The organism is Tolumonas lignilytica, assembly GCF_000527035.1.
Lineage (GTDB): Bacteria > Pseudomonadota > Gammaproteobacteria > Enterobacterales > Aeromonadaceae > Tolumonas > Tolumonas lignilytica.
In genome coordinates, this window is sequence record NZ_AZUK01000001.1 from 692,057 (window position 1) to 749,727 (window position 57,671).

Here is a 57,671-nt window from a genome sequence, read left to right on the forward strand (position 1 = left end):
GTTGACTCGTCAGCTCTACCAACGCATTCCGTTGCCATTTATCAACCCATTGTTAATCCCGATGGTTGCACTGATGTTGCTGCTGCACTTTGGGCATATACCACTCCAACAATATATGAATGGTACCTGGATCATTAACTGGCTGTTAAAACCTGCTGTCGTCGCCCTCGCCTTGCCGCTCTATCAACAGATGATTCACATCAAGGCCAAAATCAAACCCATCATGATTTGCTGTTCGCTCTCTGTGGTGATCAGTATTCTGACCAGCATGGTCATTTGCCGGATCATGGGGATCGACGAAGCTATTACCCGCAGCATTGCCACTCGCTCAATCACGACCCCGTTGGCAATGAGTGTCAGTGAAAGTCTGGGTGGAATACCGTCGATTGCGGCAGCTATTGTGGTGATTGTCGGTATAACAGGTGCGGTGATCGGTTTCCCACTGCTGAAATTGTTTGGGATCACCGACCCTCAGGCTCAGGGGCTCGCTATGGGGGGCTGTTCACATGCTATCGGCACTGCTGCCGCAGCAGAGCGAGGAGCGACAGAGGGTGCGTTCTCTTCTCTTGCTTTGGTCGTATGCGGGATTCTGACTTCACTCATTGCCCCACTGATGTTTGCCATCTATGGAGCTATTTTCGGCATACATTAAAGGCGGTATTAAACCGCCTTTAACTTTAATCCATTGATTTGATGTTCAGTGGTTAGCTTTAAACTGATTACTCATTTCGTCGTAATGGTAACCAATAGTGGACATTTTCTGACTCAGTGCATCCTGCGACATATCGTAACGCAATAATAATTCACCCAGATCAGCACATTCCAATCTCAGTTTTTCATTTACGATGCCAAGTAAAATATTGGCGTCCATTCGTTGATAAGCACTTAGATCCATCGTCGTTCTCCTGACTAATCAACCACCACAGAATAACTATAGTGTGTTAATCGAGTGATACTGTGTGCTGGATAGAATTTTTTAATTCAAACCCGAGCTCAACCACTGCTGGCACAGGGCTGCAAGAGTCTGTATATACTGTGGCGCTGCATTCAGTGCTGGGATATAACGAAAAAAGGAGCCGCCCGCATGCATGAAGGTTTCTTTTCCTGCCACAGCGATCTCTTCCAACGTTTCCAGACAATCGACGCTAAATGCCGGACAAACCACATAAATACGTCGATTCCCCTGAGCAGGTAACTCTCGTAACAGTGTATCTGTATATGGCCCAATCCACTTCTGTTTACCAAATCGAGACTGGAAACTCAGATGCCACTGGTTTGCTGACAACCCTAAAACTTCAGCAACCAACTTTGCAGTTTCCTGACATTGTTGGGGATAAGGATCACCTCGCAAAGCATATTGTTCCGGTATCCCATGAAAAGAAAACAACAAAAGATCATCAGGATGCGTTAAAAAACCTTCTCGCCGGATAGAGTCAGCTAGTGCGCTGATATAGCTGGCATGTCGATAATGCTGATCAATGAATGTATATGCGGGAACCTGATGCTCTTTAGCGATAATTTGAAACCAGGCATCAGACACACTAGCCGAGGTAGTAGAGGAATATTGTGGATACATGGGTAATAATAAAACACGAGTTATACTCTGAGCTTTAAGACGCGCCCAGGCATCTTGCAACGATGGCTGGCCATAAGTCATTGCCAATTCAACCACCGCAGTTTCCCCTAGCAAAGCCTGTAAGGCTTTTTGCTGCTGCTGACTATATACCAACAACGGAGAACCTTGTTCTAACCAGATTTTCTGGTAGGCATCTGCAACTCGTTTACAGCGTAAAGGCAATACGATCCCATTCAATATGGGCCACCACAACAGATGAGGAATGCCCACTACCCGTTTATCCATCAAAAATGCTTGCAGAAAAGCCCGCACACCCGCCGGTGTGGCTTCAGACGGTGTTCCTAGATTGACCAGAATAATACCTTGCTTCTCTGTCATGGTTTTTCCTTTTTCCTCTCAGCCATAAAGTATAACGCCCGAACCATTGCTGGTACGGGCGTTATAACTAAATCGATCAGATTTTTTAAACAATCAGTTAGCCTAACAATTCAGCCAACTGTTTGCTCACAGCCGCGACTTGTTGAGTACCATCGATTTTGTTGTAACGGGTACGACCCTGTTCCGCTTCATTTTTGTAGTAACCAACCAATGGCTCGGTCTGTTGATGATAAATATCCAGACGTTTACGTACGGTGGTTTCTTCATCATCAGGACGGATAGACAAATCTTCGCCGGTGACGTCATCTTTACCTTCCACTTTAGGTGGATTAAAGACCACATGATAAACACGGCCTGAACCAGCATGTACGCGACGACCGCTCATACGTTTCACGATCTCTTCGTCCGGTACATCAAACTCCAGCACGAAATCCACCGCGATACCCGCATCTTTCATCGCATCCGCCTGTGGAATGGTGCGCGGGAAGCCGTCCAGCAGGAAACCATTTTTGCAGTCTTCCTGGGTAATACGTTCTTTAACCAGGTTGATAATCAATTCATCAGAAACCAACTGACCTGCGTCCATTACTGCTTTTGCCTGCAGTCCCAGCGCGGTGCCCGCTTTGATTGCAGCACGCAGCATATCCCCGGTAGAAATCTGTGGGATACCATATTTATCCATCAGGAACTGTGCCTGAGTGCCCTTCCCTGCGCCTGGTGCGCCTAGCAGAATGATACGCATATCTATTTTAGCCTCTGTGTCAGAAAACCTTACTTAGGCCGCAAAAATTACACGGTTTTGCGTCATTCCTCAACCTTTTCACCCAAACAAAAGCCGTGACAGGCACGGCTTTTGAATATTGGAAGTAATTAAATTAACCCAGCAACAATCGGTTCATTCGTGCCACGAAACTGGCCGGGTCTTGCAACCCACCCTGTTCGGTCAGTTGCGCCTGTTCCTGCAACAACATCGCCCACTCTTTGAAACGGATTTCATCCTGTTCATCAGCGATATGACGGATCAACGCGTGGTCCGGATTCACTTCCAGAATATATTTCTGTTCTGGCACGGGTTGTCCGGCTGCCTTCATCAGCTTCATCATCTGGCTGCTCATACCATGCGCATCGGTGACCGCACAAACTGGTGTTTCGGTCAGACGATGTGATACACGAACATCCTGCACTTCGCTGCCCAGCGCTGATTTCAGGCGCTCAATCAGACCTGCGTTGGCTTTAGTCGCATCTTCCTGCTGCTTGCGGCTTTCCTCGTCTTCCAGATCGCCCAGTTCCAGATCACCACTGGTGACAGAGATCAGTTTTTTGCCATCAAACTCTGAAAGATGATTCATCAACCATTCGTCGATACGCTCCCACATCAGCAGCACTTCAACGCCTTTCTTGCGCAGCAATTCCAGATGCGGGCTATTTTTCGCTGCCGCATAGCTGTCTGCGATGATGTAGTAGATCTTGCTCTGACCTTCCTTCATGCGGGCAACATAGTCGGTCAGGCTAACCGTCTGAGCATTGCTGTCATTTTGTGTCGAAGCAAAGCGCAGCAGTTTGGCAATCTCTTCGCGGTTGGCGTAATCTTCCGCCGGGCCTTCTTTCAATACGTTACCGAACTCACCCCAGAATTTCTGGTATTTTTCAGCATCGTCTTTCGCCATCTTCTCCAACATGCTCAATACACGCTTGGTACAGGCTTTACGTAACTGTGCGGTGATCTTGTTATCCTGCAGGATCTCGCGAGAGACGTTCAGAGGCAGATCGTTAGAATCCAGTACCCCTTTCACAAAACGCAGGTAAGTCGGCATGAACTGTTCCGCGTCATCCATGATGAATACGCGTTGTACATACAATTTCAGACCGTGTTTCTGTTCACGATTCCACATGTCCCACGGTGCGCGCGCCGGAATATAGAGCAGACTGGTATATTCCATGTTGCCTTCAACCCGGTTATGCGACCAAGTCAGCGGCTCTTCATAATCATGAGAAACGTGCTTGTAAAACTCTTTATACTCTTCTTCTTTGATTTCTTTAGCCGAACGGGTCCAAAGTGCAGTAGCTCGGTTCACCTGTTCCCAGGCACCTTCTGTCGCAGGCTTGTCTTCGCCCTCAGCCGCTTCTGGCTCTTTCCACAGTTCAACCGGGATGCTGATGTGATCTGAGTATTTACCGATGACAGAACGGAGCTTCCAGTCATCCAGAAACTCTTTTTCTTCTTCACGTAAGTGGAGAATAACGTCGGTGCCGCGGGTGTCTTTCGTCACATCGGCAACGGTGAAGCTGCCGTCACCGGTAGACTCCCAGCGAACGGCACGATCGGCAGTTTCGCCCGCAACACGGCTGATAACAGTTACTTTATCCGCCACGATGAATGCAGAATAGAAACCAACACCAAACTGGCCAATCAATTGCGAATCTTTCGCTTGATCACCGCTTAGGTTCTGGAAGAAATCTTTTGTACCGGAACGTGCAATGGTACCCAGATGCTGGATAGCATCATCACGGGTCATCCCGATACCATTATCAGAAATCGTTAATGTGCGTTGCTCTTTATCAATCAACAGACGGACATGTAATTGACCATCGTTTTCATACAGATTCGAGTCAGACAGTGCTTTAAAACGTAACTTATCAGCGGCATCTGCTGCATTCGAGATCAGTTCACGCAGGAAAACCTCTTTGTTGGAATAGAGGCTATGTGCCATCAGGTTCAACAGTTGTTTAACTTCAGTCTGAAACCCATGGGTTTCCATATGAACAGTTTCGGTCATCTTGCTTTCCTTGATTTACGGGGAAGTTGTTACTATAGAAAGCAAGATGGGGATGATTAATGCGTTTTCAAGTCAGAAAAACAGGTTGGCGTAGCATATTGAAATAAAAGGCTACTCTAATGGACGACGACCACTTAAAGAGTGTGACAATGTCGTTCCATCGACTAACTCCAGCTCACCGCCGACCGGCACGCCATGCGCAATTCGGGTGACTTTCACCTGATACCGTTTGGCCATACTGGCAATGTAAAAGGCCGTTGCATCGCCTTCAATCGTTGGGTTGGTCGCCAAAATTACCTCTTGCCAGTCATCGGATTGCAGCAGTTCATCCAGTTTATCCAGCCCTAACTCTTTCGGGCCAATGCCGTCCAAAGGCGATAAGTGTCCCATCAATACAAAATAGCGACCGGAATAAAGATGCGTTTGTTCGATAGCCGCCACATCAGCCGGTGTTTCAACGATGCAGAGCTGACCATTTTCAGCACGTTTGGGATTGGCACAAAGATCACACACGGTATTTTCGGTGAAAGTACGGCAATGCTGGCAATGGCCGATTTCGGTCAGTGCCCGTTGCAACGTTTGCCCTAATTGCAAACCACGTTTGCGTTCACGTTCCAGAAGCTGAAACGCCATTCGTTGTGCAGATTTAGGCCCGACACCGGGTAACACTTGCAGCTCACGGATCAAAGAATCAAGTAACGGGCTAAACTTCATGCGTGACTCATCCACCTAACGAAAAAACAAAACAGGCCGAGTTTAACACTACGGCCTGTCTGACACGAAGATCGCGTTGATTCGATCAAAATGGCATTTTAAAGCCAGGTGGTAATTGCATACCCCCGGTGATTTCAGCCATTTTAGCTTTGTTCTGTTCTTCTGCACGACGGACTGCATCGTTGAAAGCCGCCGCGATCAGATCTTCCAGCATCTCCTGATCATCGTCTTGTAACAGGCTCGGATCAATAGCAACACGACGAACGTTATGACTGCCGGTAATGGTAATTTTAACCATGCCCGCACCGGATTCACCGGTCACTTCCATTTTGGCAACTTCTTCCTGCATTTTCTGCATGCGCTCTTGCATCATCTGCGCCTGCTTCATCAGATTACCCATTCCACCTTTACCGAACATGTTTCCTCACTAATCTCTATCTGGTTATGATTTCAATCCGCTTCATGACCAGAAGCGGTGGTTTCTATTTTTAGTGGTTGAATACTACCATCATCCAGCGTGGCACCAAACCGTTGCTGCAAAAACTGTACGTTAGGATCTGACTGGAATAACAATTCAGCATCTTGCTGTAACCGAACACGCTCTTGCTGTTCAATCTCTGCTGGGCAAGGCAATGAAAGTTGCGCGACCGGTTCAACCTGAACATTAATAGGTTGAGGTAATGTCGCGGAAAGTGCTTCCGCCAGCTCCTGAACAATACGCGATTGAGCGAGATGCCGGGCTTCATTGCGAATTTGTAAATGCCAGCGATCGGGCTCTTGAGACGTTACGATAGCTTGCATGGCCAGTTGTCGAACCCGACCACCAACAGGCAACTGAGCCACAGTTTGTGCCCATGCATCCTGACTGCGCAACAACAGCTCATTACTACGCCATACCGAATCGTCATTTTCATCCAGCTCAGGCAAACGGGCTGTCGGCGCTGTGGTGACAGTTGTTGCCATCGCAGGCACAGTATTTATCTGACGGGGCGGAACTGTACGCGATGGTGGCGCTGCCGCGACCATAGCTGTCGGATTATCAGCAGGAATAAACGAATCCTGATAAGCATCTAACGGGGGCAATTCCCAAGGCGGCAGATCATCCTGTGCGGATGGAGGCAGATTACCACCATTCGGCAGAACAATGGTATCAGGTTGTCTCGCAACCTCATGGCTTGAATCAGCAACCGCAGAAACCGGAGTCTGTGGTTGCCGAACCGGAGCAACCACGGGGGTAATATGACTTTCAGTTTGATTCTCGGCCTGCTGGCGCCGACTGCGTAACTGATTTCGCAAGCGCAAAATATCTTGCACCCCTGACTGTGAGCGCTCTGATTCTGGCATCACAGGAGCAACTGAAGAATTCGCCGACTCCTGATTCATCGACGGAGCCCTTGCTGGCATTTGCTGTTCAGCCTGAGCCATCAACTCCGCTTGTTCCTGACGTAATTTGGCTTGCATAGCCAAATCATCATCAACCATCGGTTGTGTAATTTCTGGTACCGCAGCACTCAGAGACGGCATTGTTACAGCAGTCTGAGATACAGGTGCTGATTGTGCGGGCTCTTTTGTCCTGACGGGAGAAATAACAGGCTGAGAATAAGTCTGGGTACCCTCACGCGGCGCAAAAGCCAGCATCCGCAAGAAAGTCATCTCTAAAGCACTACGACCATCAGGGGCCAGAGGCAATTCTTTCCGCCCTGTCAGTGCTATCTGATAATAGAGTTGAATTTCCTCCGGAGGCAATTGCTCAGCCAACTGCTGCAGTGCTTGCACGTCCTCCGCACCTGGCTCGGTGTGCTGTCCCAGCAGTTGCCACATGGCCGTGCGATGTAACAGGCTCGCCAATTCAATATGTAATTGATCATAATCAGGAGCCAGTTCAGCCAACTCGCCAATTTGTTGCATCAATGCTGCACCATTGCGGGCTGCCAGCAACGACAAAAGCTGATGCAATTGTCGATGATCTAATGTCCCCAGCATTTGCTGCACTGTATCGGCATGCAATATTCCGTTGCCATACGCGATGGCTTGATCACTTAAACTCAGAGCATCTCGCATACTGCCTTGTGCGGCTTTAGCCAGCAGACCCAACGCTTCCGGCTCAAACGTTAACTGTTCAGCCTGCAGAACTCGTTGCAGCTGATCGATAATTTGCTGACGGGTTAATGCCTTAAGGTGGAATTGCAGACAACGGGAAAGAATAGTGACAGGCAACTTCTGGGGATCAGTCGTCGCCAGCAAAAATTTTACATGCTCCGGCGGTTCTTCCAATGTTTTCAGCAGTGCATTAAAGCTATGGCGAGACAGCATATGCACTTCATCAATCAGATAGATTTTGAAACGGCCACGGGCTGGTTTGTATTGCACATTATCCAGCAGATCACGGGTATCTTCGACTTTCGTACGCGAGGCCGCATCAATTTCCAACAAATCAACAAAATTACCCTGTTCGATCTCCTTACAGGCACTGCACTGACCACAAGGCCGAGAGGTGATGCCTGTTTCGCAGTTCAAACATTTGGCAAGAATACGCGCGATCGTTGTTTTCCCGACTCCGCGCGTGCCGCTAAACAGATAGGCATGGTGTAACCGGCCTTGATCCAAGGCATTTGAAAGTGCCTGTAAAACATGTTGTTGCCCCATCACTTCATGAAAGTTACGCGGGCGCCATTTACGTGCAAGAACCTGATATGCCATATCTGCCTGTTTACGGATCAATGTCCGGGAAAATCAACCAGTTTAAGAACGTTAACACCCATTGCCGTCAATCGTTCTTCGCCGCCCAAGTCAGGCAATGAAATCACAAAAGCCGCATGTTCAACAATACCACCCGCCTGACGGATCATCTTGATCGTCGCTTCAACCGTGCCGCCGGTTGCCAGCAAATCGTCAACCACCAGAATTTTTTCACCGGGCTTGATGGCATCACAATGCATTTGCAAACAATCTTCACCATATTCCAACTGATAGCTTTGTTCCAACACAGAGCGCGGTAATTTCCCCGGTTTACGTACCGGAACAAAACCCAACCCTAATGCATAAGCCAGTGGAGCACCAAAAATGAAGCCGCGCGCCTCAGTGCCCACCACCTTATCAAATGACATAGACTGATAGTGTTCTTTCAGCAGTTCAATGGTCTGACGGAATCCCTGAGGGTGTTCAACTAAACTGGTCACATCCCGAAACAGGATGCCCGGTTTCGGGTAATCAGGAATAGTAGCGATACAGGATTTAATGAAATCTAGTGTAGTACGGTTCATGGTCGTGAGTTTCAGAAGATAAAATCAAAACGTGTAGGTTATCAGCCTGCCAATTGAATGCAATGTTTGAACTCGGGATGTGGTTTTAAACGCACAAAAATAAAGCCGCCCGAAGGCGGCTTCACAACAATCAACTAATTTCAGACGAAGTTGGGTAGAGAAGTTACGTTACCGCGTCTTCCCCCCCTAAGAACCGGACTTGCTAGTTTCCCAGCATCCGGCTCAAGCCTTCATAAACACCGATTCAAGATCGGTATCAGCTTTATTACCATCCATTTTGGCATGGTATTGCCGGTGACAATTTGGGTGCAACATAATCAGGTTTTCAGCTTCATCACCACCACCCCGAATCTGGTAGATAAGGTGGTGGAGATCCCACTCCTCATCGTCCCGAAACGGTTGCCCACATAGTGGACAGCGATGCCCTTGCCGCTCCCCGATAAGCCGTAGCTTATAAAACCAGAGTCGATTCTCTTTGAACCGTTGCTGTTGTCGCAATTCAAAGTAGTGCTCATACTCTTGATCGTAAGGATTAGCCCCGCTTTTTACCTTCACATGCCGCTTGATGACTGTTTCGTTGGCTTGCACCAAATAGTTCATCCCCTCCTCCGGGTTTTCTCCGCAAAACACCCAACTCCTGTTGTCTCGACTGCCGAAATACTTTTCAGCTATCCAACAACGTGATTTGTTGTGGTGTCTGCGTTTTGACCATCTCCATAGCATTTGCCAGATTTGATGATCGATATAAGAGAACACTTCCGATGACACCACATGCCTGTGATAGTTAGTCCATCCTCGAATTTTCGGATTCAGGTGCTGAACTATCAACCAGGCAGGAGCCATTTTGTTACAACGAAGTACTTCTCTGACCTTGTTCAAGAACGTCAAGACGTTCTTCTTACTTGGTTTGATCAGTAACTTACCGTTGTACTTACGGACGTTCTGCCCAAGAAAGTCAAACCCATCATCTATGTGTGTAATTAGCGTTTTTTCCGCTGATAACTCTACTCCCCGTATTTTGAGAAATGATTCAATACACGGTTTTACTATTGTTTCTAGGAGCTCTTTGGAGCAGCCAGTAACAATAAAGTCGTCTGCGTAACGCACATAGTTGAGTTGAAGTTTGCGTTGCTGATACTGGTTTTTCGCCAACGTCAGCAATTTATTCTCCAATCCGTCTAACACCATGTTGGCAATAACCGGTGAGATAATCCCACCTTGTGGTGTGCCAGCATTAGTATCAAACAGTCTGCCTTTCTCCATGTACCCGGATTTTAGCCATTTACGAATCACTTGCCTGTCCAGTGGGACATGTTTAATGATCCATTCATGGCTGATATTGTCAAAGAACCCCTTTATATCACCTTCCAGTACCCATTGGGCTCTGTCCGATTTAGCTAGCACGGTGAAACATTGTGCTATCGCGTCAGCGGTAGATCTATGAGGTCGAAAGCCATATGAGTTTGGGTCTCCCGTAGTTTCCGCCACCGGTTCTAGCGCTAGCAGATAAAGTGCCTGCATTGCTCGATCCGTCATGGTTGGTATACCAAGTGGACGGCGTTTACCGTTACTTTTCGGGATATATACCCGTCTGAGCGGCCGAGGGTGATACCCTGTTCGCGTCAGTCTTCCTATGGCTTGCCATTTGCAGTTGGGAGTACTCCAAATTTCCCCATCTACCCCGGCAGTCCGTTTACCTCGATTTTCGGTAACTCGTTTCACAGCCAATGCACGCGCTGCAAACGAGCGCACTAACAGGCGTTGTAATTGTTTCACTCGTCGCCATTGTTGGTGCTTAGTTGCCTCTGCGATCCGAACCTGTAGCCCCCTCACCTGCCGATGTACCTGACGCCAGTTGATACTGTGCCAGTCAGTCGGGTGTGAGGATGCAGGTACGGCCAGAGTTGCAGCTTGCGCCGCTGGTTTGACTGCACTCATCTTGCTATCCTCCGAAGTGCTTTGTGTTAGAAAGCACCCCAGCGGAGCAAACAGATCTTTCCCCTTACGGGGAGAGCTTGTCGCCCCGTAAGGGTATCGAGAGGAGGTGTTGCAGCACCTTCTCTCATCTTTCTTGAAGTCACGTTGGACGCTTTACACGCCATCACGCAGTTGAAGACCAATGGGACGTCAGCTCCCTTTTCAGGTGCGGCATGTTGACCGCTATCCGATCCGTTACGATCGGCGTTTGCTTCTTCCCACTTCCCTTGCCCGCTACTACATCAGTTCACCTTACGGTTTACCTGCCCACGGGATATTGCTACGGGCGCAGCAACGGGGTTGCCGAGTTCCGTGTATACGAATGATTGCTCATTGCCTTAGGTGCCACCTTTTCCCCGATAGCCGTTATGTCAGCGTGACCCCATCTAATAGAGGATCAACCGGCTATGTACCGTTTTGGCTTCGGCGTATCAGCATCTTGCGCCGGATTACAATAACGAGGTTTATTAGTGGTTCACTTATGTTCACCTTAGCGAGCTAGCCTAGCCCCTCATCCACCTGATGCTGGCAGAATCTCCTATCCCCTCACGGGAAGTAGGCCCTTGCGGGTGAGTACATTGTCGGACTGCTTCAGACAAGTCGATTACTCAACATGCCTTAGTCGTAGGCTACCGTCGGCTGAACGACGGGTTCCCATGTCCATTCTTCCTAATAAGAAGCAAAGAGTGGGCGGAACAATCGCATACACAGCTTGCGCGTACGAGTTAAAAGAATGACTTAGCTGTCATTTCCCTTGTTTATATTGGCATTCAAATGCTATTTGGCCGTTGACAGACGCGTACAACAAACGTCAAGTCTGGACATGGTATAGACCATAGATTGAATGTGGATGGTCAGATTTGTTCCATCTTCGAGGGGACAGAGGAGTTCTTTCATCACGAGGATGCCGTTGGACTAGTTTACTATGACTGAAACTAGTCACCCAAAGAAGTAGATAGATCTATCCCTTGGTGTGTTTTGGTGGACACTCAACGTGCAAGTTGAAGTAACAAGTAGCCGGACGCAACGATTTAATGTTGTGCTGTATGGCCCCTTCCTGCTCACTGAAAAAAAAACTTTCAGATCAGACTTGTCAGTAAAGGCTTTCTACATTTACCCAGATTGTAGTATGTGCATGATGCACAGTTTTTGTTGTTGGCAGCACCCGCTTGGGCCCTTCATAACAAACTGCCGAGAAGGTAAGGGAGATGGCCGAGACGCGACTCTCGACCATCCTATCCTAGTTAAATCAAAGATTCAACTAGGACTCGTACGAGTCTCGTCGCACATTAGAAGTTGTATTGCATACCAACAACGTATTGGTTGTCATAACCAGCAACGCGGTTCAGTTTGAATTCAGCATAGGCTTTCGCTTTTGCAGTGAAGTCGTATTCAGAACCAAATACATAGAATTCACCGTTTTCGCCACTTGGTGAAGTTGCAGCAGCTTTACCGGCTGCATTGTGCGGATCTACGATTTCATAGTTGGTGTATGCAGTAACTTCTGGCAGCACTTTGTAAGAAGCAGTTGCAGTCCAGATGTCATCTTTGTAACCAGCAACATCGTGTTTACGCTGACCGTAGGTTGAACCTAAGTAGAATGCGTCATAGGTGTAACCCAGACCCAGTGCATATTGTGAGTCAGTTGAGTTATCAGCGGTAGTTGTGTGCTGAGTAGCCGCTTGGTAAGCCAACACAGCTTTCAGGCTTTGCACGTCATCCAGTTTGAATGTATAACCGGCTGCCAGTGCAGATTCGCGTTTGTAGTAGGTAGTAGCAGCGCTAGGATCTTTGTTGGTATCAGAGAAAGCAACGTTTGCACGCAGATCCCAACCGTCAGCAGCATAAGTAACTTTGTAAGAATCAGCCCAACGACCATTACCAAACTGATCTTCGTCTTCACCGTCGAAGTAGTTGAAAGTATCAGTCACATCTTTCAGTTCAGCATACGCGCTGTCTTGTTGACCAACAGTCGCCTGAATACCGTTACCGAAGTCAGCACCAATGAAAGCATAACGATCAGTGAAGGTAGTAGTAGTGGTATCTGATGAACTGAAAGAATCATTACCTTCACCAGCTAACTGATATTCCAGTTTACCAATCAGGCTAACATCTGAACCAGTAGCCCATTTGCCGTTTACGCCTAAACGAGCAGAACCGTCACCACCAAAGTTTTTAACGTCTTGAGCATTGCTGGTTTTGAAGCTCATCTGACCGGCGTCATATTCCATACGACCGTAGATGTCTACTTGTTGACCGTCTTTATCATATACAACAGCTGCATTGGCAGATGCAGCAAACAGAGAGGAAGTTACTACTGCCAGGATTGTTTTTTTCATAATTAAATGCCTACTGTAATTAAACACTGAGTCTTTTTTTATTTCCCTGTGCGGCAACACATAAGTGTTACCTCTTTGTGAATCTAACAAGAAAATGTGATGACATCAACACTTTATACGGCAATCCAAACATTCTCCATTTATTGGTGCAAATGTCTTTTTTTGGTCACCAAGCCAGTGCAAAAAATTGTAAAATTTGCATTTTCTTATATATAAGAAATAAAACACGCGCACCAATAGAATATTTTAAGTGATATTACGCACATAAAAAAAGGAAATAAAAAATCCATACGAGTCTCATCGCTTTCATCTACTATTGCTCTAAACCGCCAGAAGTTTAGAATGCGATTACAGCGGTCATCTTCGATTAATCAAGGAACACTTATGAGAGCAAAGCTTACCCCGTGGTTATTTCCGATCATCAGCGTCATATCGCTGCTAGTCTCCATTCCAGCTCTAGCTGATACCAGCGTCTCGCTGCCTCGCCCTTATGTCACTTACCTTGTTGACGGCAAATCTTATAAAGGAAATGACTCGGATATCCAACTGGCAGCGGGAGAACACCAGTTAGTCATTCGATTTGAAGGCAATTACAGTACCAAAAGCACGATTGATCTGGTTAGTGGCGAGCCGCTTGTTGTGAATTTTAAAACGAATGGACAAGAGCATTTGTCATTCGACTTACCATTTATAACTTCATCTTATGAAGCAAAAAATTTCCTAAAAGCTCAAAACCTGCATTTAATTGATCGCAACACGAAAGCAGTTAAAGAAGCGAACATCTTCCTGTTGCCGAAAAAAGAAGGTTTGCAAATCGGTCGCGATTATCAAGAAGAGCTGCTAGCACTGGGCAAAGCCTTCCAACAGCCTGTTATTCATGAAGATGGTTCGGTATCTGTTAACGGAAAACCAGCCGATCTGAAAAACAACATTACCGGTGATAAAAACCTGCAATCTTTTGAAATGCTGAAATACTGGTATAACCGAGCAGATCCACAAACACGTAAAGCATTTCAACACTGGATCATTACTCAGCAGTAATCGATGTGATTACGCCTAAGAGCCTGTAAAAACGAGTGGAAAGTATAGTTTTATGAAAAATGTAAGGCTCTGGCCTTTGATATTGCTGATTTTTAGTTCAGCTTTAATGCCACATTTTGCTCTAGCAAGTGAACTTCAAGGGATGCCAGCCATTGCAGGTATCCGTTTGGAATTTTTTATTTTTGCGGTGATTTTGGTTTGTGTTGCCCTATTACATGACTTCACTATGTGGGTCGCCCTCATCGGGTTAGTATCCCTGCTCTGTGCAAAATGGTTTTTCGTCCCTGATTTTTCATTGATTGAGCATTTACTGGGAAATGCTCAACATGAAGGGGAATGGCGAATCATGCTCAATCTCATTGGTTTACTTTTCGGATTCGGTATCCTGGCTAAACACTTTGAAGAATCCAGACTACCCGATATTTTGCCCAAATACCTGCCAGATGACTGGAAAGGCGGGTTTGTTCTGCTGATTCTGATTTTTATCATCTCTGCATTTCTGGACAATATAGCAGCAGCAATGATTGGCGGAGCCATCGCGCATGTCGTATTCAAAGGCAAAGTGCATATCGGTTTTATTGCCGCTATTGTTGCTGCCAGTAATGCAGGGGGGTCTGGTTCTGTTGTGGGTGATACCACCACCACTCTGATGTGGATCGATGGAGTAAATCCACTTCATATTTTACATGCCTATATCGCTGCTGTTTGTGCCTTAATCATCTGCGGTGTCATTGCTGCTTTCCAGCAGGATAAACATCAACAAATCATTAAAGATGCCCCATCAGGGATCACGGTTGATTATAAAAGACTGTTAGTGGTTGGTTTGATCCTGATTTCAGCCATCATTACCAACTATCTTTTTGACTTTCCAGCCTTGGGTGTCTGGCTTGCCATTCTTGTCGGCTCTTTATTTGTCGACACACCGTGGAGTGAGCTTAAAAATGCATTCAGTGGCACCATATTCCTGGTATCACTGGTGACTTGCGCATCCTTAATGCCTGTTAACGAGCTGCCACCAGCTTCTTGGTCTACCGCATTAATACTGGGTTTTGTCTCTGCTGTCTTTGATAACATTCCACTGACCAAACTATGCCTGGAACAAGGTGGCTATGATTGGGGCGTTCTGGCTTATGCCGTTGGATTTGGCGGTTCCATGCTGTGGTTTGGTTCTTCTGCTGGAGTGGCTATATCCAATATGTATCCTCAAGCGCGTTCTGTTGGGAATTGGCTTCGTCATGGCTGGCATGTCGCTTTTAGTTATTCAGTTGGTTTTGCCATACTGCTTGCATTTATGGGGTGGCATCCACATGCACCACATAAAACATCACCGACATCGTCAATTATCACCGTCGAAACCAAATAACCATTTCGCAGTACAAAAAACAAAAGGGCCGTAAAAACGGCCCTTTTTATAATGATTTACATCGTTATTATTCTTTTAATTTATCCAGCATAGAACGAGTCACCAAAACCACACCATTGTCGCTGCGGTGGAAACGTCTTGCATCTTCAGCCGGATTCTCACCAATGATCATGCCCGCTGGAATATCGCAGTGTTTATCGATGATCACTTTTCGTAAACGTGCACCACGACCGATGATGACATCAGGGAATATAACCGCCCCGTCTAGGGTGCATCCTGAATGTACCCGAACGCCAGAAAACAGCACTGAGTTATGAATGATTGAACCACTGACAATACAACCACCAGAAATAACAGAATTCAGCGTGCTACCTGACTGCCCCATGTAGTCCTGAACAAATTTAGCCGGTGGCAACTGACGTTGATTCGTCCAGATTGGCCAACTTTCATCATAAACATCCAGCTCCGGAACCACAGAAGCCAGATCCATATTTGCTTCCCAGAATGAATCGACGGTTCCCACATCACGCCAGTAGCATTGTTTATCGCTACCTTGTTCATGGTCTTTACAACCCACACAAGACATGCTGAAAGGATGTGCATAAGCGATCCCCTGCTGCACAACTTTAGGAATGATGTCCATCCCAAAGTCACGACGAGAACCTTCATCCAACTGATCTTCCTCTAACAATTGGTATAAATAATCCGCGTCAAAGACATAGACCCCCATTGAAGCCAGAGACACTTCAGGATTTCCTGGAATTGTTGGCGGATTAGCCGGTTTCTCAACGAATTGCGTGATCTGACGATTATCATCAATATCCATAACACCGAAAGCAGTTGCTTCCGATTTTGGAACTTCGATACAGGCTACAGTCACTTTGGCACCCAAGCGCACATGATCAAGCAACATGCTGGCGTAGTCCATTTTATAGACATGGTCACCAGCAAGCACCAAAACATACTTAGGTGTATAGTCGCGGATAATATCCACGTTTTGATAGACAGCATCTGCTGTACCGCGATACCAATTCACTTCATCCAACCGTTGTTGTGCTGGCAGCAAATCGATAAATTCATTCATTTGATAACGCAGGAAAGACCATCCGGCCTGAATATGACGAAGAAGGCTGTGTGATTTGTATTGTGTAACCACACCAACACGAGAAATACCGGAATTAATACAATTAGAAAGTGCAAAATCTATAATTCGAAATTTACCGCCGAAATGCACCGCTGGTTTTGCTCTATTATCGGTCAGTTGCTTTAACCGACTGCCTCTTCCTCCCGCCAGAACCAGTGCCAGTGTTTGATTTATTGCCTCTCTGGCTTGGGTCATACCTTGCGGATCTACTGAAACCATAAACACCTCCCGTGATAACAACTAAAAGACACGTTTGGTTGCCAAATGGAGCGAGCTAGTTCATTATCAATCCATTGCAACAACTAAACTATAATGTTCTCTAAATGAAACAAGTTCCATTCGAGAGATCACGAATCTGTGCCTACTCAATAGAATTCTTCTATTTTGCTACTTAGAGCACACAGATCTATACGTTATAGTCGTTATACCGAAAACATAACAGCAAGGTGCGAAGTATTGTTTATGCTATAAGAGAACAGATGACAAATATCTGGACATAATAAACAGGAGCCATGGATGAAAACACTCAACATTTATCGCAGGCAATGGTTATCGTTATGTATTTTATCGTTAATTTCTTTAGTCATAAATTCGGTTGTCCTCTCCATCTGGTTTAATGCCAGTCTAGAACAACTGATAGTGTCAGATTGCGTAATACTTGTTGCATTGCTGGTTCTGCACTGGCGCATTCAATCTCTTCAGAAAAAAGCAGAAATGCAGATAGCCTCAGAATTATTAGCGAATCAGACACTATCCGATACTTTTCCTGTGTTGGCTGCGGCATTTCAGCAAAGCCAGAACGTCTTAAACGAACATATTGATAAAATAAAGAAAATTAATTCCGAATTGGAACACAAGGCATTACAGGACAATCTAACCAGCCTGCAAAATCGAAGTGCTTTTCGCAAAGACTTAACGGAATTTTTACAACGAGAAAATCAGTCAGAACAGGCCTGTTTATGTTTAATCAGATCTACGGAATTAGCGACCATTAACCATCAACGAGGTCGGATCGCAGGTGATCAATATTTATTAGCTGTTGCAGAAATAGTGCAATACATCGGCCATCGATTTTCAACTAATTATATCTACAGACTCTCCAGTAGTGACTACGCCATTCTGATTCCCAATGCAACCACATCGCTGGCCCCTATTTTAGGAAAAGAATTAAAGCAACTCTTTGATAATTTTCAATTACAAATGTCGATGGAAAGTGCGGCATACACAGGCATTACCTTCGTACGGCCAGGACAACTACCGGAAAACCCCCTAACCAGAGCTGATTTAGCCCTCGCCAAAGCACAAACCAGTGTCGTTAATGGCTGGTATTTGCAAGAAGAAGATGCGGATGACGTATTCCAGGGCGAAAGCCATTGGCGTCATGTAATTCAATACATTATTGAATCACATAGCATTAGTTTTGCAGGTCAGGCGATCCAGCCGCTGAATATGGCAATCAGTAATTATATCCAGATTATTCCGCGCTTCATTGGGCAAAATCAGCAACCACTTCCGAGTGAAACAGTTTATGCCATGGCAATGCGTCACGGTATTATGAGTAAACTAGAGGAATTGGTGGTCGAAGCGTTGCTTCAACAACATAAAACTCATTCCGAAAATCTGTCTCGCTGGGGACTGAATTTAAGTGCAAACGCCTTATTTAATTCTTCTTTTATGATTTGGCTAGAACGTATCTTGTTAAAGGAACAGAGTATTGCACCAAATTTAGTTTTTGAAATTGATGAAGAAATTTTAGATTGTCATCTGGCTGCGAGCATTCGCATGTTTGAAATGTTACGTCGTGTCGGCAGCCGTTCTTGTATCTCTAAATTTGGTCGCGGATTAGGCTCATTTCGTTTATACCGTGAGTTACGCCCTGACTACATCAAATTAGATTCAGGCTTAATTGATGCGATTGAACGCGACAGTGCCAGCCAGCAATTTATTCGGATGATTGTTGAAATATCTCATCGTTTAGGGTGTGTTGTTATTGCCGAAGGTGTTGAAAGTATGTCTCAGCGCGAAACGCTGGAACGTATGTATGTCGATGGAATTCAAGGACAATTAGTCTCTAAAACGATCTCCATCAGTAAGTAAAACGTTGTATATTCAGCTAATTATTTGCAGGCTGTTATTGCAATTTCGCTAAGGTCTGATAGTATCAGCGCGTTTCTGTGATGGCGGCCTGGTGGGTCCTCTCGCATCAATAGTTCGTGAACCCGGTCAGGTCCGGAAGGAAGCAGCCGAAGCGAATGACTTGAGTGCCGAGATGCGGCTTATCAGGCCGCCGCCCTTTCTGTGTTTCACTAATTAATCGTTAGCCATTCTCTAATCTTTTCTTTAGATGGAATACCACCTGTGTGAACAATCTGACCGTCCACAATCACACCGGGCGTCGATAAAACACCGTAACTAACGATATCTCGAATTTCCTCCACTTTTTCCAGCTGAATATCTACCCCGCATTCTGTAGCTGCCTCCTCAATCAAGCGCACTGTCGTTTTACAATTGGTACATCCAGAACCAAGCACCTTGATATTTTTCATACCTACTCCTTCGTTAAATCAATCAGAGAAACGCGTTAAAAACATAACCCACTAACATGATCCCGCTGGCGACAACACCAACGAACGTGACTATTAATTTCATTTTGAGCACCTTCCGCAAAATAATGGTTTCCGGAAGTGATAGACCGATAACACTCATCATAAACGCTAATACTGTGCCGAGTGCAGCCCCTTTAGCCAATAACGCCTGTACTATTGGAATCACACCCGCCGCATTGGTATACATCGGCACCCCGATTACTATGGCCAGAGGCACAGACCACCAAGCATCTTTCCCCATAAAGGAGGCCATGAAATCCTCAGGAACATAACCGTGAATCACTGCGCCAATGGCAATCCCAACTAAAATGTAGGGCCACACTTTGCCAACAATGTCTCGGACTGCATTCCAGCCACTCGAGGAACGCTCAGCCAGCGTTAAAGCATCATCACCTACATTGGCTTCTGTTCTCGGAATGTCTCGCACCCAGTCTTCCAGATGATTTTCCATTTTGAGGCGACCAATGATCCAACCCGATACAATCGCCACGGTGAGTCCGAGGCTCATATACAGCAAGGCGGTTTTCCAACCGAACAGACCAAACAGTAAGGTCAGCGCGACCTCATTCACCATCGGTGCCGAAATCAGGAACGAGAAAGTCACACCTAATGGCACTCCGGCTTGAACAAACCCGATAAAAAGAGGAACGGCAGAACAAGAACAGAAGGGGGTCACTATACCCAGACAGGCTGCCATTACATTGGCCATCCCTTCTCCGCGCCTCGCCAGCAATGATCGGGTTCGCTCTGGCGTGAAATACGAGTTGATCATCCCCATGATGAAAACGATGCCCGTTAACAACATTAATACTTTCGGGGTATCGTAAAAAAAGAACTGAAGCGCCCCGCCTAAATGACTATTTCTATCGACAGGGAGAACAGACACCAAAGATTCAGACAGCGGGATCAATAACTGATACAACCCCAGCCAGATCGCGCCTGCAATCCATAAAAATGCTAGCGGGTGTTTTTGTGAAAAGACTCTTAACGGCATAACAACATTCATCTTTTACTCGCATACACATTCTTTCATTGTTCTTAATATAGAAGACGGTAACGACATAAAAAAGATGCAGGAATATCCGGAAAAAGAGTGAAAATATTATCTGAAATGCGATTGTTAATGATGAGTAGCAATATCGGTATTACAGAATGACGACATTATGTTCGAGGAGTAAAGCAACAGACTGAACCACGTTCATCGAGAATCACCTGACATTTTTGGATCATGTTCTCACGCAAACGCTTTCTGGCTCGCTGAACCCTGGATTTTGCTGCCACCAACGTGAGCTGATGCGCATCGGCATAATCTTGCAAGGTCATCCCTTCGATATCACAACACTGAATAATGTCACTATCTTCAGCGGAAAGTTCACTGAGTACGCGTGGTAAACATTGTGTCAGTTCATCAACCGTCGCAATCACATCTGTATCGCTGATCACCTCAAGATCATCGGGTAATGGCAGCAGCCTTTTATCTTTTCGATAGGTATCAATCAGATGGTTCCGTGCCACCTGAAATAGCCAGGCTCTTGGATTACTGATATTGCAGAATGCTTTCCCCTGCACATGCATTTTTATAAAAACGTCATGCAGCGAATCCGCAGCCAGTTCCGGATTCGCCAGTTGACGCAGCAACCAGTGCTTCAGTTCGTCTTCATTCTCGTGCCAAGCATTTAACATGCATGGTGGAAGCCCGGTGCTTTCTGGCATATGGGGTATGCTCTTCTTTTCAATCAATCTTAGTCAGATTATGGCATATGAATAATGCTGGATCAGGTAATTCACCTGAACTGGAGAGGTCAGTGCTTTAGGGCGGATTTGTTGAATCTGCGCCTTAACTTGAGCTGGCGCATATCCTAACTCCAGCATCAAAATAGCAGCCATTAACCCTGTTCGGCCTGTACCGCCATGGCAATGAATAGCGATTGTAGTGCCAGACTTGACCAAATCCATCAACATGGTTTTCTGGTGTGAAAATGCCTCTACAAAGGGCTGTTCTGGTGCACAACTATCTTCTACAGGAAGATGATACCAAGCCATCCCAAATTCATTACAAATCAGAGGAATTGTGTCAACCTGATGTTCATGCAGTTCTTCCGTCGTCATCATGGTAATGACAGCCTGAGCACCCGCATCTCTCAACGAATGTAATGACTCAGACAGCGGAACTCCTTTCGTTCCAGGACACGGAGTAAAAATCAGTCTTGTGCCATTGTCTAAAGTGAGAATATCAAACGGATGCATAATAAACAGAAACTCCCATTAATAGTGGTTCAAAACTGATTGTGTAACCATTTTCATTCAGGCCGAAATGAAATATGTTCGTCTGATCCACAGTGAAACATTCACCAGAGCAATCATTACAGGCACTTCAACCAAAGGCCCAATCACAGCAGCAAAGGCAGCACCGGAATTGATCCCATACACAGCAACAGCGACAGCAATCGCGAGTTCAAAGTTATTACTGGCTGCGGTAAAAGAGAGTGTTGCACTCTTTTCATAGCTCGCCCCCAGGCGTTTACACATGAAAAACGAAATCAAAAACATGCCGATAAAATAAATCAGCAGCGGGATCGCGATACGCACCACATCAAATGGAAGCGTAACAATCAGTTTTCCCTTCAAACTAAACATCACCACAATGGTAAACAGCAGTGCAACCAGTGTCAGTGGGCCAATCTTAGGCACGAAGTGAGAGTGATACCACTCTTTGGAAACGAACCGCAGCATGATGGCACGGGTCAATACTCCCGCGACACATGGAATGCCCAAATAAATGAAGACACTCTTCGCGATTTGAGCAATAGAGATGTCAACAACAGAACCGGATAAACCGAAAATCGGAGGCAGAACAGTCACAAAAAACCAGGCGTACGCACTAAAAAACAGCACCTGAAAAATCGAGTTGAAAGCAACTAGACCCGCTGCATATTCTGTTGAGCCTTTCGCCAGCTCATTCCAGACAATCACCATCGCAATACAACGAGCCAGACCAATCATGATGAGCCCGACCATATATTCCGGTTTGTCATGCAAAAAAATGATGGCTAACGCGAACATTAACACTGGCCCAACGAGCCAATTTTGGATCAACGATAGATTCAATACCTTTCTATCGCGGAACACATCCGGTAACTCCTCATAACGAACCTTGGCAAAAGGAGGATACATCATCAGGATCAAACCGGCAGCAATAGGAATATTGGTAGTGCCGACCTGAAAACTGTTAATGAACTTATCTACTCCCGGTACGAGAAAACCAACACAGACACCCAGAGCCATCGCAGCAAAAATCCAGACCGTCAGATATCTGTCCAAAAATGAAAGCTTTCGAGTTACCTCACTCATGCGCTATTTTCCCTAATATTTTGACTGATTAGTCTCTTTAATTGTAAATATCCCCCGGCAAAGCCGGGGGGTTTACCTAATTTAATTATTCGATACTACAAGTATAGTTGAAGTAATCAAGTGATTTTATCTCCCGTGACAGGCATTGCTTGTCAGCACTTCTAGTTTCAATCTACAGTACACGCCAAACATATGACAAAATTCCGGTTTGCCAGTGCAATGGAATTCAAAGGTATCATGATAATCAGAACTTATTTTATATATGCCGCAGGAATAGTGGCTGGTGGATACAATTTCAGTGCACAGGCAGATGATCCGGTCAAAGATACCCACTCACGGTCAGTAACGATGGGGGGGTACATACAGAATGCACCAAAGTACAGTGGTTCTGATGAAGACAAATGGACGGCCCTTCCCCTCATTCAAGCAAATCAGGGCGCTTTTTTCTTCGATTCAACCCGAGGCGCCGGATATGATTTGCAATTCTCCGACAAATTATATTTTGAACATATCATTGGCTATGATCTCGGGCGAGCTGATCATAATTCAAACTGGCAGGACGGTTCCGACAAACTGAAAGGCATGGGGGGAATTAAAGCAACGGCAACCACCTCATTGACGCTGGGTTACCAATTTGCGCCTTGGTTAGCGACAGAATTCATGACAACTATTCCGCTAACTGACAATCAAGGGGTTCGTTATCAATTCTCTGCAAAAGGCGGTCTGATGCAAACCAAAACGGACACAATTGCATTTGAGGGCGATCTTTTACTCAGTGGACAACGATATACCAATATCCATTATGGCGTTAACGCTGAACAAAGTATCAATTCGGGCTATCATGAATATTCCGTTGCCGGAGGCATCTATGGCCAATCACTCTCTTTTGATTGGCTTCATCAGTTTACCCCGCATTGGAGTACGGATCTGAACCTCGGCTTCACCCATCTAAGCGATAAGGTGTCAGATAGCCCGATTGTGTTCCGGCAAGACAGCTCTGAAGTTTCGTTTGCCGTGATGTATACCTATTAGATCTTGTTGTACCACTTACGCATTTTGTTTGTGTACATGCTTAGGTGATACATCTGATTTTTCTGAGTGCTGACTGATCCGTGTCAGAGTCAGAATAGCGCCTAGGGTCACCACATAAAATATGATCTGTATGCCCTCTGGTTGAGCGGTATAACCAACCAGGGTATGCAGCATCTTGCCTATGACACTTGAATCACTGAGTAACCATGAACTATCCCAAACCGTATCACCCAGCGTAGGGAGAAAATCAGCTGACACCAAGAACCCGGCACCCTGACTTGCCATGCCTGCCGCCAGCAACATAATTAATACGTTCGTGACCCCAAATAATTTATGTGCCGCAATTTGTAATAACCCCAAATACATGGCGACACCAACCGCAATTCCGCCGGCCAGCCCCAATAATCCACCGACAATCATTTGAGAAAGCTGACCCGATTCCCCCGCTGCAATACCATACAAAAACAAAACAGCTTCCGAACCTTCTCGGATCACGGCAACCCCGACAACAATCGCCAACCCTGTCAGCGGGCGACTTCCGCTGGATATGGCGTCTGCGACCTGATTAAGTTGATGAGCCATTTCCCGCCCATGTTTACTCATCCAAACGCTGTGCCACGTTAGCATGACAACGGCAATAAACATTACCGAGGCATTAAACACATCCTGCCCCATTCCTGATGCCCAAGATGAAATAACATCAGCAAAAAAGGCAACCAGACAGGCACCAATAATGCCGCCAACCACACCTAAACTAACCCACCAGCTCCTTTTCGGGACGGCTTTGGTCGCAGCTAAAACGATCGAAATGATTAACGCAGCTTCCAATATTTCTCGGAAAACAATCAGTGCAGTCGACAGCATATGCGTTCCTTTTTCTTACTTCACAATCAAATAAGTCTTTGAAACGTCTTCGTGGTACTCATCGTTAAATTGATATTTACCGGGCTTCAGTGGGCCAATAAAAAGACTTGCCTCTTTTCCCCCCGGGATCAAACGCTCCGCCTTAAATTGATGGCTTTCAAATTCAGCAGGAGTGGGATCAAGATTTTTAATCGTCACTTTCACCCGGGTATTTGCAGGAATAGTCGGTTCAGCGGGTGAAAACTTGTGGTCTTTCAGAGTCAGTGTCAAAACTGCATCAGCAGCCCACAAGGGAGCAGAACCAGACAAAAAGAGTGCACCAACCAAAGCAATACGACGAGTAACTGTTTTTGACATACAACTATCCTTAAAATGAGAACGATGTAATAGCGATTCAGATAATAATGATAGTAATTATCATTAGCAAAACAAAAGAAGGCAAGTAATTTGTTTAATGATGATGAAGATACATAACCAGAGCCGCCTGTTCAGAAGTTATGTCTTCTTGTGAAATTACGGGGAAATGAGTATCAGAAAAGTATGGAATAAAATGGAATGGAGCGTCAGTTACTGTTGATGGACATCGGGGTTGATGGCTATCCAGTGCTTTTTATCCTTCAAAAACTGTTGAACTACCCAGATCCTTTCTAAGCTCTTGCCATATTTTTGCGGAATCAACGCCATACTGACGGACGATAGCCCGAGCGACATCCAACTGACCTTTCTCAGCTATCACAGCCAATTCGTCATAAAACTTCATCGCTAATACGCGTGCTGCTGGATCGGTAAAATAATAACGACCAACCCGACGATACAGACTTTTAAAGCCATTAAAAATCAATGCATAGATTGGATTACCGGATGCCAAAGCTAGTACATGATAAAGCTGATAATCGAAATCAATATAGGCCTCAGCGGTATCGTCCAGACTCGTCCGTGCACTCAAAACAGAAAGCACAGCTTCAGCATCTCGTTTCAATGCAGAGTGAATGAAGATAACACTGATATTGGTTCGTGCAGAAAATAGCTGTTCCACTAACTGAGGCAGTTTTTCCTGCTCCAATTTAGCCAGCGTATCCAGAATGTTCAGGCTGGATGTTTCCCAGAAATTATTTACACGGGTAGGCTTACCATGCTGTATGGTCAACCAGCCATCACGTGCCAGACGCTGTAATACTTCCCGCAGCGTTGTTCTGGTCACACCAATCAACTCAGATAACTCACGTTCTGCCGGCAGGATTGATCCTGGAGCATAACGATGATTCCAGATTGATTTGATGATGTATTCTTCAGCGAGCCCTGCCGGGCTTTGAGCCTTAAACACGTTTTTGGCCTTAGTTCAGTTAATACTGAGAAATCATAACAAACGCGGATGACGGTTAATAGCTAAGTACCATAAAATCAGCCGCAATTTGTTAACTTAATCAACAGGAGCCAGCCATTGCTCCCGTTGTTATTATTCAGCAGCAGCTTGCTGACGGCTGTGCGCTTCTTTTAACAGCGTTTGCAATTCACCTTGCTGGAACATTTCCAACATAATGTCACAACCACCGATCAACTCCCCTTCCACCCACAGTTGAGGAAAGGTTGGCCAGTTTGCATATTTTGGCAACTCAGCACGAATATCCGGGTTCTGCAAGATATCCACATAGGCAAATGGTACGCCACATGCCATCAGCGCCTGTGATGCCTGTGATGAAAAACCACAGCTAGGCAGCTTAGGTGAGCCTTTCATATACAACAGGATTGGGTTTTCTGCGATTTGCTGTTTGATTTTTTCAATAGTATCCATGGTTGCTCCTCATAACTGCACGCGGTTGATTTTACTCTAACAGTACCGCTTAACAACGCTACCTTTTATAGGGTTATCACACCCAGTTGGTCAGACAATGCCACTATTTTTTAACTGACGTAAGTAAAATGTTAAATTTTTTACAACAATATGTAGTATATAAGCGATAAAATTTGCTATAAATCAATTTAGCAAGAAGGTCTGACCACATAGACCCTAATCAAAGAGGAGAATTTGCAATGGCTTTTGAATTACCAGCTCTGCCTTACGAAAAAAACGCACTGGAACCCCATATCTCTCAAGAAACTCTGGAATACCATTACGGTAAACACCACAACACCTATGTGGTAAACCTGAACAATCTGGTTCCAGGTACTGAGTTTGAAAATAAATCACTGGAAGAGATCGTGAAAACGGCTACAGGCGGTATTTTCAACAATGCGGCTCAAGTTTGGAATCACACTTTTTACTGGAACTGTTTAGCACCAAACGCAGGTGGCGAGCCAACTGGCGATCTGGCCGCAGCAATTGTTGCCACTTTCGGTTCTTTTGAAAAATTCAAAGAAGAATTCACTAAATCTGCAGTTACCAACTTTGGCTCAGGCTGGACTTGGCTGGTGAAGAAAGCCGATGGTTCACTGGCTCTGCAAAACACCTCTAACGCCGGTTGCCCACTGACCGATGGCGTCACCCCAGTTCTGACTGTTGACGTCTGGGAGCACGCTTATTACATCGACTTCCGTAACCTGCGTCCAAAATATATGGAAGCGTTCTGGGCTCTGGTTAACTGGGATTTTGCTGCGAAAAATTTTGCTGCTTAATTTCTCTGTCTTAGCTCAGAAACAAGAAAAGCGCCTAATGGCGCTTTTCTTTTACCTATAACTTATCGCTGATGTTTTATTTCCAGCCAGTCACTTCACGTAAACCCGCTGCAATATCAGCCAGTGAACGCACGGTTTTCACACCGGCTTCTTCCAGTGCCGCAAACTTCTCGGCCGCGGTACCTTTACCACCAGCAATGATCGCCCCGGCATGGCCCATGCGTTTTCCCGCTGGCGCAGTCACACCCGCAATATAGGAAACTACCGGTTTGGTGACATTGGCTTTGATAAACGCCGCTGCCTCTTCTTCCGCCGTGCCCCCAATCTCACCGATCATCACGATCGCTTCGGTCTGCGGGTCATTCTGGAACAGAGTCAGAATGTCGATGAAGTTGGAACCCGGGATCGGATCACCGCCAATACCGACACAGGTCGACTGACCAAACCCGGCATCCGTCGTCTGTTTCACCGCTTCATACGTCAGCGTACCGGAACGGGAAACAATGCCCACTTTACCCGGCAGATGAATGTGCCCCGGCATGATGCCGATCTTGCATTCACCCGGTGTGATCACGCCCGGACAGTTCGGACCAATCATGCGCACTCCGGTCTCTTCCAGACGGCATTTCACCTGCAGCATATCCAGCGTCGGAATGCCTTCGGTAATGCAGACAATCAGCTGAATGCCCGCATCAATCGCTTCCAGAATGGCATCTTTGCAAAATGGTGCCGGAACGTAGATGACTGACGCGGTAGCACCGGTTGTTTCAACGGCATCACGCACGGTGTTAAATACCGGCAAGCCTAAATGGGTCGAACCGCCTTTACCCGGTGAGACACCACCGACCATCTGGGTACCGTAGGCAATGGCCTGTTCAGAATGGAAGGTACCTTGTGAACCAGTGAAACCCTGGCAAATGACTTTGGTCTCTTTGTTGATCAAAACGCTCATGCCATGGCCTCCGCTGCTTTAACCACCTGCACTGCCGCATCGGTCAGACTGGTGGCGGCAATAATATTCAATCCGCTATCGGCCAGACGCTGTGAACCCAGCTCGGCATTGTTCCCTTCCAGACGCACCACCACTGGCACTTTCACACCGACTTCTTCAACAGCACCGATGATGCCGTCAGCGATCAGGTCGCAACGCACGATACCACCGAAGATATTGACCAGCACCGCTTTTACTTTGCAGTCAGAGAGGATCAGTTTAAACGCTTCGGTCACGCGCTCTTTGGTCGCACCACCACCGACATCGAGGAAGTTAGCCGGGAAGCCGCCGTGGTGTTTGATGATGTCCATCGTGCCCATCGCAAGCCCAGCACCATTGACCATACAGCCGATGCTGCCATCCAGAGCGACGTAATTCAGATCCCAGTGGGCCGCTTCCACTTCGCGAGGATCGTCCTGGGTTTCGTCGTTCCAGGCTTTCAGTTTTGGCTGACGATACAAGGCATTGCTGTCGATATTGATTTTACCGTCAAGGCACAGCAGGTTGCCCTCACCGGTGATCACCAGCGGATTGATTTCCAGCAGCGACAAATCACACTCGGTGAACATCTTGCCTAAGCCTAAGAAGATCTTGGTGAACTGTTTCAGTTGGTCGGCATTCAAACCCAGCTTGAAGCCCAGTTCACGCGCCTGATAGGCTTGCGGGCCAGTCAGCGGATCTAACGTCGCTTTGTGGATCAGTTCCGGCGTGTTGTGGGCCACGGTTTCGATGTCCATGCCACCTTCGGTGGAGGCCATAAATACCACGCGGCGGGTACTGCGATCGACCACGGCACCGAGATAAAGTTCTTTGGCGATGTTACCGCAGGCTTCGACCAGAATGGTGTTGACCGGTTGACCATTGGCATCGGTTTGATAAGTGACCAGACGTTTGCCTAACCAGTGTTCGGCAAACGCACGGACGTCCTGCTCAGAGGAAACGACTTTGACCCCACCGGCCTTACCCCGTCCACCGGCATGAACCTGACACTTGGCAACCCATTTTTCACCGCCTAATGTCTTCGTCGCCGCAACGGCTTCATTCGCTGAGGAACAAGGAACACCGGGAGGCACAGGCAGACCGTAGTCAGCAAATAATTGCTTGGCCTGATATTCATGCAAATTCATGATAATAGTCCGTTATTCAGGGAGCAGCACAACGCTGCTCTCGTTATTAGATATCCAATAGCAGTCTGGTTGGGTCTTCCAGCAATGATTTCACATGCACAAGAAACCCGACCGATTCCCGGCCATCGATGATACGGTGATCATAAGACAGAGCCAAGTACATCATTGGAAGTATAACCACCTGACCATCCACAGCCATTGGGCGATCCTGGATTTTATGCATACCCAAGATAGCGCTTTGAGGAGGATTGATGATCGGTGTCGACATCAGGGAACCAAATACACCGCCATTCGTGATGGTAAACGTACCGCCGGTCAAATCATCAACCGACAGTTTGCCATCGCGTGCTTTATCAGCCAGCGACTTGATCCCTTTTTCAATGTCAGCCAGCGACAACTCATCACAATTACGCAAAACTGGGGTTACCAATCCACGCTCTGTAGAAACTGCAATGCTGATATCAAAATAATTGTGATAAAGAATATCATTCCCATCAATAGATGCATTCACTTCAGGATATCTTTTTAATGCCTCACTGACCGCTTTGACATAAAACGACATGAATCCAAGCTTGATACCATGGCGTTTTTCAAACTGTTCCTGATATTTGCTGCGGATTTTCATGATCGGCTGCATGTTGACTTCATTAAACGTAGTCAACATAGCCGTCGTATTTTTAGCTTCCAGCAACCGTTCTGCGATCCGTTTTCTCAGTCGGGTCATCGGCACCCGTTTTTCTTCACGGGAACTGAATGAGGAATCGACTGCCTCAACAGCGGCAATGTCGCCCACAGTGGTTTGCTCACTTTCCTGGCGGGAAAGATGTTCGAGCACATCCTGACGGGTAATACGACCACCCCGGCCAGAACCATGTAAATTGGCAGGATCCACCTCTTCTTCTGCCAATATCCGGCGCACAGAAGGAGTCAGAATGTCATGCGAGTTTCCCGCATCGGCAACCGCTTCCGCTGGCTTGGCTTTGGTTTCTTCACCACTGGCTGGGGCTGGCTGCAATTCTGCTAATAGTTGTTTGGCCTGAACAGTGCTGCCTGTTTCAAACAAGATATTACTGACAATACCATCCTGCGGAGCTGGCACTTCCAATACAACCTTGTCGGTTTCCAGATCCACCAACAACTCACCCGCTTTGATGATGTCACCAAGCTTTTTATGCCAAGTACCTACCGTTGCGTCAGAAACGGACTCGGGGAGATCTGGCACCATTATTTGCAAACTCATGGATATATCCTTTTATTTTATTGTCAGCGCTTCTTCGACTAATGTTTTTTGCTGTTGCAGGTGCAGCGACATATACCCTACCGCCGGTGCAGCTGAAGCCGGTCTTCCAACATAATTCAGATAAACAGAGGGCGGAACCACCCGTTTCATGCGGTGCTGGCAGCTATACCAGGCGCCTTGATTCTTCGGTTCTTCTTGGCACCATACAAAATCCTGAACATGCTGATAAGGCTCAAGGATCGTTTTCAATTCATCTTCAGGGAAGGGATAGAGTTGCTCAATGCGGATGATGGCCACCGCTTTATTATCCGCTTTGCGGCGGGCTTCCAGTAAATCGTAATAGACCTTGCCGGAGCAAAGCACAACCCGTTGCACTCCTTCCGGCGGGATCACATCAATTTCAGCAATCGCATTCTGGAATTGCCCGTCAGCCAATTCAGGCAGCGATGATACCGCCAGTGGATGACGCAATAGTGATTTAGGCGTAAAGACCACAAGCGGACGACGCATTGGTCTCAATATCTGCCGCCGTAAGAGATGATAAATTTGCGCCGGTGTGGTCGGCATACAAATCTGCATATTATGCTGTGCACATAATTGCAGATATCGTTCAGGACGGCCTGAGGAATGCTCTGCCCCCTGTCCCTCGTAACCATGCGGTAATAGCAATACCAAACCGCACAGGCGCCCCCATTTTTGTTCACCAGAGGAAAGAAATTGGTCGATCACGACTTGCGCACCGTTCGCAAAATCACCGAATTGGGCTTCCCAAATTGTCAGCCCATCAGGTGTCGCGGTTGCGTAACCATACTCAAATGCCAGCACGGCTTCTTCTGATAATACGGAGTCATACACACGGAAAGCGCCTTGATCCGGTGACAGGTTCATTAACGGTGTATACGTTGAGCCATCGTTCTGGTTGTGCAACACCGCATGGCGATGGAAGAAGGTGCCACGTCCGGAATCTTGACCAGTCAATCGCACCGGGTGCCCTTCGGCCAGCAGCGAAGCATAAGCCAGATTCTCAGCAAAGCCCCAGTCAGCTAATTTTTCACCGTTGCTCATCAGAACTCTATCTTCATAGATTTTCTGAACTCGCGATTGCAGCACATGCGACTCCGGATATCGAGTCATGGCTTTCGCTAAAGACACCAATTTATCTAACGGATAGCTCGCAGCATAAGACTCCTGCCAATCGTGCCCTAAAAATGGCGTCCAGTTCTGGTGTATTTCAGCCATCGGACGCCATTCTTTAACAACGCACTCACCACGATCCAGAGCCTGACGGTAATCAGTAACGGCTTTTGCTGCCGTCTGTTCATCGATAATGCCTTCATTGGTCAATTGATCAGCATAAATCTGACGTGCAGTCGGGTGCTGACGAATTTTCTGATACATCAATGGCTGCGTTGCTGTCGGTTCATCCGCCTCATTGTGGCCATTGCGACGATAACAGACCAAATCAATGACCACGTCGCGGTGAAAGGTATTACGAAAATCCAGTGCCAACTGGGTGATCCATAATACTTCTTCCGGATGATCGGCATTTACATGGAATATAGGTGCCTGAACCATCTTGGCAATATCAGTACAGTAACGGGTTGAGCGGGTGTCTTTCGCATTGGATGTGGTAAATCCAATCTGGTTATTAATCACAATGCGAACTGTTCCCCCCACGCCGAAGCCCCGGGTTTGTGACATATTAAATGTCTCAGCAACCACGCCCTGCCCGGCTATTGCCGAGTCACCATGAATGGTAATAGGCAATACTTTATTAAATTCATTGTCATGCAGGCGTTCCATACGGGCACGAACAGAACCGATGACCACCGGGTTTACAATTTCCAGATGGGATGGGTTGAATGCGAGCGCCAAGTGAACATTGCCACCTTCAGTCGCAAAATCTGAAGAGAAGCCCATGTGATATTTCACATCGCCTGTTCCCCAGGCATCACCGTGATGTCCCGCGAACTGATCGAACAATTCTTTCGGGCGCTTACCCAGCACATTAACTAACATGGTTAAACGGCCACGGTGCGCCATACCAATGACGATCTCTTTGTGACCGGCTACACCGGCCTGACGGATAATGGATTTCACCATCGGAATCAGGATGTCGCCGCCTTCCAGCGAGAATCGTTTCGCACCGGGGAACTTCGCCCCCAGATAACGTTCCAATCCTTCAGCTGCCGTTAACTCTTCCAACGCTTGGATCTTGATGGCATCCGACCATTTTGGCTGTGACTCAACAGCTTCAAGACGCTCTTGTAACCAGCGTTTCTCGATCTGTGAAGTCATATGCATGAATTCTGTTCCAATGACGCCGCAATATGTTTTACGCAGCGACGCGAGCAACTGCCGCAAACTCATTCGCTCATGACCCGCCAGATAGCTCCCGACATGAAATTCACGATCGAGATCGCTTTCATCCAGTTGGTAATAAGGAAGCTCCAACTCGGGTACAACCGGATTAGACGTTAAACCTAAGGGATCGAGCGAGGCATATTGATGGCCGGCATAGCGGTAGGCATTAATGAGTTGCAGAACGTGAAATTGCTTTTGATCCAGATAGACATGACTTGCTGCAGCGACGACGCGTTTGGGTTGTGTGGTTTGTTGACGTAATTGCTGACGGATTAAGGCATGAGGTTGTTCATTCTGCTGCGGCGCACCTAACTCAGAAAAACACCGTTGCCATTCCAGTGGTACAGAACCCGGATCCACCAGGTAGGATTCATAAAGATCTTCAACATATGCGCTATTTGCCAGGTAAGATGATCGAATCCAGTTGGCAATGGCATCTTCATGCATATTCATTTTATTTCCTTTAACCGCTGCGCTGCTTGTCCAGTCATCGTTTGATGCGACAACCAGATGAATCATCCAACAACATAGCTGACTCAACCCAACTCTGCTCTCGGGATGAAAAGGTTTCTTTTATATTCAACATATTATGATTACCTGTTACTGTTACGGCAATCACAGAGCGAATATGACGTTTTTAATGCTCAAAAAACAATCTTTATTGCTGTCCGACACCTTCATGTTGGATATGAAAAGACAGCACACTCAGTATATTCAGGCAACCACATTCATTACAAAATTTTAACAACACATAAACAGAATTTTATGAACTAACCACTCAAACTGTGACCATTCATACATTTAGCCCGCGCTATCAAATTGACAAAGCATGGCAGGATGGTTGAAATAAGTGTGATGCAATAAGGATTTTTTGTTGCTATCAATCGCAATAGCGTTTATACGAACTATAAAGGAACAATAAAAGATGTTTCGTGAAGTTACTTCACGAAAGCCGCTTTCACATTAATTGCAAAGGAGACTTGCTATGGCTAATAAAGTAGCCACCCTGCACATCCCCGGTCAGGAACCGATCGAACTGCCCATTCTGTCAGGAACAGAAGGCCCGGAAGTTATCGATGTTCGCGCATTAGGGGCGCATGGCTATTTCACTTACGATCCAGGTTTCCTGTCCACAGCATCCTGTACCTCTAAGCTCACCTACATTGACGGGGATGCTGGTATTCTGCTGTATCGTGGCTACCCTATTGCAGAACTGGCTAAAGATTCTAACTATCTGGAAGTCTGCTATCTGTTATTGAACGGCGAACTGCCCAACAAAGAGCAGTATGACAAATTCCGTTATACCGTGACCCGTCATACCATGGTGCATGAACAGATCACGTCTCTGTTCAAGGCCTTCCGCCGTGACTCACATCCAATGGCAGTTATGTGCGGGGTTGCCGGTGCGTTGTCCGCGTTCTATCACGATGAACTGGATATCAGCCATGAACAGCACCGTGAAATTGCGGCTTACCGTCTGATCTCCAAGATGCCAACGCTGGCCGCCATGTCATACAAATACTCCATGGGGCAACCATTCATCTATCCTCGTAACGACCTGAGTTATGCCGGTAACTTCCTGCATATGATGTTTGCCGTGCCTTGCGAAGAATACCGCGTGAACCCGGTGATCGAACGTGCAATGGATATTATCTTTGTCCTGCATGCCGATCATGAACAGAATGCTTCTACCTCCAGTGTCCGTCTGGCTGGCTCATCAGGCGCGAATCCCTTTGCCTGTATCGCCGCCGGTATTGCATCATTGTGGGGGCCTGCCCACGGTGGTGCCAATGAAGCATGTCTGAAAATGCTGCAGGAAATCGGTTCAGTGGATCGCATTCCTCACTTCATTGCCCGAGCAAAAGATAAGAATGATCCATTCCGTCTGATGGGTTTCGGCCATCGCGTGTATCGTAACTATGACCCACGTGCAGTAGTGATGCGTGATACCTGCCATGCGGTATTGCAAGAACTGAATATCAGTGATCATCCATTACTCGACGTTGCAATGGAACTGGAACGGATTGCTTTGTCTGACCCCTATTTCATTGAGAAGAAACTGTATCCGAACGTAGACTTCTACTCCGGTATTATTCTGAATGCGATCGGCATTCCAACCTCAATGTTTACCGTGATCTTTGCGCTGGCCCGTACCATCGGCTGGATTTCTCACTGGTTAGAAATGCAGGCAGATCCGGCCAGCAAAATTGGTCGCCCTCGTCAGCTGTACACCGGCGCACCAACCCGCACCGTATTGCCTATCAACATGCGCAAGTAATTGTTACTCAGCAAGACAAAGGGCAGCGATAAGCTGCCCTTTCTTTTTGATTTGAACCGTTAAAACTATTGGTCTGACGGTTCCGCATACTGCGCAACAAACTCTTCCAGCTTATCAACCATAAAACGGGAACCAGCATAGAATGGTGTCCGTTGATGTAACTCTGACGGTTCCAGATTCAGAATTCGTTCCCCCCAACCGGTAGAGGCTTTGCCGCCGGCCTGCTCTACCAAAAATGCCATCGGGTTGCATTCATAAAGCAGACGCAGTTTTCCGTTGGGTGCGTTGGTTCCTGAAGGGTACATATAGATCCCCCCTTTCAACAGGTTCCGATGAAAATCAGCCACCAGCGAACCAATATAACGCGAGGTATAAGGGCGTTTTTCCTGTTCATCCACAGCCTGACAATACTTGATATATTGTTTTACGCCTAATGGGAACTTCAGGTAATGGCCTTCATTGACGGAATAACAATATCCCTGCTCCGGAATTTGGATATCCGGATGAGACAAGCAGAAATAGCCGATGGAAGGATCAAGCGTGAAACCATTCACCCCTTGACCTGTTGTATAAACCAACATGGTCGATGATCCATAAATAACATAACCAGCCGCAACCTGACGGTGTCCTGGCTGTAAAAAATCAGCAAGAGTGGCCGGTTGATCTGCGGGTGTCACCCGGCGATAAATAGAAAAAATAGTTCCCACCGACACATTGACGTCAATATTGGAGGAGCCGTCTAAAGGATCGATCAACACCACATATTTTGATTTTTTCTCGCTGATGGGATCAAAAGCAACAAAATCATCCTCTTCTTCCGAGGCTAAACCACACACCTCACCTCTGGCAGCCAATGCATCTTTGAATTTCTCATTTGCAAACCAATCCAGTTTTTGTTGCTCTTCACCCTGAACATTATCTCGCCCCATCGCACCGAGAATATCACTTAAACCTGCCTGATTAATTTCACGATTAACAATTTTTGCTGCCAGGCTAATCGAAGAAAGCAGATTGGTAAGCTCACCGGTAGCATGTGGAAAATCCGCTTGTTTCTTGATGATGAATTCGCCAAGCGTTGTTCCTATAGTCATAATGCTGTCCTTAGAAGGAAGATGTACGGTTTGTTTGCTTAATGTTACACTCTGTTACACAAAACGCAAGCGCTTGCATGAAGAATCGATTCAGCTTAACGAGCAGAATCGAAAAAAGCCAGAGGAATTACTCTGGCTTTTTTATTACGGTCAATAATCAAATTTTTAGCTTATTGTGTTTGCAAATGTCGGCGAACTTTTTCCAAATCTTCTGGAGTATCAACGCCTGCTGGCGGTGTTTGTGCAGCAACAGCAACATGGATTTTTTCGCTATGCCATAACACACGAAGCTGCTCTAGTGATTCGATCTGTTCCAGTGGGCTGACCGGCCAATCGACATATTGACGAATAAATCCAGCGCGATAGGCATATATACCGATGTGACGCAGGAATGAATGATGCGACTGTTTCGGTTCTTTAGCAAAACCATCCCGATCCCATGGAATGGTGGCTCGACTGAAATACAGCGCATACCCCTGTTTATCCATGACCACTTTTACCGCATTCGGATTGAACAACTCATGCTCATCATCAATGGTTACGGCCAGTGTTGCCATCGGTGCCGTTGTATTCGCCAGATTTTCAGCAACCTGCGTAATGATGGCTGGCGGGATCAACGGTTCATCACCCTGAACATTCACAATGATGGTATCCGGCGCGAAAGCATATTTCTCACAGACTTCGGCTAACCGTTCAGTCCCAGATTGATGATGCAGCCCCGTCATGCACACTTCAACATCCAGAGATGAAACAGCAGCAGCGACACGTTCATCATCAACGGCAACAATAACCCGGCTGGCTCCTGATTGTTTGGCTCGTTCAACAACCCACGCAATCATTGGCTGACCATGAATATCCGCTAATGGTTTCCCCGGCAAACGGGATGACTGATAACGGGCAGGAATAACGACCACAAAACTCATGATGGAAGCTCATCAGCCGTTAATGGTCTGGCTCGGCTTTCCAGTAATACAGGAATATCATCTTCTATTGGATAAGCCAGCTTATCGGCACGACAAACTAATTCTGAGCGTTCTTTGTCGTAATTCAGCTTTCCTTTGCAGATAGGACAAGCGACTATTTCCAGTAATTTATAATCCAGTGCCATATTTAAGCTCCTTCAGTTGAGCAAGTAATCTGTTTGCAAATTTTTCTGGCAATTTAGCAGTAACGGGCTGATACCACCAATTATCCAAAGCAAAACTCCGACATTTCACTGCATCCTTTTCCGTCATGATCAATGGCCGTTGGGAAAAGCGCTTTTGCAATTCTGTCGCATCAAATACCTGATGGTCAGCATAAGCCACCTGTTGATTTAACGCATATCCTTGTAGCAATAGGCTATTGAAAAAACGGGGGGGATAACCGATGCCGGCCATTGCATCCACAGCCCCGGAGATGAGCGCGGTATGGTGTGTTTTAACATTGCATAAGGGAGACGGTTCCAGTGACATTTGCACTTCATCCGGTCTGGCTTGCCCGCCGTTGCAAATGACAGCCATGACCTGCTGCAAGCGAGAAGCACTTTCGCGCAATGGACCCATCGGCATTAACCAGCCATTACCTAAGCGGCGTTCACCATCCATCACAACCAATTCAATATCACGCTGTAATGCATAGTGCTGCAAACCATCGTCACAGACGATCACATTTACATGGCATTGCTCGACTAATAGCTGAACCGCCAGGGCCCGTTTCGGAGCTACAGCAACCGGACAGCCACTGCGTTGATATATCAAAACCGGTTCATCACCTGCTTCCGCTGTCGTCGTTTCGGGGTGTAGCAGATAAGGATAATGCGGTGCTTTGCCACCATAACCTCTACTGACCACCCCCGGTTTATAGCCCGCTTGGGTCAGTAACTCCACCAGCCACAATACCATTGGCGTCTTGCCGTTACCGCCTACGGTAATATTGCCAACAACAATGACAGGTACAGACGCCCGGTAACTGGAAAGCAAACCTTTTTGATAAGCTAGTCGCCGCAAAAAAGTCAGTAATGCAAACAGTGCAGCAAAAGGTGCCAGCAGCCAATTGATCCCGCTACGTTTATACCAAAGTTTATCTATCATGAGGTTTGTGCACCCATCTGGGTACGACGGAGTAACGCGTAAGCGCCACCCAGTTCCAACAACTGATCATGCGTGCCACGCTCGACAATTTCACCGTCATCAATCACCAGAATTTCATCCGCGTTTTCAATGGTCGACAGACGGTGAGCGATCACCAGAGTGGTGCGATCTTTGGTCAGCGATTCCAACGCCGACTGAATGCGGCGTTCAGACTCGGTATCCAATGCAGACGTTGCTTCATCCAGTAGCAGGATTGGCATATCACGCAAGAGCGCCCGAGCGATGGCCAGTCGTTGACGCTGACCACCAGACAACGTGGCACCATTTTCACCAATAATCGTATCGTAGCCATCCGACATCTGACTGATAAATTCATCGGCATTCGCTAATTTCGCAGCATGGATGATCTGTTCGCGGCTGAACAAATCTTCTGCGGCATAAGCAATATTATTCGCGACGGTATCATTAAACAGGTGGACGTTTTGTGATACCAAGGCAAACTGGCGACGTAAATCACGCAGGCGATATTCCCGGATATCGTGTCCGTCCAGCAGAATTTGCCCTTCCTGAATATCGTAAAAACGGGTCAACAAACTCGCAATGGTGCTTTTGCCCGATCCTGAACGCCCCACCAAGGCCACGGTTTTGCCCGGCTCAATAGTAAAGCTCATGTCTCTTAATGCAGGTGCATCTTTTGTGGGATAGGTAAAAGTGACATGACGAAACTCAATATGACCCGCAGCATGAGTGATAGCTAGTTGCCCTTTATCTTCTTCTAATGGCAGATCAATAACATCAAACAGGCTCTGACAAGCCGCAATCCCTCTCTGGAACTGTACATTCACCTGAGTCAGATTTTTCAGTGGTTTTAACAAACCAAAAAGTGCCGAAATAACAGCAGCAAAAGACCCGGCAGTCAGTTTGTGACTGATTTCAGGGAAGGTCGCAAGATACAAAACCAAAGAGAGTGCGGTAGATGCGATAAACTGAACGATCGGTGAACCGACTGCATCGGCAACCACCATTTTCATGTTTTGTTGACGAACAACATTACTGACGCTGTCGAAACGGGCTGCTTCTATTTCTTGCCCACCGAACATCAAAACCTCTTTATGCCCACGCAGCATTTGCTCGGTAGAAGTCGTGATATTGCCCATAGCATGCTGTAATTGTCGGCTTAACTTCCTGAAACGCTTACTAATAATGGAAATCAGAAAAGCGACAATGGGGCCGATAACAAAAAAGATCGTCGATAATTGCCATGAATAGTAAAACATCAGCACCAACAGACCAATGACCGTACACCCCTCTCTGATTAAAGAAATCAGGGTAGAACTGGCTGCTGACGAAACCTGACTGGCGTCGTAAGTGACTTTGGATAACAAACTACCTGTGTTGTGTTTATCAAAAAAGGAGAGCGGCATCCCCATTAAATGCGAAAAGACAGCGCGCTGCAGTCGCATAACGACAGTGTTACCAACCCAAGCCATGAAATAATCAGAGATAAAGTTACATACTCCTCGCATGGCCACTAAACCCATGATCATCACTGGTAGCCACAACATTGCCGAGTGATCTTTGCCGTTTAATCCATCATCCAGTAACGGTTTAATCAGGGAGATCATGTAAGTATCAACGCCCGCGTAACCAGCCATGCCGAGTGCGGCAATAGCCAATCCCTTTCTGCGACCAATTGTGTATCCCAATAGGCGTTTCAGAATGGGCCAACTGGCTTTCTGCGCTACGTCGAGAGCTTCTTTAGACATGGATGATCAAACCTTGCTGCAAAATGACCCGTCATTTTAGCGGTTGATCGCCCACTAACCAAGCATCCATCTGTCTATACCAGGGTTGGAAATGACGAAAAGGTTGAATATTGATACCTTTCTGGTCAAATTCGAAACTGACCATCCCATCCATCGCCGTGATCCATTGTTTTGTATGAGCATAACGCGCCAGCACAACAGAATTCGGATGGTGCCATTTATTTTGATATCCCGCACTGTGCACAACATATTGCGGTGCAACCGCGGCAATAAAACCCGCCGATGAAGATGATTTACTCCCATGGTGAGGCGAAGATAAAATTTGGCTACGTAACAACTGGTTTGGTAAATGCGTTAATTCTGCCTCAGCATCACGCTCCACATCCCCAGTCAGTAAAACGCTATGTTCCCCATCAGAGATCCGCAAGACGCAGGAGTCTTCATTGACCTCGCCCCCTGATGATTGCAGCGGGGATAATAAGGTTAATTGCAACCTTCCCCATGACCAATATTGTCCTCGCTGACAAATCAGCGTGTCAGTCGTTAAAGGGGATGAGGAGATGATCCGGGCCTGCGGATATTGCTGATGAATACGCTGCCAATTTGCCGCATGATCTTTATCCCGATGACTGACAAATAAATAGTCCAGTTGCTGGCTCCCTCTATATTCCAGCATCGGAAATATTGCTGCATCCGCCATGTTATACCCACCGGGAAAGGCATCTCCGGTATCAAATAACAGCGCTCTGTCATGCTGCGTCACTAAAACGGAAAGACCTTGCCCCACATCTAGCATATCCACCCGCCACTCAGGTTCAGATTGACATGCATTGAGCAAAAATCCCGAACCACCGAGCAACAACAAGCCCCATTCCCGCTGCTTATTGATCCGAAAAAAATACCAAAATATAAAACTCATCAATAGCCACAATACGAGCTGCTGTTGCTGCAATGAAAGCGTGATCCAGCCAGAACACCGAGCTTGAATCCATGTCAATGCGGACATCAACCAGTCTAATTGCAGATCACAAAGCCAGAATCCAAAACGCGCCAGAGGTGGCAATATTGGCACCAATAATCCCGACACTAGAGCAACAGGTACGATAGAAAAAGTAAACCATGGGCCTGCAGGTAAATTGACCAGAATACTACTGAGACTGAGCCCGTCAAAAAACATCAATTGCACAGGAATGAGCAGCAATGTCATCAAACACTGCACCTGCCAGAGGGATGGTTTACGCCATAAAAACCCGGCAATCCCCAGAATCGCCACGGCAATAAATGACAACCAGAAGCCAGCAGAAAAGAGGCTCCAGGGATCAAGAAACAGCAGACAAGCTAAAGAGGCCATCCAGATCCGACTTACAGACCATTCACGTTGCCAGATCCGTAACCCCATCCAGATGACCAACATACACAACGATCGGACTGTCGGCGCTGAAAAATCAGCTAACGCGCTGTATAACACCGCCAGTGCCATCCCCACTAATCCATGTAATGCCGGTACTTTGTCAGTGAAACGGCGAAACAATAAACGGGATAACGCGACACCGATCCAGGCAATGAGCCCAATATGCATCCCTGAAATCGCAATGAGGTGAATGAGCCCGGTATCCCGCAATGTCTGCCAGTCGGTTTTATCAACATCCTGCTGTTCACCATAAATCAATGCCATCAGTAATTCAGGCTGACGAAAACCCTGCATGAGCTGACGTGATTTCATTAACCATTGATCCCGCCAACTATGATCGGCCTGATACATCACCTGATATTGTTTGGCGTTCCCCGTGGCGGTAACGCCCTGCCCCAGCAACCATCGTTCTGTATTAAAGCCCGCAGGATTTCCCAGCCCGTGCGGTATTTTAAGACGAGCCCAGACATGTAGCTGATCCCCCCGTTTTACCGCTCTTGATTTATCGGGCAGTTTTAATCGAATATGAGGTGCCGGCCAGTAGGTGTGGTGGTTAATTACCTGGACAGACGCCTGTATTTGTTGCTGATCTGCATGGGCAACCACATTTTCTACAGTAATAGTTAATTCCTGCATGGCAGGAAGATGGATGTTCTGATCCTTTAACCAAAACAACTGCTGATTGAAGAAAAAAATCGACCAACAAACGCCGAATAATACGGCCCCGCAAAAACGATAGCGGCTAAAAATGAGGATACCCACAAAGCCGCTCGCCAAACCATAACTATTGGCTGGAAGCAATGGCCAAACCAATGCACTAATAATGCCCAAGGCAATGCCGAATAGCAGACGATCCACGTGCTTATCTTAATTAGCGGAAGAAGAACGCCATTTTCCCGGGATGCATCGAAAACCAATAGCTGTCTCTTTTGACGAAAATCATGTCGTTTTTGTATAAAAAGAAATCAGAACGAAAGTCGGAAAGTGTTTATTTCACAGAAAACGGAGAAAACTAATACCGATTTGCACACCCATGAGCGAATGAGTGTCATAATCCGGCGACATTATCTTGTTGTAGTTTTATGTGTTGTCTTGAATTGATGAATAAAATAACCATGAGACTGCCAGTCAGAAATGGGGTGAAAAAAACAATACGATGGATATTCTGATTTCCATTTTTTCTGATTATGGCTATGTAGCCGTCTTCGTGATGCTTTTGCTGTGCGGGTTTGGTCTGCCAATCCCTGAAGATATTACCCTCGTCGCAGGAGGGATCATTGCAGGCTTAGGGTTTGCAGATGTTCATACCATGTTTGCTGTCTGTATGGCCGGCGTACTCATTGGTGACAGCACCATGTTTTCCCTTGGCCGGATATTTGGACAACACATATTATCCTTTGCGCCTATCCGCCGAATTGTAACCCCCCACCGTTTCTCGCAGGTGCAGGAAAAATTCGTAAAATACGGCAATTGGGTGCTGTTTGTTGCGCGCTTTTTACCTGGTCTGCGTTCCCCTATTTTTATCGTAGCCGGAATGAGTCGTCGGATTTCGATCTGGCGATTAGTCGTGATGGACGGACTGGCAGCTTGTATTTCAGTGCCTATCTGGGTATATCTCGGCGATTATGGTGCCTACAACCGAGAGTGGTTACTGCATATGATCAAGCGAGGTCAGACCGGTATCTATTCACTGCTGGTACTGGGAGCCGTCATCCTTATGTTGATTTATTACCGTCACAAACGCAGTAAAAAATTGTGAATAAAAAAAACCAGCAATGATGCTGGTTTTTTTATATCGCTATATCTCTCGGCTAAGCTCAGCGCCCTAATTCTCTTGCCGGCAAGAGCCGGCTGGCTCGCCATGCCGGGTATAATGTCGCGACCAAGCTCATGACAATGGCAACCGTTGTGACAACAACCACATCCAGAGCATGTAGTTCGGAAGGCAGAAAATCAATGAAGTAGATCTCCGGATTCAGGAATTGATGACCAGAAATTCGTTCAATGACATGAATGATGGACGACAGATATTGAGCCAAAACACTGCCCAATAATGCTCCGCAGCCAGCGCCGACCAAACCGTTAACCATACCTTGGGTCATGAACACGCCCCGGATCTGCCAATCACTCGCGCCCATGGTCTTCAAAATGGCAATATCACCGCGTTTTTCATTCACCGCCATCACCAGCGTGGAGACGATATTAAAGCAGGCAACTGCAACAACCATCAGTAAAACGACATACATCACGGTTCTGACCATTTGGATATCCTGATAAAGATAGCCTTGTGATGTCATCCAGCTACGCAGATACATGCGATAGGGCAATTGATTGGCTGCATGATAGGCAATGCTCTGTGCTGACAAAACATCATTTACTTCAATACTTAAGCCTTGCACTTGATCCTGCCAGCCCAGCATCGATTGCGCATCTTTCAGATGGATGTAGCCCAATAAACCATCCAACTGCCCCCCGAGCTTCAATAAACCCACAACGGTAAACTGACGTTGCATTGGCGCCGCAAATGCAGATTGCGCCTGCCTGTCAGGCACTTGCATGGTCACCACGTCGCCAATTTTAACACCCAGTTTATTGGCAATCTGTTGGCCTAAAATGACGTCATTCTCTCCGGGGTGCAGTGCATCCAGCCCATTCCCTGTCATATACTTTGAGGCTTGAGATATGCTTTTTTCTTCTGCTGGCAGCACGGCGCGTAACTGTGCTGCCTTCATTTTACCGCCCGCCTCCAGCATGCCATTCAAGGAAATCAGCGGTGCCACCGCCGTAATACCCGGCTGCTTTTTTAATATATCTGCGGCCGCATGCCAATCATTTAGCCCCCCGGCGACCATCTCAACTTCAGCATGAGGGATCACGGCCAAAACACGCTGGCGTAACTCGCGTTCAAAACCATTCATGGCCGATAAACCAAGGATCAGCGCCATCACGCCTAGCGCAATGCCGATAATGGACGATGCGGAAATAAAACTGACAAACCGACTGCTGCGACGAGTCCGGCTATAACGTAAACCGACAAACAAGGCATAAGGTTGAAACATCACTCGCCTCCCAGCAATACACCATCCACCATATGCAGTTGACGATGTAACTTGCCTGCCAGTTCACGATCGTGGGTGACAACAACAAACGCCGTACCGAGTTCACTGTTCAGCAGGCACATCAGCTCATAAATAGCCGTTGCACTTTTATGATCCAGATTCCCCGTCGGCTCATCGGCTAAAACCAAGCGGGGTTGGCTCACTAACGCACGCGCAATGGCGACACGCTGCCTTTCCCCGCCAGATAATTCTGATGGTCGATGAGCCAAGCGGTGAGACAATCCCACCCGCTCCAGCATGGCAGAAGCTTGTTGTGTGGCTTGTTTCACCGCCATGCCACCAATCAGCAAGGGCATGGCCGCGTTCTCTAATGCGCTAAACTCACCCAGCAGATGGTGGAATTGATACACAAAACCCAATTGCTTATTACGGAATCGCGCTTGTTGCTGGCTATTCCACTGATAAATATCCTGCTGCTCAAAAAGCACGGAACCGGAGGTGGGTGTATCTAAAGCCCCCATCAGATGCAGTAATGTACTTTTCCCGGAACCCGAGCTCCCGACAATCGCTAACATTTCTTGCTGGAACACAGATAAGCTGATTCCACGAAGCACTGGCGTTTCCACCGTACCTTCCTGGTAGGTTTTAACCAACTGCTGGCAACTTAACAGGATATTATTCATAACGTAACGCCTCCGCCGGACGAATATGAGCGGCACGATAAGCCGGATAAAGCGTCGCCATAAAACTCATGAGTAATGCGCCGCATGCAATCAGCAGGATCTGAGATAACTGCATATCTACCGGTAATCCACTGCCACCGGCGTCCATATAGACATTAAGCCCGATAACACGTAAGACCGAATTCAGGTAATGAGTCAGAATGACACCTCCGACTGTGCCTAATATGCCGCCCAATACGCCACTCCAGATCCCCTGTACAATGAAAATCTTCATCACCGTTGGACTCTGCATTCCCATGGTTCGCAAAATGGCCACTTCACCTTGTTTGTCGAGAACCACCATCACCAGTGATGAAAGAATATTGAAGGCCGCTACTAAAATGATCAGCACCAACATCAAGCTCATGATGTGTTTTTCCATAGCCACAGCACGGAATAACTCACCGCGATCTTTGCGCCAGTCCTGAAATACTAATGGGCTGGGTAATGATGTTTTTGCGATGTCTTCGGTCTGAAAAGCATCGTTCAGCCAAACCCGCCACCCCGTGATACTGTCTGCAGGATAACGTAACAGACGACGGGCATCATCCAGATGAATCAATGCGATTTGGTCGTCCACCGGCGACCCCACATCAAACAAGGCCACCACATGAAACAAACGCTGTGAGGGTATGCGTCCCATCGGGGTAAAGTGGCTCCCCTCGCTGACCAGCACCCGTACCTTATCACCCGGCATTACGCCGAGTTTCTGGGCCAACTCACCACCGAGAATTATATTAAACTGCCCCGCTTGAAGACGATCCAGCGCTGCCGAGCCTAGCGTTTTGCGGAGTAAATCCTGCTTGGGATAATTTTGAGGGTCAATGCCCTGCAACGAGATCGGAGCCAATCCCCCCGGGCTTTGCACCATCCCTTCCGTGGTAATAAAGGGCGCCGCTGCCTGCACATGCGGTAATGTTACGATCAGAGACTGATAGTGCTGCCAGTCGGATAACTGGCCTGATTCCGTCGTGATCACGCCATGAGGCACCACACCTAAAATACGATCTTTTAGCTGTGCCTCAAATCCGTTCATGACCGAACTCACCACGATCAACGCCAGTACGCCAATCGCAATTCCGAAGGTAGAAAAGATGGAGATAAAAGAAGCAAATCGATTATCACCTCTGGCACCGGCATAACGAAGACCAATAGCCAGACTGATAGGTTGAAAAATGAGTGATTTCACGCTGTTTCCAAGCGTTGCGCAATCCAAGAGTTAGCGGATAATAAAGGTAAGACATCCACTCAACAAGGGGTTCTCCTTGAGCGAGCAATATTTTAGTGTGCAACACTGCTTATCTATCAGTGTGATTCCATTGGAACAGGATTTTAAACTGCCTGATCTGGCTTCTTTTGAAGCTGAGATTCCGGAGCCATTTAAAATATCCAATACCCTTGTGCAACTGGATTTAAGCAACGCACGGGCATTACGACAAATCAGTGATGATATTGGTTATCTAGTCGAGGTGATTAACCAGCAATCGCGCAAAATCAACCTGCTGATGGCTCATATCCTTCAACAGGATGACAATCCTCTGCACAGACATCAAACGCACAGTTTTGGTGGTAGCCAACTGACGTTCCATACATCATTACCACTGGAAAAAGGACAGTTATTGCGTTTGAAAATTTTCCTGCGTGAAGAAGCCTGTGCCGTGTATTGCTATGGCCGGGTCACACACATTGAAGGCGAGGAAGAGCGATTATTGGTGACTGCGACGTATGAACTGCTCCGCAATGAAGATCGTGAATTACTGATCCGGGCCTGCAGTCATGAACAATCTCGCCAGTTAAGAGAACGAGCAGAAAAAAAATACCAACTAACCTGAATTTGAGTGATGACGAATTATTTTACTTTTTCACTGAATCCAAAAGCGAATCAGCGGCTTACTTTTGCTCAGCTGCATGGCAGTAGTCTTTCGCTGGCCATTGCAGAGCTGGTCACCAAACAATCTCATCCGGTTGTACTGGTGGTGAATGACACACCAACCGCCTTATATCTGGAACAGGAAATCAGCTTTCTGCTGCAGGAACAAAATATCCCGGTGCGGCTTTTCCCCGATTGGGAAACCCTGCCCTATGATACCTTTTCACCGCATCAGGACATTATCTCACAGCGTATAGAAACGCTTTATCATCTCCCTCGAATGCAACAAGGTCTTCTGATTTTACCTGTTGCAACACTGATGCTGCGCACAGCCCCTTCCAGTTTTATTGACGGTTACAGCCTGCTGGTAAAACCCGGTGATAAACTAGATTTACACAATCTGCGCCGACGCTTGGAACATGCTGGCTATAACGCCGTCGAGCAGGTATTGGAACATGGCGAATACGCGGCCCGTGGTTCACTGCTCGATTTATTCCCGATGGGCTCGTCGCAGCCTTATCGAATCGACTTCTTTGATGACGAAGTCGACACCATCCGGGCCTTTGATCCGGATACTCAACGCTCTCATGAGCCTGTGAAAGAAGTTCGTCTGCTGCCTGCACATGAATTTCCGACAGATAAAAATGCGATCGAAGGTTTCCGGCAACGTTTTCGCGAGCTGTTTGATGCCGGCCGCACACCAGATTCAATCTACCAGCAAGTCAGCAAAGGCTTATGGCCTGCTGGTATCGAATATTATCTGCCGCTGTTTTTTGAACAAACATCAACCTTGCTGGACTATTTACCACCAGCCAGTCTGGTCATGACAGTAGGTGATATTCAGCAAGCCAGTGAGCAATTCTGGTCCGATGTGCAACAGCGTTACGAAGATCGCCGTTATGATTTAAGTCGCCCGCTATTGCCACCCGCCACATTGTATCTGCCAGTGGATCAACTCTTCGGGATTCTGAAAGAACGTACGCAGATCCATTGCCAATCCTTACCTGTAGAAGAAAAAGCCGGACGAACTAATTTACCGGTACATGCGCTACCAGAGTTAACGATCGAAGCCAAACAGCAAGAACCGCTGGAAGCGTTACAACGCTTTTTCAGTCTTTTCAGTGGCCGCATGCTGTTTTCTGTCGAATCAGAGGGGCGGCGCGAAGCACTATTGGAGCTGCTGGCACCACTCCAACTTCAACTCCCCATTCTGAATTCCTTTGAAGCGTTTGCTCAAGGTAATGCCCAGCAGGCCATTATCGTCAGTCCGCTGGAACATGGTTTTATTCTTCCAGAAGCGCAGATTGCCCTGATCTGTGAAAACGATCTGTTTGGTCAGAAGGTCGTACAACGGCGGCGTCGGGATAAAAAAACCAGTACTAATAATGAGGCGATTGTTCGCAATCTGGCCGAATTAACCATCGGCCAACCGGTCGTTCACCTTGACCATGGTGTCGGTCGCTATGTGGGGTTGCAAACCATAGATGCCGGCGGTGTGGCCGCTGAATATCTGACATTGGAATATGCAGGGGCAGATAAGCTCTATGTGCCGGTCACCTCATTACATTTGATCAGCCGCTACAGTGGCAGCGAAAATCCACCGCTGCATAAGCTCGGCGGCGAAGCCTGGTTAAAAGCTCGCAAGAAAGCGGTCGAAAAAATACGGGATGTTGCAGCGGAATTGCTGGATGTCTATGCCAAACGCGCGGCGCGCCCCGGTTTGGCATTTATGCATGACAAACAGGCTTACAGTAAATTTGCCGCCGGTTTTCCGTTTGAAGAAACGCCAGATCAGTTGAATGCAATCAACTCCGTATTAGGTGATATGTGCCAGGCCAAAGCGATGGATCGTCTCGTCTGCGGCGATGTCGGATTTGGTAAAACCGAGGTCGCCATGCGTGCCACCTTTGTTGCGGTGCATGCAGGCAAACAAGTGGCCGTATTAGTACCCACCACGCTGCTGGCGCAACAGCACTATGAAAACTTCCGTGATCGCTTTGCTAACTGGCCGGTCAATATTGAAGTCATGAGTCGCTTTAAAAGTGCCAAAGAACAAAAAGCCGCGATGGAAGCACTGGCTGAAGGCAAAATCGACATCATTATCGGTACTCATAAACTGCTGGCCGAAGATATCCGTTTTAAAGATCTCGGTCTCCTGGTTGTCGACGAAGAACATCGCTTCGGTGTACGGCAAAAAGAAAAAATCAAAGCACTACGGGCCGATGTCGATATTCTGACCCTGACGGCCACACCGATCCCCCGTACGTTGAATATGGCCCTTTCTGGTATGCGGGATCTTTCTGTCATCGCGACACCACCGGCCAAACGGCTTGCCATCAAAACATTCGTTCGACAATACGACAAAGCGGTCGTCCGCGAGGCCATTCTTCGTGAATTAAAACGTGGCGGGCAGGTTTATTACCTCCATAACAATGTGGAAACCATAGAACAGACGGCCACACAGTTGAAGGAACTATTGCCGGAGGCTCGCATTGCCATTGCACATGGCCAGATGCGGGAGCGTGAACTGGAACGAGTCATGACTGACTTTTACCATCAACGTTATAACCTCCTGGTATGTACGACCATCATTGAAACGGGGATCGACGTTCCAAGCGCCAACACTATCATCATGGATCGCGCCGATAACCTAGGTCTGGCGCAACTGCATCAGCTGCGTGGTCGTGTTGGTCGCTCCCACCATCAGGCTTATGCCTATCTGCTAACGCCACATCCGAAACAAATGACCAAAGATGCCATCAAGCGACTCGAGGCCATTGAATCATTGGAGGATCTGGGAGCTGGTTTTGTATTGGCAACCCATGATTTAGAGATCCGGGGTGCCGGTGAGTTACTCGGTGATGAGCAAAGCGGACAAATCGAATCGATCGGTTTTACTCTGTATATGGAAATGTTGGAACAAGCCGTCAACGCATTGAAAGAAGGCAAAGAGCCCTCTCTGGATCAGTTGTTGGCCAATCACACCGATATTGAATTACGCGTTCCGGCTCTATTGCCTGATGAATATATCCCTGATGTCAATATGCGCCTCTCAATGTACAAGCGCATTGCCAGCTGTAATTCTCAAGAAGAGATCGATGAATTAAAAATTGAATTAATCGACCGATTTGGCCTGCTCCCTCAGTCGGCTCAAAATCTGATACAGATTTCACGGTTCCGCCTATTGGCCAAACCATTGGGGCTGAAGCGGATTGAAATAGGCGATCGAGGTGGCTACATTGATTTCACTCAGGAAACAAAGATCAATCCGATGTTCATTGTCAGCCTGATACAAAATCAGCCTCGCCTATATCGCATGGATGGGCCAACCCGCCTGCGCTTTAATTTACCCAGTGATGATGTCAAAACCCGATTCACCTTGGTGGAGCAAATTCTTACTTCATTTACCCAAAACCAACTGTAAATCATCACATCAGACGATATCTCATACTTAATAGAGGTATCGTCTGATACCTAGGTCAAAAAATAAAACATTAATTTTTGCTGATAGTGATTCAGTCGTTTTTTTTGAATCTTCGTTTTTCCCCTTTCCTGTCATATTTAACATACTGAATAAAATTCAACTTTCTGATTTTGTTGCTGTGAACTGAATTCCATAAAGGACGTCACGATGAAAATAGCGCACAAACTTTACTTTTTAATCGCAGTTGGTTTTTTGGGTTGTTTGTTGATAGGGGGGACATCACTTATCAAAATGGCACAAATGAACGAAAATCTCGGTACCATAACTGATAATAACATTCCCAGTATCCGCAATCTGACTCAAACTGAAATTGACTTTTTGACCCTCCGAACCTATGTCATCAGTCACATTACCTACAGTGAAGATGCCAGAGCTATGCGCAGTGCAGAAGATAAATTACGACAATATGAAAAATTAATTGAACAACAAAAAGCGGATATTCAGGCAAACATATCGGATTATGAAAATAAATTTATTCGTGACAATGACGATCGAGCACTTTATCAAAAAGTAAAAGATGAAATAAGAAAATACAATGCATCAGAAGATGCAATAATAGAAATTTCAAAGACATATGAAGCAAAAACAGCTCGTGCCCAATTAGCCGATTTACAGGAGGAAGGGCAAAAAGTAACGGCTGCACTTCAGGAAAATATTGAACATAACAGTCAAAGCGCAGCACAAGATAAACTAAAAGGTGAAAAAAATTATCAGACAGCCCGTTGGACTGTTATGTTGTCTTCATTGGGTGTTCTTGGCTGTTTGCTGACATTGGGTTTGCTTAGTGCAAGTCAGATCCGCCGAGGTGTTAATGATGCTCAGCAAACCATAGCCAAAATTGAAAAAACGCTGGATTTCACACTGCGGGCAAATGATAAAGGCAATGATGAAATCAGCCTGATGTTACGATCCTTTAATCATTTGATCTCTGGCATACAAATGAATCTCAAAGAATTATTGATGGGGGTTCGTGATGTTAATCGTACTGCCGAAGAGTTGCTAAATTCCGCACATCAGGTGACAGAAAGCTCTCAAACACAAAGCGCCTCTTCAGCGCAAATGGCTGCATCGGTAGAAGAAATGACCGTGAGTATTAATCAGGTTTCCGAGCAGGCTGCTGAGGCCAGCCGATGCACCGCAGATGCAGGGAAAAAAGCACAGAATGGTCAACGAGTCATTGATCAAACTGTAGATAATATTCATGCCATAGAAAATGCTGTCGATAACGCGGCCACAGATATAGCAATGCTGGAAGAAAAGAGTCGTGAAATCGCCTCTGTAATTAATGTGATCCGCGATGTGGCTGAACAGACAAATCTGCTGGCACTTAATGCAGCCATTGAGGCGGCCCGTGCCGGAGAGCAAGGTCGCGGCTTTGCTGTCGTTGCCGATGAGGTCAGAAATCTGGCAGCCAGAACAGCAACATCTACCGTTGAAATAGGAAAAATCATTACAGCGATTCAGAATGTATCCAATACGGCAGTCATCAGAATGAAAGAAGCCGTCAGTAAGGTTGAAGCGGGTGTAATGGGGGCAGGTGAAGCCAGAAGCACCATGACAGAAATATGTGACGTGACTGAAACGAGTTTAGAGCTGGTTGCCCATATTTCTGATGCCATCCGGGAACAAGGTTTGGCTACTGACTCCATAGCCCAGCAAGTAGAAAGTGTAGCGGGAATGGCTGAAGAAAATAGCAGTTCCGCCAGCAAATCCGACGAATTGGCTAACCGTCTAGAAAAAGTAGCCGCAAAAATGGAAAAGATCGTATCTGCCTATCAGCTCTGATCCGATAGATACCATCCAAGATGTAGAAAGAGAAATCATCAAACAACAAAAAGGACGCCAAAGCGTCCTTTTTTATTTCATGACCTTAATGCATATCCATTATTCGGTCATTGGTACCTGTTCAACAACAGTATCCTGTTCGACTACTGTTTCAGTTACAGATTCAACAGCAACAGGTTGTTCATCACGTTTGGCTTCTTTAATAGACAAACGGATACGACCTTGACGATCCACTTCCAGCACTTTAGTTCGAACCAGATCACCCACTTTCAGATAATCAGATACGTCTTTCACGCGCTCATCCGTGATCTGAGAGATATGCACCAGGCCATCTTTACCTGGCAGGATGTTGACGAAAGCACCGAATTCGGCCAGACGAGTGACTTTACCTTCGTAGATACGACCGACTTCAACTTCCGCAGTCAGCGCTTCGATACGACGGATCGCTTCCTGAGCCGCTTCACCACTTACCGCAGCAATCTTCACGGTACCATCATCTTCCAGCTCAATAGTTGTACCGGTTTCTTCAGTGAGCGCACGGATCACTGAGCCGCCTTTACCGATAACATCTTTGATCTTCTCTGGGTTGATCTTGATGGTATGGATACGTGGAGCAAAATCAGAGATTTCGTTACGGGCTTCACCAATGGCTTTGTCCATCACACCCAAAATGTGCAGACGCGCTTCACGTGCTTGTTTCAGAGCGATCTGCATGATTTCTTTGGTGATACCTTCAATTTTGATGTCCATCTGCAGCGCAGTAACACCTTCAGAAGTACCAGCCACTTTGAAGTCCATGTCGCCCAGATGATCTTCATCACCCAGAATGTCAGACAGAACCACAAAGCTGTCACCTTCTTTCACCAGACCCATGGCGATACCAGCAACAGAGGCTTTAATTGGTACACCCGCATCCATCAGAGCCAGAGAGGTACCACATACAGAGGCCATAGAAGAAGAACCGTTAGATTCTGTGATTTCTGAAACCACACGAACTACATACGGGAATTCAGCCTGCGAAGGAATAACAGCCGAAACACCACGACGAGCCAGACGGCCGTGACCGATTTCACGACGTTTGGGTGAACCCATCATGCCAGTTTCCCCCACACAGTATGGTGGGAAGTTATAGTGCAGCATGAAACGATCGGTACGCTCACCGGTAATTTCGTCGATAGTCTGAGCATCACGCTCTGTACCCAGAGTACAAGTCACCAGCGCCTGAGTTTCACCACGGGTAAACAATGCAGAGCCGTGAACACGTGGCAGCACACCAGTACCTACACTCAGCGCACGGATCATCTGTGGATCACGACCATCGATACGCGGTTCACCACGCAGAATACGACCACGCACCACATCACTTTCCAGCTCATGGAACAGATCAGCAACTTCACCCGCATCCTGAGTTTCATCAGCAGCAGTAATTTCAGCCACGATACGTTGTTTCAGCGCGGAAATAGCTTCATAACGCACCGCTTTTTCAGTAATACGATAGGCTTCACCAATTTCATTAACTGCCAGTTCAGCAATTTTAGCTTTCAGTGCTGTATTTGCTTCTGGAGCAGTCCAATCCCAAGGTTTATTACCAACATCAGCCGCAAACTCTTTCACCGCATTGATCACAGTCTGCATTTGCTCATGACCGTAAACTACTGCACCCAGCATGACATCTTCAGGCAAAATAGCGGCTTCAGATTCAACCATCAATACTGCCGGTGCAGTACCTGCAACAACCAGATCCAGCTTGCTGTCTTGTAATTCAACTACAGAAGGGTTCAAAACATATTGGTCGTTGATATAACCAACACGAGCCGCACCAATCGGACCATTGAATGGAATACCAGAAATGGCCAGAGCAGCTGAAGTACCAATCATAGCAACGATGTCAGGCGATACAGCCGGATTCACTGACATTACGGTAGCCACGATCTGAACTTCGTTCAGGAAGCCTTCAGGGAACAGAGGACGAATCGGACGATCGATCAAACGGGCAATCAGCGTTTCGCCTTCGCTCGGACGACCTTCACGCTTGAAAAAACCACCAGGAATACGGCCTGCTGCATAGGTACGCTCTTGATAGTTAACAGTCAGCGGGAAAAAATCGCGACCTTCAACAGCTTCTTTTTTGCCAACAACAGTTACAAATACTGCCGTGTCATCCATGCTGGCCATAACAGCGGCAGTTGCCTGACGGGCCATAACACCTGTTTCTAACGTTACAGTGTGCTGACCATATTGGAAGGTTTTTACAATAGGATTCACTTGAATTTCCTTTTATTAATTTCGTCGCTCAAAATGCGCGCTCATTATAGCCGAAGGCGATCAGAATAGGTAAGCAGTGATAGATCGACTTTGGATATATTGGCGTAATTGTCATTGATGTCACGAAAAAACAAAAGGAGGCAAAAGCCTCCTTTTATTCGTATTCACTAAGTATGAATTAGCGACGCAGACCCAGTTTAGCAATCAGATCTTTGTAACGTGCTTCATCTTTGCCTTTCAGGTAATCCAGCATTTTACGACGCTGAGAAACCATACGCAGCAGACCACGACGACCGTGGTGATCTTTAGTGTGTACAGAGAAGTGGCCTTGCAGATGGTTGATCTGGGCAGTCAGCAGCGCTACCTGAACTTCTGGCGAGCCAGTGTCATTAGTACCACGAGAGAAATCAGCAACGATCTTGGCTTTAGCTTCAGCATTTAGTGACATAATGTACTCCTGAGTTAATGAACTGTGAGCCGATCACTAATTCAGCCCACAGAGAAGCTGCGCATTCTAGCACAGCTGAATTTGCAGACAAGCTACTCTGCTTGTTCTTCTTCTGGAAGATCGCCACCAATGCGCACCAGACGCCGCGGGGCCACCTTACCATCATCGTCTATCTCGCCAACGCCGATGAATTCCGCTTCGGGTCCGACCGTCATACGGACGAAACCTTCTTTAGGCGAGTTTGGCACCAGAACAGCTTGACCTTGTGTCACATAGGCCGCCAATACAGCAGGCATATTAACCTCAGGCAAACTATAGACAGCGCTGTCCATTGGTAATAAAAACTGATCCAATCTTTCTCTTGGCGGAATGCCTTGTTCACGGCACTCATCCAAAAGTTGATTCAGTTTTTCCAGATTAAGCATCTTATCGTTCGGATAACCGGCTACCTGCGTGCGACGTAATTGCGTCACATGGGCACCACAACCTAACAATTCGCCTAAATCATCAATCAATGAACGAATATAAGTCCCTTTAGAACAATGCACTTCCAGAGAAAGCATATCGTCCGCAAAAGATTCTAGTTGCAGAGAAAAAATGGTAATGGGTCGAGCTTCACGCTCAATCTCAATGCCTTCACGGGCATATTCATACAACGGACGCCCTTGATGTTTTAATGCAGAAAACATCGATGGCACCTGCAGAATATCACCTCGGAATTTATCCAGAGCCTGATGCAGCTGTTCCTCAGTCACCTGTACCGGGCGAACGGACACGACGGAACCCTCAGAATCACTGGTGTCCGTACGAACACCAAGACGAGCGGTCACCTGATATCGTTTATCCGCATCCAACAGGAATTGAGAAAATTTGGTTGCTTCACCAAAACAAATGGGCAGCATCCCTGTGGCTAATGGGTCCAAAGCACCGGTATGCCCAGCCTTTGCGGCGTTATAGATACGCTTTACTTGTTGCAGCGCATCATTCGAAGTGATACCGCTTGGTTTATCCAGCAGTATAATGCCGTGCACATCACGACCTTTGAAACGACGTCGTCGAGACATCTTTAATCACGATCCTCCTCGTTTTGATCTAACGATTCGCCTCGGCGACGTTGATCATCACGAACAGTGTTAGTCACCAGGTTGGAGATTCGCATCCCTTCAACCAATGTTTTATCGTAAACAAAACGAATTTCTGGCACGACGCGCAGCTTCATCGCTTTACCTAGCAGTATGCGAATATAGCCTGAAGCATCATTCAGCACTTTGACGCCCGCATCAATGTTATCTTCTTCATTCAAAAAGAAGGTCACAAAAATTTTGGCGTGCTGCAAATCGCGGGTCAACTCAACGTCGGAGACAGTCACCATCCCAACACGGGGATCTTTCACTTCACGTTGCAGTATCACAGCAATTTCACGCTGAATTTGTTGCGCAACACGATCTGCACGACCAAATTCTTTTGCCATTTTTAGCTCCGGAACAAACGGGGGCATTCAAGCCCCCGTAACTGATTATAGCGTACGCTGAATTTCAACTGTTTCGTAAACTTCAATCTGGTCGCCAGGGCGAACATCATTGTAGTTCTTAACAGCGATACCACATTCGTAGCCGTTTTTGACTTCTGGTACGTCATCTTTGAAGCGGCGCAGAGATTCCAGTTCGCCTTCATAGATAACAACGTTATCACGCAGCACACGAATAGGACTGTTCCGCTTAACAGTACCTTCAGTAACCATACAACCCGCAACCGCACCAAATTTCGGTGAACGGAACACATCACGGACTTCAGCCAGACCAATGATTTGTTGTTTGTATTCAGGAGCCAACATACCACTCATGGCTTGACGAACTTCATCAATCAAGTCGTAGATCACTGAGTAATAACGCAGATCGATGTTTTCTGATTCAATGATCTTACGCGCAGAAGCATCGGCACGAACGTTGAAACCGAGAACAATGGCATTAGACGCGGCAGCCAAGCTTGCATCTGTTTCAGTAATACCACCGACACCGGAACCAATGATCTTAACTTTAACTTCGTCAGTTGACAGTTTGTTCAGTGAGTCTGCAATTGCCTCAACAGAGCCTTGAACGTCCGCTTTCAATACCACGTTCAGTTCAGAAACTTCACCTTCTGTCATGTTAGAGAACATGTTTTCCAGTTTCGCTTTCTGCTGGCGAGCCAGTTTGACGTCACGGAATTTACCTTGACGATACAAGGCAACTTCACGCGCTTTCTTCTCATCACGAACAACAGTTGCTTCATCACCAGCAGATGGAACACCTGATAAACCCAGGATCTCAACTGGCGTAGAAGGACCCGCAGTTTCAATACTACGGCCCAGCTCATCACGCATCGCACGAACACGGCCATATTCCAGACCACACAGAACGATATCACCCTGATGCAAGGTACCTTCTTGAACCAAAACAGTAGCTACTGGACCACGGCCCTTATCCAGACGAGATTCGATGACTACACCACTTGCCATGGCATCACGAACCGCTGTCAGTTCAAGAACTTCAGCCTGCAACAGAATTGCATTCAGCAGATCATCAATCCCCTGACCGCTCTTCGCTGAAACTTTCACAAACTGGTTTTCACCGCCCCATTCTTCTGGAATGACGCTATGACGAGTCAGTTCATTCATTACT

General features: G+C 46.8%; 49 protein-coding genes and 1 other RNA gene (2 of these 50 running past the window's edge). 12 read left to right on the plus strand and 38 right to left on the minus strand.

From position 1 onward, the window contains the following. A protein-coding gene (locus tag H027_RS0103200) for an LrgB family protein (RefSeq protein WP_024871094.1) crosses the window boundary here: on the plus strand, positions 1 to 652 show its 3' portion. Its footprint begins 44 nt before the window's first position; only the last 652 of its 696 coding nucleotides appear in the window; the start codon falls outside the window, past its left edge; its stop codon occupies positions 650 to 652. A gap of 45 nt (positions 653 to 697) precedes the next feature. Here the strand turns inward: H027_RS0103200 and H027_RS0103205 are convergent, their stop codons facing one another. The 10 genes from H027_RS0103205 to H027_RS0103250 all read right to left on the minus strand — a co-directional run bounded on the left by H027_RS0103205 (position 698) and on the right by H027_RS0103250 (position 13,024). Continuing rightward, positions 698 to 895, minus strand: coding sequence for a DUF4250 domain-containing protein (locus H027_RS0103205; protein ID WP_024871095.1), 198 nt, complete (start codon positions 893 to 895; stop codon positions 698 to 700). Positions 896 to 976: 81 nt separating this feature from the next. Continuing rightward, on the minus strand, positions 977 to 1,954 hold the full coding sequence (gene hemH / locus H027_RS0103210) for a ferrochelatase (protein ID WP_024871096.1): 978 nt from the start codon (positions 1,952 to 1,954) through the stop codon (positions 977 to 979). Positions 1,955 to 2,051: 97 nt separating this feature from the next. Next, positions 2,052 to 2,696 carry an adenylate kinase gene (gene adk / locus H027_RS0103215; protein WP_024871097.1) on the minus strand — a complete coding sequence of 215 codons (645 nt, stop codon included), beginning with the start codon at positions 2,694 to 2,696 and terminating at the stop codon, positions 2,052 to 2,054. A 133-nt stretch (positions 2,697 to 2,829) separates the two neighbouring features. Next, positions 2,830 to 4,731 carry a molecular chaperone HtpG gene (gene htpG / locus H027_RS0103220; protein ID WP_024871098.1) on the minus strand — a complete coding sequence of 634 codons (1,902 nt, stop codon included), beginning with the start codon at positions 4,729 to 4,731 and terminating at the stop codon, positions 2,830 to 2,832. A 111-nt stretch (positions 4,732 to 4,842) separates the two neighbouring features. Continuing rightward, positions 4,843 to 5,445, minus strand: coding sequence for a recombination mediator RecR (recR, locus tag H027_RS0103225; RefSeq protein ID WP_024871099.1), 603 nt, complete (start codon positions 5,443 to 5,445; stop codon positions 4,843 to 4,845). Positions 5,446 to 5,530: 85 nt separating this feature from the next. Then, entirely contained in the window at positions 5,531 to 5,863 is a 333-nt protein-coding gene (locus tag H027_RS0103230; RefSeq protein ID WP_024871100.1) for a YbaB/EbfC family nucleoid-associated protein, read from the minus strand. Positions 5,864 to 5,895: 32 nt separating this feature from the next. Next, complete coding sequence (gene dnaX / locus H027_RS0103235) at positions 5,896 to 8,145, minus strand: DNA polymerase III subunit gamma/tau (RefSeq protein ID WP_024871101.1); 2,250 nt, start codon at positions 8,143 to 8,145, stop codon at positions 5,896 to 5,898. Positions 8,146 to 8,162: 17 nt separating this feature from the next. Then, the gene (apt, locus tag H027_RS0103240; RefSeq protein WP_024871102.1) at positions 8,163 to 8,708 is read right to left on the minus strand and encodes an adenine phosphoribosyltransferase; all 546 of its coding nucleotides are present in this window, start codon (positions 8,706 to 8,708) and stop codon (positions 8,163 to 8,165) included. Between the two features lie 222 nt (positions 8,709 to 8,930). Next, positions 8,931 to 10,646, minus strand: coding sequence for a group II intron reverse transcriptase/maturase (gene ltrA / locus H027_RS0103245; RefSeq protein ID WP_024871103.1), 1,716 nt, complete (start codon positions 10,644 to 10,646; stop codon positions 8,931 to 8,933). 1,328 nt (positions 10,647 to 11,974) lie between these two features. After that, entirely contained in the window at positions 11,975 to 13,024 is a 1,050-nt protein-coding gene (locus tag H027_RS0103250) for a porin (RefSeq protein WP_024871104.1), read from the minus strand. Between the two features lie 342 nt (positions 13,025 to 13,366). On the opposite strand from H027_RS0103250, the gene H027_RS0103255 reads away from it, so the two are divergent. Then, positions 13,367 to 14,065, plus strand: coding sequence for a DUF2057 domain-containing protein (locus tag H027_RS0103255; RefSeq protein WP_081741361.1), 699 nt, complete (start codon positions 13,367 to 13,369; stop codon positions 14,063 to 14,065). 142 nt (positions 14,066 to 14,207) lie between these two features. Then, positions 14,208 to 15,428 (plus strand): transporter permease, encoded by a 1,221-nt coding sequence (locus H027_RS0103260; RefSeq protein WP_024871106.1) that lies wholly within the window; start codon positions 14,208 to 14,210, stop codon positions 15,426 to 15,428. Positions 15,429 to 15,495: 67 nt separating this feature from the next. Here the strand turns inward: H027_RS0103260 and glgC are convergent, their stop codons facing one another. Then, on the minus strand, positions 15,496 to 16,791 hold the full coding sequence (gene glgC, locus H027_RS0103265; protein WP_024871107.1) for a glucose-1-phosphate adenylyltransferase: 1,296 nt from the start codon (positions 16,789 to 16,791) through the stop codon (positions 15,496 to 15,498). A 297-nt stretch (positions 16,792 to 17,088) separates the two neighbouring features. Between glgC and H027_RS0103270 the strand changes: the two genes are divergently transcribed. Then, complete coding sequence (locus H027_RS0103270) at positions 17,089 to 18,669, plus strand: EAL domain-containing protein (RefSeq protein ID WP_024871108.1); 1,581 nt, start codon at positions 17,089 to 17,091, stop codon at positions 18,667 to 18,669. Between the two features lie 90 nt (positions 18,670 to 18,759). Continuing rightward, positions 18,760 to 18,856: signal recognition particle sRNA small type (gene ffs / locus H027_RS18630), an RNA gene on the plus strand. 22 nt (positions 18,857 to 18,878) lie between these two features. On the opposite strand, the gene H027_RS0103275 is transcribed toward ffs, so the two are convergent. From H027_RS0103275 to arsB, 5 genes are all read right to left on the minus strand, one after another. After that, the gene (locus H027_RS0103275) at positions 18,879 to 19,118 is read right to left on the minus strand and encodes a thioredoxin family protein (RefSeq protein WP_024871109.1); all 240 of its coding nucleotides are present in this window, start codon (positions 19,116 to 19,118) and stop codon (positions 18,879 to 18,881) included. Between the two features lie 22 nt (positions 19,119 to 19,140). Beyond that, positions 19,141 to 20,172 carry a permease gene (locus H027_RS0103280; RefSeq protein ID WP_237657921.1) on the minus strand — a complete coding sequence of 344 codons (1,032 nt, stop codon included), beginning with the start codon at positions 20,170 to 20,172 and terminating at the stop codon, positions 19,141 to 19,143. 167 nt (positions 20,173 to 20,339) lie between these two features. After that, on the minus strand, positions 20,340 to 20,891 hold the full coding sequence (locus H027_RS0103285; RefSeq protein ID WP_024871111.1) for a sigma-70 family RNA polymerase sigma factor: 552 nt from the start codon (positions 20,889 to 20,891) through the stop codon (positions 20,340 to 20,342). A 33-nt stretch (positions 20,892 to 20,924) separates the two neighbouring features. Continuing rightward, entirely contained in the window at positions 20,925 to 21,425 is a 501-nt protein-coding gene (locus H027_RS0103290; RefSeq protein WP_081741363.1) for a phosphatase domain-containing protein, read from the minus strand. 57 nt (positions 21,426 to 21,482) lie between these two features. Continuing rightward, the gene (gene arsB, locus H027_RS0103295) at positions 21,483 to 22,529 is read right to left on the minus strand and encodes an ACR3 family arsenite efflux transporter (protein ID WP_024871113.1); all 1,047 of its coding nucleotides are present in this window, start codon (positions 22,527 to 22,529) and stop codon (positions 21,483 to 21,485) included. Between the two features lie 237 nt (positions 22,530 to 22,766). Between arsB and H027_RS0103300 the strand changes: the two genes are divergently transcribed. Further along, positions 22,767 to 23,561 carry a MipA/OmpV family protein gene (locus tag H027_RS0103300; protein WP_024871114.1) on the plus strand — a complete coding sequence of 265 codons (795 nt, stop codon included), beginning with the start codon at positions 22,767 to 22,769 and terminating at the stop codon, positions 23,559 to 23,561. A gap of 15 nt (positions 23,562 to 23,576) precedes the next feature. On the opposite strand, the gene H027_RS0103305 is transcribed toward H027_RS0103300, so the two are convergent. The 4 genes from H027_RS0103305 to H027_RS0103320 all read right to left on the minus strand — a co-directional run bounded on the left by H027_RS0103305 (position 23,577) and on the right by H027_RS0103320 (position 26,217). Further along, positions 23,577 to 24,425, minus strand: coding sequence for an FTR1 family iron permease (locus H027_RS0103305; RefSeq protein WP_024871115.1), 849 nt, complete (start codon positions 24,423 to 24,425; stop codon positions 23,577 to 23,579). 15 nt (positions 24,426 to 24,440) lie between these two features. Next, positions 24,441 to 24,782, minus strand: coding sequence for a cupredoxin domain-containing protein (locus H027_RS0103310; RefSeq protein WP_024871116.1), 342 nt, complete (start codon positions 24,780 to 24,782; stop codon positions 24,441 to 24,443). Between the two features lie 253 nt (positions 24,783 to 25,035). Beyond that, positions 25,036 to 25,749 (minus strand): fatty acid metabolism transcriptional regulator FadR, encoded by a 714-nt coding sequence (gene fadR, locus H027_RS0103315; protein WP_024871117.1) that lies wholly within the window; start codon positions 25,747 to 25,749, stop codon positions 25,036 to 25,038. A gap of 132 nt (positions 25,750 to 25,881) precedes the next feature. Continuing rightward, entirely contained in the window at positions 25,882 to 26,217 is a 336-nt protein-coding gene (locus H027_RS0103320; RefSeq protein ID WP_024871118.1) for a Grx4 family monothiol glutaredoxin, read from the minus strand. Between the two features lie 239 nt (positions 26,218 to 26,456). Between H027_RS0103320 and sodB the strand changes: the two genes are divergently transcribed. Beyond that, positions 26,457 to 27,038: a superoxide dismutase [Fe] gene (gene sodB / locus H027_RS0103325; protein WP_024871119.1), complete on the plus strand. Its 582-nt coding sequence runs from the start codon at positions 26,457 to 26,459 to the stop codon at positions 27,036 to 27,038. A 76-nt stretch (positions 27,039 to 27,114) separates the two neighbouring features. On the opposite strand, the gene sucD is transcribed toward sodB, so the two are convergent. From sucD to H027_RS0103345, 4 genes are read right to left on the minus strand one after another with little or no spacing between them, the layout of a single operon-like run. Then, on the minus strand, positions 27,115 to 27,990 hold the full coding sequence (gene sucD / locus H027_RS0103330; protein WP_024871120.1) for a succinate--CoA ligase subunit alpha: 876 nt from the start codon (positions 27,988 to 27,990) through the stop codon (positions 27,115 to 27,117). Beyond that, positions 27,987 to 29,156 carry an ADP-forming succinate--CoA ligase subunit beta gene (gene sucC / locus H027_RS0103335; RefSeq protein WP_024871121.1) on the minus strand — a complete coding sequence of 390 codons (1,170 nt, stop codon included), beginning with the start codon at positions 29,154 to 29,156 and terminating at the stop codon, positions 27,987 to 27,989. Before sucC ends, sucD begins: the two co-directional genes overlap by 4 nt. Positions 29,157 to 29,202: 46 nt before the next feature. Then, positions 29,203 to 30,396: a 2-oxoglutarate dehydrogenase complex dihydrolipoyllysine-residue succinyltransferase gene (gene odhB, locus H027_RS0103340; RefSeq protein WP_024871122.1), complete on the minus strand. Its 1,194-nt coding sequence runs from the start codon at positions 30,394 to 30,396 to the stop codon at positions 29,203 to 29,205. A 12-nt stretch (positions 30,397 to 30,408) separates the two neighbouring features. Next, entirely contained in the window at positions 30,409 to 33,207 is a 2,799-nt protein-coding gene (locus H027_RS0103345; protein WP_024871123.1) for a 2-oxoglutarate dehydrogenase E1 component, read from the minus strand. A 538-nt stretch (positions 33,208 to 33,745) separates the two neighbouring features. Between H027_RS0103345 and gltA the strand changes: the two genes are divergently transcribed. Next, positions 33,746 to 35,038 carry a citrate synthase gene (gltA, locus tag H027_RS0103355; protein ID WP_024871124.1) on the plus strand — a complete coding sequence of 431 codons (1,293 nt, stop codon included), beginning with the start codon at positions 33,746 to 33,748 and terminating at the stop codon, positions 35,036 to 35,038. A 65-nt stretch (positions 35,039 to 35,103) separates the two neighbouring features. Here gltA and fbp read toward each other — a convergent pair whose 3' ends face one another. From fbp to H027_RS0103385, 6 genes are all read right to left on the minus strand, one after another. Continuing rightward, a complete protein-coding gene (gene fbp, locus H027_RS0103360; protein ID WP_024871125.1) occupies positions 35,104 to 36,129 on the minus strand; it encodes a class 1 fructose-bisphosphatase in 1,026 nt (341 codons plus the stop codon). Positions 36,130 to 36,299: 170 nt separating this feature from the next. Next, the gene (gene kdsB / locus H027_RS0103365; RefSeq protein WP_024871126.1) at positions 36,300 to 37,052 is read right to left on the minus strand and encodes a 3-deoxy-manno-octulosonate cytidylyltransferase; all 753 of its coding nucleotides are present in this window, start codon (positions 37,050 to 37,052) and stop codon (positions 36,300 to 36,302) included. Beyond that, complete coding sequence (locus H027_RS0103370) at positions 37,049 to 37,237, minus strand: Trm112 family protein (RefSeq protein ID WP_024871127.1); 189 nt, start codon at positions 37,235 to 37,237, stop codon at positions 37,049 to 37,051. The genes kdsB and H027_RS0103370 overlap by 4 nt, the downstream gene beginning before the upstream one ends. Further along, positions 37,221 to 38,201, minus strand: a complete 981-nt coding sequence (gene lpxK / locus H027_RS0103375; RefSeq protein WP_024871128.1) for a tetraacyldisaccharide 4'-kinase — start codon at positions 38,199 to 38,201, stop codon at positions 37,221 to 37,223. Before lpxK ends, H027_RS0103370 begins: the two co-directional genes overlap by 17 nt. Then, positions 38,198 to 39,967, minus strand: coding sequence for a lipid A ABC transporter ATP-binding protein/permease MsbA (msbA, locus tag H027_RS0103380; RefSeq protein ID WP_024871129.1), 1,770 nt, complete (start codon positions 39,965 to 39,967; stop codon positions 38,198 to 38,200). The genes lpxK and msbA overlap by 4 nt, the downstream gene beginning before the upstream one ends. Before the next feature lie 31 nt (positions 39,968 to 39,998). After that, positions 39,999 to 42,236: a DNA internalization-related competence protein ComEC/Rec2 gene (locus H027_RS0103385; protein ID WP_024871130.1), complete on the minus strand. Its 2,238-nt coding sequence runs from the start codon at positions 42,234 to 42,236 to the stop codon at positions 39,999 to 40,001. Positions 42,237 to 42,534: 298 nt separating this feature from the next. Between H027_RS0103385 and H027_RS0103390 the strand changes: the two genes are divergently transcribed. Continuing rightward, positions 42,535 to 43,137 (plus strand): DedA family protein, encoded by a 603-nt coding sequence (locus H027_RS0103390; RefSeq protein ID WP_024871131.1) that lies wholly within the window; start codon positions 42,535 to 42,537, stop codon positions 43,135 to 43,137. Between the two features lie 58 nt (positions 43,138 to 43,195). Here H027_RS0103390 and lolE read toward each other — a convergent pair whose 3' ends face one another. From lolE to H027_RS0103405, 3 genes are read right to left on the minus strand one after another with little or no spacing between them, the layout of a single operon-like run. Continuing rightward, positions 43,196 to 44,437 carry a lipoprotein-releasing ABC transporter permease subunit LolE gene (gene lolE / locus H027_RS0103395; RefSeq protein ID WP_024871132.1) on the minus strand — a complete coding sequence of 414 codons (1,242 nt, stop codon included), beginning with the start codon at positions 44,435 to 44,437 and terminating at the stop codon, positions 43,196 to 43,198. Continuing rightward, positions 44,437 to 45,120: a lipoprotein-releasing ABC transporter ATP-binding protein LolD gene (gene lolD, locus H027_RS0103400; protein WP_024871133.1), complete on the minus strand. Its 684-nt coding sequence runs from the start codon at positions 45,118 to 45,120 to the stop codon at positions 44,437 to 44,439. Before lolD ends, lolE begins: the two co-directional genes overlap by 1 nt. Further along, positions 45,113 to 46,348: a lipoprotein-releasing ABC transporter permease subunit gene (locus H027_RS0103405; RefSeq protein ID WP_024871134.1), complete on the minus strand. Its 1,236-nt coding sequence runs from the start codon at positions 46,346 to 46,348 to the stop codon at positions 45,113 to 45,115. Before H027_RS0103405 ends, lolD begins: the two co-directional genes overlap by 8 nt. Positions 46,349 to 46,424: 76 nt before the next feature. Here H027_RS0103405 and H027_RS0103410 point away from each other — a divergent pair, with 76 nt between their 5' ends. The 3 genes from H027_RS0103410 (at position 46,425) to H027_RS0103420 (ending at position 52,298) form a co-directional block, all read left to right on the plus strand. Further along, positions 46,425 to 46,991 carry a PilZ domain-containing protein gene (locus tag H027_RS0103410; protein ID WP_024871135.1) on the plus strand — a complete coding sequence of 189 codons (567 nt, stop codon included), beginning with the start codon at positions 46,425 to 46,427 and terminating at the stop codon, positions 46,989 to 46,991. 9 nt (positions 46,992 to 47,000) lie between these two features. Continuing rightward, the gene (gene mfd, locus H027_RS0103415) at positions 47,001 to 50,453 is read left to right on the plus strand and encodes a transcription-repair coupling factor (protein WP_024871136.1); all 3,453 of its coding nucleotides are present in this window, start codon (positions 47,001 to 47,003) and stop codon (positions 50,451 to 50,453) included. A 207-nt stretch (positions 50,454 to 50,660) separates the two neighbouring features. Further along, complete coding sequence (locus tag H027_RS0103420) at positions 50,661 to 52,298, plus strand: methyl-accepting chemotaxis protein (RefSeq protein WP_024871137.1); 1,638 nt, start codon at positions 50,661 to 50,663, stop codon at positions 52,296 to 52,298. A gap of 99 nt (positions 52,299 to 52,397) precedes the next feature. Here the strand turns inward: H027_RS0103420 and pnp are convergent, their stop codons facing one another. The 5 genes from pnp to infB all read right to left on the minus strand — a co-directional run. Continuing rightward, complete coding sequence (pnp, locus tag H027_RS0103425) at positions 52,398 to 54,563, minus strand: polyribonucleotide nucleotidyltransferase (RefSeq protein ID WP_024871138.1); 2,166 nt, start codon at positions 54,561 to 54,563, stop codon at positions 52,398 to 52,400. A 178-nt stretch (positions 54,564 to 54,741) separates the two neighbouring features. After that, positions 54,742 to 55,011 (minus strand): 30S ribosomal protein S15, encoded by a 270-nt coding sequence (gene rpsO / locus H027_RS0103430; protein WP_024871139.1) that lies wholly within the window; start codon positions 55,009 to 55,011, stop codon positions 54,742 to 54,744. 92 nt (positions 55,012 to 55,103) lie between these two features. Then, positions 55,104 to 56,075 carry a tRNA pseudouridine(55) synthase TruB gene (gene truB / locus H027_RS0103435; RefSeq protein ID WP_024871140.1) on the minus strand — a complete coding sequence of 324 codons (972 nt, stop codon included), beginning with the start codon at positions 56,073 to 56,075 and terminating at the stop codon, positions 55,104 to 55,106. A 2-nt stretch (positions 56,076 to 56,077) separates the two neighbouring features. Continuing rightward, complete coding sequence (rbfA, locus tag H027_RS0103440; RefSeq protein ID WP_024871141.1) at positions 56,078 to 56,482, minus strand: 30S ribosome-binding factor RbfA; 405 nt, start codon at positions 56,480 to 56,482, stop codon at positions 56,078 to 56,080. 45 nt (positions 56,483 to 56,527) lie between these two features. Then, positions 56,528 to 57,671, minus strand: partial view of a translation initiation factor IF-2 gene (infB, locus tag H027_RS0103445; protein WP_024871142.1) — the 3' portion only. Its footprint extends 1,562 nt past the window's final position; the window shows 1,144 of its 2,706 coding nt (coding positions 1,563-2,706); its start codon lies off the right edge, out of view; the stop codon is at positions 56,528 to 56,530.

What these genes read in the sequence shown, in the direction of transcription:
- H027_RS0103205 (WP_024871095.1), bottom strand. Translation starts at nt 895, where the DNA reads ATGGATCTAAGTGCTTATCAACGAATGGACGCCAATATTTTACTTGGC.
- hemH (WP_024871096.1), bottom strand. Translation starts at nt 1,954, where the DNA reads ATGACAGAGAAGCAAGGTATTATTCTGGTCAATCTAGGAACACCGTCT.
- adk (WP_024871097.1), bottom strand. Translation starts at nt 2,696, where the DNA reads ATGCGTATCATTCTGCTAGGCGCACCAGGCGCAGGGAAGGGCACTCAG.
- htpG (WP_024871098.1), bottom strand. Translation starts at nt 4,731, where the DNA reads ATGACCGAAACTGTTCATATGGAAACCCATGGGTTTCAGACTGAAGTT.
- recR (WP_024871099.1), bottom strand. Translation starts at nt 5,445, where the DNA reads ATGAAGTTTAGCCCGTTACTTGATTCTTTGATCCGTGAGCTGCAAGTG.
- H027_RS0103230 (WP_024871100.1), bottom strand. Translation starts at nt 5,863, where the DNA reads ATGTTCGGTAAAGGTGGAATGGGTAATCTGATGAAGCAGGCGCAGATG.
- dnaX (WP_024871101.1), bottom strand. Translation starts at nt 8,145, where the DNA reads ATGGCATATCAGGTTCTTGCACGTAAATGGCGCCCGCGTAACTTTCAT.
- apt (WP_024871102.1), bottom strand. Translation starts at nt 8,708, where the DNA reads ATGAACCGTACTACACTAGATTTCATTAAATCCTGTATCGCTACTATT.
- ltrA (WP_024871103.1), bottom strand. Translation starts at nt 10,646, where the DNA reads ATGAGTGCAGTCAAACCAGCGGCGCAAGCTGCAACTCTGGCCGTACCT.
- H027_RS0103250 (WP_024871104.1), bottom strand. Translation starts at nt 13,024, where the DNA reads ATGAAAAAAACAATCCTGGCAGTAGTAACTTCCTCTCTGTTTGCTGCA.
- H027_RS0103255 (WP_081741361.1), top strand. Translation starts at nt 13,367, where the DNA reads ATGCGATTACAGCGGTCATCTTCGATTAATCAAGGAACACTTATGAGA.
- H027_RS0103260 (WP_024871106.1), top strand. Translation starts at nt 14,208, where the DNA reads ATGCCAGCCATTGCAGGTATCCGTTTGGAATTTTTTATTTTTGCGGTG.
- glgC (WP_024871107.1), bottom strand. Translation starts at nt 16,791, where the DNA reads ATGGTTTCAGTAGATCCGCAAGGTATGACCCAAGCCAGAGAGGCAATA.
- H027_RS0103270 (WP_024871108.1), top strand. Translation starts at nt 17,089, where the DNA reads ATGAAAACACTCAACATTTATCGCAGGCAATGGTTATCGTTATGTATT.
- H027_RS0103275 (WP_024871109.1), bottom strand. Translation starts at nt 19,118, where the DNA reads ATGAAAAATATCAAGGTGCTTGGTTCTGGATGTACCAATTGTAAAACG.
- H027_RS0103280 (WP_237657921.1), bottom strand. Translation starts at nt 20,172, where the DNA reads ATGCCGTTAAGAGTCTTTTCACAAAAACACCCGCTAGCATTTTTATGG.
- H027_RS0103285 (WP_024871111.1), bottom strand. Translation starts at nt 20,891, where the DNA reads ATGCCAGAAAGCACCGGGCTTCCACCATGCATGTTAAATGCTTGGCAC.
- H027_RS0103290 (WP_081741363.1), bottom strand. Translation starts at nt 21,425, where the DNA reads ATGCATCCGTTTGATATTCTCACTTTAGACAATGGCACAAGACTGATT.
- arsB (WP_024871113.1), bottom strand. Translation starts at nt 22,529, where the DNA reads ATGAGTGAGGTAACTCGAAAGCTTTCATTTTTGGACAGATATCTGACG.
- H027_RS0103300 (WP_024871114.1), top strand. Translation starts at nt 22,767, where the DNA reads ATGATAATCAGAACTTATTTTATATATGCCGCAGGAATAGTGGCTGGT.
- H027_RS0103305 (WP_024871115.1), bottom strand. Translation starts at nt 24,425, where the DNA reads ATGCTGTCGACTGCACTGATTGTTTTCCGAGAAATATTGGAAGCTGCG.
- H027_RS0103310 (WP_024871116.1), bottom strand. Translation starts at nt 24,782, where the DNA reads ATGTCAAAAACAGTTACTCGTCGTATTGCTTTGGTTGGTGCACTCTTT.
- H027_RS0103320 (WP_024871118.1), bottom strand. Translation starts at nt 26,217, where the DNA reads ATGGATACTATTGAAAAAATCAAACAGCAAATCGCAGAAAACCCAATC.
- sodB (WP_024871119.1), top strand. Translation starts at nt 26,457, where the DNA reads ATGGCTTTTGAATTACCAGCTCTGCCTTACGAAAAAAACGCACTGGAA.
- sucD (WP_024871120.1), bottom strand. Translation starts at nt 27,990, where the DNA reads ATGAGCGTTTTGATCAACAAAGAGACCAAAGTCATTTGCCAGGGTTTC.
- sucC (WP_024871121.1), bottom strand. Translation starts at nt 29,156, where the DNA reads ATGAATTTGCATGAATATCAGGCCAAGCAATTATTTGCTGACTACGGT.
- odhB (WP_024871122.1), bottom strand. Translation starts at nt 30,396, where the DNA reads ATGAGTTTGCAAATAATGGTGCCAGATCTCCCCGAGTCCGTTTCTGAC.
- H027_RS0103345 (WP_024871123.1), bottom strand. Translation starts at nt 33,207, where the DNA reads ATGCATGAAGATGCCATTGCCAACTGGATTCGATCATCTTACCTGGCA.
- gltA (WP_024871124.1), top strand. Translation starts at nt 33,746, where the DNA reads ATGGCTAATAAAGTAGCCACCCTGCACATCCCCGGTCAGGAACCGATC.
- fbp (WP_024871125.1), bottom strand. Translation starts at nt 36,129, where the DNA reads ATGACTATAGGAACAACGCTTGGCGAATTCATCATCAAGAAACAAGCG.
- kdsB (WP_024871126.1), bottom strand. Translation starts at nt 37,052, where the DNA reads ATGAGTTTTGTGGTCGTTATTCCTGCCCGTTATCAGTCATCCCGTTTG.
- H027_RS0103370 (WP_024871127.1), bottom strand. Translation starts at nt 37,237, where the DNA reads ATGGCACTGGATTATAAATTACTGGAAATAGTCGCTTGTCCTATCTGC.
- lpxK (WP_024871128.1), bottom strand. Translation starts at nt 38,201, where the DNA reads ATGATAGATAAACTTTGGTATAAACGTAGCGGGATCAATTGGCTGCTG.
- msbA (WP_024871129.1), bottom strand. Translation starts at nt 39,967, where the DNA reads ATGTCTAAAGAAGCTCTCGACGTAGCGCAGAAAGCCAGTTGGCCCATT.
- H027_RS0103390 (WP_024871131.1), top strand. Translation starts at nt 42,535, where the DNA reads ATGGATATTCTGATTTCCATTTTTTCTGATTATGGCTATGTAGCCGTC.
- lolE (WP_024871132.1), bottom strand. Translation starts at nt 44,437, where the DNA reads ATGTTTCAACCTTATGCCTTGTTTGTCGGTTTACGTTATAGCCGGACT.
- lolD (WP_024871133.1), bottom strand. Translation starts at nt 45,120, where the DNA reads ATGAATAATATCCTGTTAAGTTGCCAGCAGTTGGTTAAAACCTACCAG.
- mfd (WP_024871136.1), top strand. Translation starts at nt 47,001, where the DNA reads ATGACGAATTATTTTACTTTTTCACTGAATCCAAAAGCGAATCAGCGG.
- H027_RS0103420 (WP_024871137.1), top strand. Translation starts at nt 50,661, where the DNA reads ATGAAAATAGCGCACAAACTTTACTTTTTAATCGCAGTTGGTTTTTTG.
- rpsO (WP_024871139.1), bottom strand. Translation starts at nt 55,011, where the DNA reads ATGTCACTAAATGCTGAAGCTAAAGCCAAGATCGTTGCTGATTTCTCT.
- truB (WP_024871140.1), bottom strand. Translation starts at nt 56,075, where the DNA reads ATGTCTCGACGACGTCGTTTCAAAGGTCGTGATGTGCACGGCATTATA.
- rbfA (WP_024871141.1), bottom strand. Translation starts at nt 56,482, where the DNA reads ATGGCAAAAGAATTTGGTCGTGCAGATCGTGTTGCGCAACAAATTCAG.